This is a genomic window from Mesorhizobium sp. WSM4311, from assembly GCF_002295115.1.
GTDB lineage: Bacteria > Pseudomonadota > Alphaproteobacteria > Rhizobiales > Rhizobiaceae > Mesorhizobium.
In genome coordinates this window covers 55962-109976 of record NZ_NSFV01000012.1, presented here as the reverse complement: position 1 = coordinate 109976, position 54015 = coordinate 55962, and the positions used below count along the sequence as shown (strand labels likewise).

The window sequence follows — 54015 nt, the reverse complement described above, 5'->3', positions numbered from 1 at the left end:
GATAATTGATTTAAATCGGTTTAAACCGGCGTTGATTTTGTTTGCACTGCAGCATTTTCACGCTAATCATTGCACCGATTTCCCGTCCCTGCCGCTGCTGGAGCCCAGTCCTTGGCCATCACGAAGATCCTCGTCGCCAACCGGTCAGAAATCGCCATCCGCGTCTTTCGCGCGGCCAATGAGTTGGGCCTCAAAACCGTGGCGATCTGGGCCGAGGAAGACAAATATTCGTTGCACCGCTTCAAGGCCGACGAGAGCTACCAGGTCGGGCGTGGTCCGCATCTTGCCAAGGATATGGGGCCGATCGAGAGCTATCTGTCGATCGAGGAGGTGATCCGCGTCGCCAGGCTTTCCGGCGCCGATGCCATCCATCCCGGCTATGGGCTCCTGTCCGAAAGCCCCGAATTCGCCGAAGCCTGCGCGCAAGCGGGCATCACCTTCATCGGGCCGAAGCCGGACACGATGCGCCGTCTCGGCAACAAGGTCGCGGCGCGCAATCTCGCCATTGAGGTCGGCGTGCCGGTCATTCCCGCCACCGATCCGTTGCCGGACGATATGGAGGCGGTCAAGAAACTGGCCAAGGAGATCGGCTATCCGGTGATGCTGAAGGCCTCGTGGGGCGGCGGTGGGCGCGGCATGCGCGCCATCCGTTCCGAGGCCGATCTCGCCCGTGAGGTCACGGAAGGCAAGCGCGAGGCGAAGGCCGCCTTCGGCAAGGACGAGGTCTATCTCGAAAAGCTGATCGAGCGCGCCCGCCATGTCGAGGTGCAGGTGCTTGGCGACACGCATGGCAATGCCGTGCACCTGTTCGAGCGCGACTGCTCGATCCAGCGCCGCAACCAGAAGGTCGTCGAGCGGGCGCCGGCGCCCTATCTCGAAATGGCGCAGCGCGAGGAGCTTTGCGGCCACGCGCTGAAGATCGCGCGCGAGACCAGTTATATCGGCGCCGGCACGGTCGAGTTCCTGCAGGATGCCGATACCGGAAAATTCTATTTCATCGAGGTCAACCCGCGCATCCAGGTCGAGCATACCGTCACCGAACAGGTGACCGGCATCGACATCGTCAAGGCGCAGATCCACATCCTCGACGGCTTCGCCATCGGCACACCGCAATCGGGCGTGCCGGCGCAGAAGGACATCAGGCTCAACGGCCACGCCTTGCAGTGCCGCATCACCACCGAGGATCCCGAGCACAATTTCATTCCGGACTATGGCCGCATCACCGCCTACCGCGGCGCCACCGGCTTCGGCATCCGGCTGGATGGCGGCACTGCCTATTCCGGCGCGGTCATCACTCGCTTCTACGATCCGCTGCTGGAGAAGGTGACGGCGTGGGCACCGACGCCGGCCGAGACGATTGCCCGCATGAACCGGGCGCTTCGCGAATTCCGCATCCGCGGCGTCGCCACCAACCTCACCTTCCTCGAAGCGATCATCAACCACCCGAGCTTCGCCGACAATTCCTATACGACGAAGTTCATCGATACGACGCCGGAACTGTTCCAGCAGGTCAAGCGGCAGGACCGCGCGACCAAGCTGCTCAACTATCTGGCCGATGTCAGCGTCAACGGCCACCCCGAGACGCGCGGCCGGCCGATGCCGAAAGCCGATGCGGCGGCACCGGTGGTGCCCTACCTCAATGGCAATGTGCCGGGCGGCAGCAAGCAGAAGCTGGACGTGCTCGGTCCTGAGAGATTCGCCGGCTGGATGCGCGAGCAAAGGCAAGTTCTGGTCACCGACACGACGATGCGCGACGGCCACCAGTCGCTGCTGGCGACACGCATGCGCACGCATGACATTGCCAATATTGCCGGCACCTATGCCCGCGCCCTGCCGCAGCTTCTGTCGCTCGAATGCTGGGGCGGCGCGACCTTCGACGTCGCCATGCGCTTCCTCACCGAGGATCCTTGGGAGCGGCTGTCGCTGGTGCGCGAGGCGGCGCCCAACCTGTTGCTGCAAATGCTGCTGCGCGGCGCCAACGGCGTCGGCTACACCAACTATCCCGACAATGTCGTGCAGCATTTCGTCAAGCAGGCGGCTGCCGGCGGTATCGACCTGTTCCGCGTCTTCGATTGCCTGAACTGGGTCGAGAACATGCGCGTCGCCATGGACGCGGTCGGGGCCGAAGGCAAGCTGATCGAAGCGGCGATGTGCTACACCGGCGACATTCTCGATCCGGCGCGGGCCAAATACGATCTGAAATACTATGTCGGCCTGGCCGGGGAATTGCAGGCCGCCGGCGCCCATATCATCGCCGTCAAGGACATGGCGGGTCTGTTGAAGCCGGCCGCCGCCCGCGTGCTGTTCAGGGCGCTGCGCGAGGCGACCGACCTGCCGATCCATTTCCACACCCACGACACGTCTGGCCTGTCGGCGGCGACCGTGCTGGCGGCGGTGGAGAGTGGCGTCGACGCCATAGACGCGGCGATGGATGCCTTCTCCGGCAACACGTCGCAGCCTTGCCTGGGCTCGATCGTCGAGGCGCTGAAGGGCACCGAGCGCGACCCCGGCCTCGACCCGCAATGGATCCGCAAGATCTCGTTCTACTGGGAAGCGGTGCGCAACCAGTACGCCGCCTTCGAAAGCGATCTCAAGGGGCCGGCCTCGGAAGTCTATCTGCATGAAATGCCGGGCGGACAGTTCACCAACCTCAAGGAACAGGCGCGCTCGCTCGGGCTGGAAACGCGCTGGCACGAGGTGGCGCAGACCTATCATGACGTCAATCTGATGTTCGGCGACATCGTCAAGGTGACACCGTCATCCAAGGTCGTCGGCGACATGGCTCTGATGATGGTCAGCCAGGACCTCACCGTCGCCGATGTCGAGAACCCGGCCAGGGATATCGCCTTCCCTGACTCGGTCGTCTCGATGCTGCGCGGCGATCTCGGCCAGTCGCCCGGCGGTTGGCCGGCGGCGCTGCAGAAGAAGGCGCTGAAAGGCGACAGGCCGATCACGGCGCGGCCCGGCTCGCTGCTGAAGCCCGCCGATCTCAAGGCCAGCCGCAAGGAGATCGAGGAGAAGCTGGAGCGCAAGCTCTCGGAATACGAATTCGCCTCCTGGCTGATGTATCCGAAGGTGTTCACCGACTTCGCCGGCGCGCAAGAGACCTACGGCCCGGTCAGCGTCCTGCCGACGCCGACCTATTTTTACGGCATGAAGTCCGAAGACGAGATCTTCATCGACATCGAGAAGGGCAAGACGCTGGTCGTGCGGTGCCTCGCCATCGGCGATGTCGACGAGAAGGGCTTGGTCACCGTGTTCTTCGAGCTCAACGGCCAGCCGCGGCGCGTGAAGGTGCCGGACAGGGCGCATGGCGCCTCCGCCGCCAAGGCGCGCCGCAAGGCCGAGCCTGGCAACGAGGCGCATGTCGGCGCGCCGATGCCGGGCGTGGTCTCCGCGCTTTCGGTCGTCACCGGCCAGGCGGTGAAGGCCGGCGACGTGCTGCTCTCCATCGAGGCGATGAAGATGGAAACGGCGCTGCATGCCGAGCGCGACGGCACCGTCGCCGAGGTGCTGGTCAAGGCCGGCGACCAGATCGATGCCAAGGATCTGCTGATCGCCTTCGCCTGAGAAGCGGCAAAGGGCGGGCAGGCTGTCGGCTTCTGTCGGCAGCCCCCATGCCTTGTTCGATAACAGCTTGACCCGCCGCCGCCGGTCGGGCATCGAACCGGCTCAAATTTGCCGCCGTCTTTCGCCGAGTCGCGGCGCCGAACCCTTTTGGAGAAAAACATGGCCGACGATATCACCGAGACCAGCCAGACTGTTGCCGCCGGCCAGCTGCGTGCCTTCATCGAGCGCATCGAGCGGCTCGAGGAAGAGAAGAAGACGATCGCCGACGACATCAAGGAAGTGTTCGCCGAGGCCAAGGGCACCGGCTTCGACACCAAGGCGATGCGCACCATCATCCGCCTGCGCAAGAAGGACCAGGCCGAGCGCCAGGAAGAGGATGCGATCCTCGATCTGTACATGGCCGCGCTCGGCATGGTGTAAGGCGCGTGGCCGGAAACCGGCCATGAGTGGTTTGACGTCGGCGGCCGCCGCGCCTCGGCCAGCGATGGCGGTGGCGTCACATGAGCAGGCCGGGCGGCTCAGGATGACGAAATCGATCCTGGCCGCCGCGTGAAGCCGAGGCCCCTCGATTTCGGATCGGCATATCGAGGGCGGAGCGCATCTAAATTTGGACCGCTGCTTAAAGTGCGTCGCGATCCTTCGGGTTCGCTCCATGCGCTTTAGGTTTTGATTTTACGCATGTCTTTATCCCGAAACCGGTGCCCACTTTCGGGAGACATGCTTGGTCGCCTGCAGCTCAGTGGTCACCTGCCGCAAAGTTTTCCCTACCAACCGAGAACACCAAGACCGTTGGCCTCGCGGACTGTGAGCAAGTCTTGAAAGTTGTGCTGGGATAAACGCTCTTCGCGCCGGCGCTGTGCTCCGCTACAACGGAGCCGAGGGATGTTCTCCACAAAAGACTGGTCGTTCAGCACACGGGGTTTAAATCCAAACGAACCGTCTTCGGCGGCGTCGCATCACCGAGAGCGATGCCCACGCTTACGCAGGACTTGTCGATGAACGAGACCGTCGTTGAAATCCGAAGATATTCCGGGGAGGTCGAGAGGCACCAGCATGACTATCCCCAAGTGGTCCTACCGGTTTCCGGAGCACTCGAAATCGATCTGGGGCACCGTTCAGGACGGGTTTCGGGCAGCACTGGCGTCTTTGTTTCTGCCGGTTGCCAGCACGCGTTCTACGCCAAACAAACGGGCTCTTTCGTCGTACTCGACCTGCCGTCCCGCCTCGGCATCCGGGAGCCGGATGAAGACATACCCGCATTTTTTGCGATCGGCCGGGAGGTTCACGGCCTGATCGACTACATGGCGGTGCTGGCGACATCGCAGGAGCTTTCCGCCTCGCTTCGAGACGCCTGGTCCACATTGCTGCTGGATCGCATCGCTCCTGCAAGGGATCGTCCGGATCGCGCAGAGCTTGCTGTCAGAAGAGCCACGGCGTTCATGCAACGAAAGCTTGCCGAGCCAATCCGCATTGCGGATATCGCGGAAGCGGCAGGGATGAGCCCAACCCGTCTGCATGAAGCCTTCACCAGACGGCGCGCGACCACGCCGCACGCGCATTTGGTTGCGATGCGCCTCGATGCGGCTGAACGGCTGCTTGCCGATCCGCGCCTTTCCATCGCGGATATCGCGATTTTCAGTGGTCACTCTGACCAGAGCGCCTTGACGCGCGCAATGCGGCGGGAGCGAAACTCAACCCCGGCCGAAATTCGCCGAAATCTGCTCGGAAGAACGGGAGGAAAAGCCTAAAATCCGGAAGGTTCTGCCGAGATATCGGCCTCGCGCGGCGCTACGGATACGGAAATTACGCGTGTGTGAGGATCACCGATATGGATTTGACTCGTTTCAAAGCGCTGACATTCGATGTCTATGGCACGCTCATCGACTGGGAAACCGGCATCTGGAACGCACTTCAGCCGCTTTTGAGCATGGCAAATCGCGAAATCAGCCGAAACGAAGCGTTGGAAACCTATGGGGAAATAGAGACGCGGCAGGAAGCCGAGACTCCTTCCTTGCACTACAAAACACTGTTGGCGGCAGTGCACGCAAGGCTGGCTCGACATTGGGAGATCACCGCGCAGGCTGATCTGCATGAACGTTTCGGCACCTCGGTGCCCGATTGGCCCGCCTTTCCGGATTCCAGGGAGGCGCTGGCCTATCTGAAACAGCACTTCCGTTTGGTCGTATTGTCCAATGTCGACGGCCAGAGTTTCGCGGCTTCAAACCGCAAGCTCGGTGTGAGCTTCGATGCCGTTTACACGGCGGAAGACATAGGCAGCTACAAGCCGGATCTGGGCAACTTCCGTTTCCTGTTCGGCAGGCTGAAGCAGGATCTGGGCATTCAGCAGGATGAAGTCCTTCATGTGGCCCAGAGTCTGTTTCATGATCATGCGCCGGCAGAGAGCATCGGGCTCGCCAGCGTTTGGATCGACCGCAGGTTTGGGATGGAGGGGTCAGGTGCAACGAAGCGGCCTCTTGCCCAGCCGAAGGTCGGAGGTCATTTTCCAACCTTGGCAGACTTTGCCGCTATGCATCGCGCAGCGAAGGAGAAGCATTGATCCCGTTCGCCAGATACGGGCGACGAGATCTGACGGTACACGCCGTCCTCGGCCGCGACCAAATGCGGCGTCTGCCGCATTGGCTGTCCTGGCGTTTTCTGCGCCTGCGTTGCGTGCGGACCCAAATGTCCGCTACGCTACGTTCTCAAAACGCCATCATATGACTCGCCAGAACGAATTTCGAAACAGCCTCGGGCAGCGGGGCAGCCGGCCATGAACGAATTCGACTTCGGTGGCCGCCGTGCCTCGGAGTTCCGCCATCGCGGCTTCTGGGCACTGTTCGCCGAGCGGCATCCGCAAGAAAGAGCCACGCTTGCAAGGCGGGGGCCGTGGTTCTGGCAGCGCGGGCTGCCGGATTTCGCTTTGGTGCTTTCGATGTATGTCGCGCCGGCGCAGAACCAAGTCGGCGTCTTCTTCGGGCGCAACGAAAAGTTCGGCGCCACGGAGTCCTGGTCGCGGCTGAAGCCTTTCCAGCCGGCGATCGAGGCCAGGCTGAAGCTCAAGCCCGAACAGAGTTGCCAGGGTCTCGGCATCAACTCGGTGTGGCGGGTGAACTGCTACGCCGAAGACAACTGGCCGGCCATGACCGACTGGCTGGTGAGGGAGTGCACACGCTTCGAAGAGGCCGTGACCGACGTTCTGGGGCAGGGGTGACGCGTCGGCGATGACGGACTTTTTCCGTACGCGCTGGAGGGGTGAAGCGCCGCTCGACCGGCTGTTCTGGCGCGACATGCTGCTCGTCGGGACGATCTTGAGCATCCTCTCTTCGGCGCTGGCGCTGATCCTGCTTGGATTGAAGCTGCCGCTGTGGCTGGTGCTGGTGGTGCATTTCCTCCCCGTTCCCTACAATATCTTCCTCACCATCGCCGTCTGGCGGACGGTGGAGAAGGGCGGCGGCCTGAAGGCGCAGCTGATGATGTTGGGTGCGGCGCTCTGGCTGATCGCGACGGTCGTGGCATGAGCCAAACGAAAAAGGGCGGCTGAAGCCGCCCTTTGCGAAGTCTTTTCCGAGGCATCAAGCCGCCGGTTCGAATTTCAGCGCCACGCCATTAATGCAGTAGCGCAGGCCGGTCGGCGGCGGGCCATCCTCGAAGACGTGGCCGAGATGGCTGCCGCAGCGCGAGCAATGGCACTCGGTGCGGACCATGCCGTAGCTGCGGTCGACAGTGGTCTCGATCGAGCCGGGCACCGGGTCGTTGAAGCTCGGCCAGCCGGTGCCGCTCTCGAACTTCAGCTTGGATTCGAACAGCGACTGGTCGCAGCCGACGCAGGAAAATGTGCCGGCGCGCTTCTCGTAGAGCAAGGCGCAGCTGCCCGGCCGCTCGGTGCCGTGATTGCGCATGACCGCATATTGCTCCGGCGTCAGCCGGGCGCGCCATTCGGCATCGGTGCGGGTGACGGGGTAGGTTTGGGTGTCCATTTGATCTCCTCAGCCTTGGCGGCTCGTTCTTGGTTGCAAGCTATATTCGCACCAACATAGGCATTTGTTACCGGATTTTCTCGCATTTTCGATCGCCGTCATGCGATGGCGGCGAGATAACGAGCCACCGATGCGTTGAATGCCGCCTTTGCGCCGCCGATGATGTTCAGGTCCCACCATGCGCCGCGGATATCGTTGAAGTCGAATGGTTCAAGCGCCGTCGCGATGCGGCGGACAGCTGCCGCGTTGAGCGGTATCTGGTTGGGATAACTGTACATGAAGCTGACATGGCGGCGCGTCGGCGTCACCTGCACGGTGTCGCCGGTCAGCAGCGCGTTGCCGCCCTCGCGCTGCCAGTGCAGCACCTGGCTGCCGGAAAAGTGGCCGCCGCAGCGGATGAGCGTCAGCGACGGGTTTATGGCAAGCGTCTGGCCTTGCCAGCTGACGATCGAGGGATGCGGCCGCATGATCCATTGGCGGTCGTCGGCGTGGAGATAGATCGGCACGCCGCCAAACGCCTCGCTCCAACAGGCCATCGCCGAGTAGAAGTGGCAGTGCGAGATGGCGATGGCCGCCAGGCCGCCGCGACGGTTGATCTCGGCCACCGCCTCCTCGCTCACCATCGAGACGCAGTCCCACAGCACATTGCCGTGCGTCGTCTGCACCAGCTGCGCCCGCTGGCCTATGGCGAAGCGCGGCTCGATGCCGAAGCCGAGCACGCCGGCATCGTCCCTCGTCACCAGCCGATGCCCGGTGGCAAGCTCCCGCGGGGTTATCCAGGCCTGGCCTTCCCAGCGCACGAACTGCCGCTCATCCTCGCAGACCGGGCAGTGCTGCAGCGGCGTCTCCGTCGCCGCAAATTGGACGCCGCACTGCAGACAGAGGAAGCAGGTCATCGGATTTCCCGTCGGTCCTTCAATGTTTTCGAGAAAGCTGCTTCGTCGCGCTTTCGAGTCCGGCCAGCGTCAGCGGGAACATGCGGCCGCCGAAGATGTCGCGGATCATGGCGATCGAATGGGTATAGCCCCAGTTCTTTTCGCTCTCGGGGTTGAGCCATACCGCGTTCGGCCATTGCCGCAGCAGGCGGCCGAGCCAGACGGCGCCGGCCTCCGGATTCCAGTGCTCCACTGACCCACCGGGGTGGGCGATCTCGTAAGGGCTCATCGAGGCGTCGCCGACGACGATCACCTTATAGTCCGGCCCGTATTTGTGGAGGAGGTCGAAGGTCGGCATCACCTCCGCATGGCGGCGCCGGTTGTCCTTCCACACGCCCTCGTAGAGGCAGTTGTGAAAGTAGAAATATTCGAGCTGGCGGAATTCGGCGCGGGCCGCTGAAAACAGCTCCTCGACGCTCTTGATGTGGTCGTCCATCGAGCCGCCGACATCGAAGAACATCAAAAGCTTCACCGCATTGCGCCGCTCGGGCCGCGTCTGCACGTCGAGATAGCCATGCTCGGCGGTGGCGTGGATGGTGCCGGGCAGGTCGAATTCCTCCTCGGCACCTTCGCGCACCCAGCGGCGCAGGCGTTTCAGCGCGATCTTGATGTTGCGGGTGCCGAGCTCGACGGCATCGTCGAAATTGCGGAACTCGCGCTTGTCCCAGACCTTCACCGCGCGGCGGTTGCGGCTTTCGTGCTGGCCGATGCGCACGCCTTCGGGATTGTAGCCATAGGCGCCGAAGGGCGAGGTGCCGCCGGTGCCGATCCATTTCGAGCCGCCCTGGTGGCGGCCTTTTTGCTCCTCGAGCCTTTGCTTCAGGGTCTCCATCAGCCTTTCGAAGCCGCCGAGCGCCTCGACCAGCTTTTTCTCCTCCTCGGTCAGGTGCTTTTCGGCAAGCCGGCGCAGCCATTCCTCGGGAATATTGGCGACATCGACCGCATCCGGTCCGCCCAGCGCCTCGATGCCCTTGAAGACATGCGCGAACACCTGGTCGAAGCGGTCGATGTGGCGCTCATCCTTCACCAAGGCGGCGCGGGCCAGGTAGTAAAAACCCTCGACATCGTAGTCGACCAGCCCGGCTTCCAGCCCCTCCAGCAGCGACAGATATTCCCGGAGCGAGACGGGAACGCGTGCAGCCTTCAGTTCGAGGAAGAAAGGGATGAACATTTTCTATTTATAGCAGATCATACTCGATGAAGCCGGTGCGGCGCGCCACGTGGTCGTAGAGCTTGCGCGCCGTGGTGTTGGTTTCGTGCGTCATCCAGTAGACGTTCTTGACGCCGATCTTTGCCGCTTCCTGCTTTACGGCATTGATCAGCGCGGCACCGATGCCCTTGCCGCGCACATCCGGGTCGGCGAACAGATCCTGCAGATAGCAGTTGTTTTTCTCGGACCAGCCCGAGCGATGGTAGAGATAGTGGGTGAGGCCGACGGCCTTGCCGTCGAGCGTGGCGATAAAACCCTTCGGCTCGAATTCGCCTGCCGTGAACAGCCGCTTCCAGGTGACGGCATAGACCTCTTCCGGCAGCCTGGTTTCGTAGAAGGTCAGGTAGTCGGTCCACAGGCGCTTCCAGTCGGCGTGGTCGGACTGCGCGAGCGGGCGGACAATAATCTCAGACATTTCATCTCCTGCGAAAGATTGCGGCCGAAGCTGCCTTCCCGTCCGGCCGGCGGCAACGGTCCACGGAAGGGAAAGCGCTATTGCTGCGGCCCTATTGCTGCCTTCTGGCCATGAAAGCCAGCCGCTCGAACAGATGCACGTCCTGTTCGTTCTTCAGCAGCGCGCCATGCAGCTTGGGCAATGCGTTCTTCGGGTCGGCGCGCAAATCCTCGGGCGCGATGTCGTCGGCGACCAGCAGGCGGATCCAGTCGAGCGCCTCGGAGGTCGATGGTTTTTTCTTCAGGCCCGGTACCTCGCGGATCTCGTAGAACTGGGTGAGGGCCGCGCGCACCAGATTCTGCTTGATGCCGGGATAGTGGACGTCGACGATCCTGTGCAGGGTGTCGACGTCGGGAAAGCGGATGTAGTGGAAGAAGCAGCGGCGCAGGAAGGCGTCCGGCAGTTCCTTCTCATTGTTGGAGGTGATGATGACGATCGGTCTGATAGCAGCGCGGATGGTCTCGCCGGTCTCGTAGACGAAGAACTCCATCCGATCGAGTTCCTGCAGCAGGTCGTTGGGGAACTCGATGTCGGCCTTGTCGATCTCGTCGATGAGGAGCACGACCTTCTTGCCCGCAGCGAACGCCTCCCAGAGCTTGCCGCGCTTGATGTAGTTCTTGATGTCGTTGAACCTGGCGTCGCCGAGCTGGCTGTCGCGCAGCCGCGACACGGCGTCATACTCGTAAAGGCCTTGCTGGGCTCGCGTCGTCGATTTGACGTGCCATTCGATGAGATCGAGGCCAAGTGCCGCCGCCACCTGGCGGGCAAGCTCGGTCTTGCCGGTGCCGGGCTCGCCCTTGACCAGCAGGGGCCGCTCCAGCGCGATCGCCGCGTTGACGGCCACCATCAGATCCTTGTCGGCGACATAGGCCGCCGTACCTTCGAAACGCATTGTTGCTCCTTGTTTCACCCGGTGACCGTAAGGACGCCGCCCGGCCTGCGCAAGGGTGCGGCGCGGATGGCGAATAAAGCCGCCGAGACTGCCTGCGTCACTGGCGCTTGACCGATGAGCGGCCTATATTGGTCACGACGGTCTGTGCTTCCCGGCAGGAGAACATTTCCCCGGGGCCTTAACGATCCTTAGGGAGCTGTCCCTGGGAAGACCCGTGGGTTTTCTCATACGGCGCCCACCTACTTTGTAGGTTCCCGGGATCGCTCTCTCCACCGGTTGTGTGGATCGTCACTTCTTGCCCCTGTATCCACGCATTTCGGTGGATGATGCGGTGGAAAACGTCGCTCCCAACACGCCATCCCGATCCGGCCTTTTCTATCGTCCGCGCATGACATCTCTCAAAGACCAGAAGAAACAGCTGCGACTCCAGGCGCTTGGACGCCGCGACGCGCTCGACGAATTCTGGCGGGTGGAAATGGCGCTCGAAATGGCCGAGACGGCGCGCGATCATCTCGCCATCGAGCCCGGCCAAATCGTCTCCGGCTTCTGGCCGATGCGTTCGGAAGTCGACGTCAGGCCCTTGATGTTTGCCTTGCGTGAACAGGGCGCCAGGCTTTGCCTGCCCGCCATTCTCGACAAGTCCACGATCGTCTTTCGCGAACTGGTGCGCGGCGCGCCGATGGTCGACATGGGCTTCGGCACGATCGGACCCCATGAAGAAGCCGAGGTGCTTGACCCCCAGGTGATGCTGGTACCGCTTGCCGCCTTCGACGCGCGCGGCCACCGCATCGGCTATGGCGCCGGCTATTACGACCGCGCGATCGCCAAGCTCGTCGACAAGGGGCATTCGCCCCGGCTGATCGGCATCGCCTTCGACTGCCAGGAGGTGGCGCAGGTTCCGGACGAGAACCATGACGTGATCATCCCGGAAATACTCACCGAGAGCGGGTTGCGTCGCTTCACGCCAAAATTGTAGATAATGGAGGCATGATCTTTTCGCGGATGTCATGCAGCTTTTGCTTCGCTGACTCTCGGTGCGGGATCATATGAGACTTCTCTTCCTCGGTGACATGGTCGGAAAAACGGGACGCACGGCGGTGTGGGAACAACTGCCCGGCCTGATCTCGGACTTCAAACTCGATTTCGTCATCGTCAATGGCGAGAATGCCGCGGGTGGCTTCGGCATCACCGAAGAGATCTTTCGCGAGACGATCGCGGCCGGCGCCGATGTCGTCACCACCGGCAACCATGTCTGGGACCAGCGCGATGCGTTGGCCTTCGCGCCGCGCGAAGAACGCTTCCTGCGTCCGTCGAATTTTCCCAAAGGCACGCCCGGGCGCGGCTCCGGCGTCTACATCGCCAGAAGCGGCGCGCGCGTGCTGGTCGCCAACATCATGGGCCGGGTGTTCATGCATCCCGAGCTCGACGATCCGTTCCAGGCCGGCGAACGCGAGCTTGCCGCCTGCCCGCTCGGCGAGCAGGCGGATGCGGTGGTGATCGACTTCCACGCCGAGGCGACCTCGGAAAAGATGTGCTTTGCGCATTTCGTCGACGGCCGCGCCAGCCTGGTCGTCGGCACCCACACCCACCAGCCGACCGCCGACCACCAGATCCTCAATGGCGGCACCGGCTATCTGTCGGATGCCGGCATGTGCGGCGACTATGATTCCTCGCTCGGCATGGACAAGGAGGAACCGCTCAACCGGTTCCTGTCGAAAGTGCCGAAGGGGCGCTTCGAGGCGGCGACCGGCCCGGCGACCTTGTGCGGGGTCGGTGTCAATATTTCCGATCGTACCGGACTGACCGAGAGGATCGCGCCGTTTCGTCGCGGGCCGCGACTGGAAGAAACGACTCCGTCCTTCTGGTCATGACATTGATATAGGCGCGCGCGGTACCTAACTGCCGACGACATCTGCTTCAGATCGTTAACAGAGGGGACAACGACCTCCATGCAGCTTATCGAATTTCTTGCGCCGCATTTTCAATTCGTTTCCGATCCAACCGCATGGGTCGCCTTGCTGACGCTGGTGGTGCTCGAGATCGTGCTCGGCATCGACAATCTGATCTTCATCTCGATCCTGACCAACAAGCTGCCGGAAGCGCAGCGGGCCCGCGCCCGCCGGCTCGGCATTTCGGCGGCGCTGGTCATGCGGCTGGTGCTGCTGGCCACCATCTCGGTCATCGTCCAGCTGACGACGCCGGTCTTCACCGCCCTCGGCCACGGCTTCTCCTGGCGCGACCTGATCCTGATCGCCGGCGGCCTGTTCCTGGTGTGGAAGGCGACCAAGGAGATCCATCACACGGTCGATCCCGACGACCACAAGGACACGATGATGGGTGAGACGCTCAAGATCTCGCTTGCCGGCGCGATCTTCCAGATCCTGCTGCTCGACCTCGTCTTTTCGATCGATTCCATCATCACCGCGGTCGGCATGACCGACGAGATCGCCATCATGTACATCGCCGTGATCGTGGCTGTCAGCGTGATGATGCTGGCGGCGGGTCCGCTGGCCAACTTCATCGCCAAGAACCCCAGCATCGTCATGCTGGCCCTGGGCTTCCTGTTGATGATCGGCATGACGCTGATCGCCGACGGCATGGGTTACCATGTGCCCAAGGGCTACATCTACGCGGCGATGGGTTTCTCGGCCCTGGTCGAGGGGCTCAACATGCTGGCGCGGCGGCGCAGGAAAGCGAAGCCAGGCGACGGGCATTGAGTATCGGGGTGCTGGGCATCTAACGCCCCGGCACGCCCTCCGGGTGGCGGTCGCCGATCAGGCCTAGCGTCAGGCCCTGTTCCAGCCAGGCCTTGGCGCCGGCCAGCACGAGCGTGAAGCCACCGGTCGAGCCGATCGCTTCCTTGACCTGTTCGTCGGGCGTGCCACCGAAACCGAAGTTGCGGACCTCGAGAAAGGTCGCATCGCCAGGCATTTCGGTGAACGTCCAGACCACCGTTGTCGGCGGATCGCTCCATTGCATGACGATCCTTTCATTCCTGACGATCTCGCTGACCTTGGCGGTCGTCGAGACGCCATACATGCGCCACTCCCAGCGGACCTCCTTGCCGCTGTCCAGCCGGCCGCTGCCATGGGTGAACCAGAATTTGGTGGTGATAGCCGGGTCGACGATGGCCTCGAACACCTCGGTGACGGGCCGTCGGATCAGCATGCCGGCTTCGGCTGTCGGGGTTTCACGGATCTCCATGGCGGTCTCCTTTCTGGTCGTGGCGCTCACCAGGCGTCGGGCTCGCGCAGCATGTGAACGATGCTGGCCGGGTTGGTGATCCAGCCGCCGCGAAAGCCTTCGCCCAAGGGCTCGATGGCATCGCAACGCACGATGCCGGCCTCGGCGAAGTGTGCGGCAGCGGTGAAAAAATCTTCGGTGAACAGTTCCAGCCAGACCTCGGCCTGGCTCAACATCGGCGCCTCGTCGATCCACAGGCGGTTGGGTCCGAGCTCGAAGCCGACCGCCGGCGCCTTGGCGGTGAACGGCTTCAGGCCGACGATGTCGCGGTAGAAGGCAATCGTCGCCTCATACTGATGCGGTGGCACCTTCATGGCTATGTTGATGCCGCCGGTGATTTTCGTCGTCATTGCTGTCTCCATTGCGCTGCGCTTGGGTCGGCCATGTTCGGTCAGGCCAGGTTGACCTGCCATGAGACACCAAACCTGTCGTTCAACCAGGCGAAGCGGCGGCTGAAACCATAATTGTCGGGTGGCATCAGGAATCCGCCCTCCTTTGCCAGTGCGTCGACAATGCGGTCCAGTTCCTCCAAGGAGGAACAGTCGACGTAGAACGAGACCGACGGCGTGAAGCCGAAGGCGTGGTGTACGGGGCTGTTGAAGACCATGACGTCCCGGCCGGCGATGGAAGCGCGCGCCAGCTTCAGCGTCCCTTCAGGGCCATCCTCACCGGCACCATAGCGCGTGATGTCGAGGATGCTGCTGCCGGGAATGGTGTCGCAATAGAGGGCCATCGCCTCCTCGGCCTTGCCCTCGAACATCAGGAACGGCGTTACTATCGTCATCGCTGGCCTCCGTTTCCCTGCTCAAACATTGGTCTCGTTGGCGGGCTCGCCCTTCATCTCGCTGCGGTAATAGCCGTCGCGCAGATTGATGCCGTATTCGACATAGGCCTTCATGCAGGCCAGCATCTGCGACCAGCCCTCGCAGTTGAGGTAGGATTTCTTCAGGCCGACCGCGCCTTCCTGCCAACCGCTTTCGGCGATGGTGACGAGGGTGCCGCCATCGTCCAGCGGTTCGAAATTCATCTCGATGCGCGTCTTGTAGGCCGGCTTGCCGTCGGCGTCGGTGGCGTCCCAGCGCAGCACGATACGGCTGTCCTTGACCACCTCGTCGACCTCGACCGGCACCTTGCCCCACCAGACGACGCTCGTGCCGGTTTGCAGCGGTGCGCTGGCGCCGCCGATGGTGGTGAAATAGCCGCTGAGCTTCTTGGGGTTGACGACGGCGTCGAAAACTTCGGCGGCCGGTTTGCCGATGCGGCCGGAAACGCGGAATCCAAGAGACATATCCACAGCTCCATCCTTGAAAGGTTCAACAATATGTTATATAAACATAACATGTCAAGCCGATCGCAAGATGACAATGTTTTCAAGGCGCTGGCGCACCCGCGCCGGCGCGAAATGCTCGATCGGCTGAAGGACGAGCCGAAGACCACCGGCATGCTGTGCGATGCCTTTCCCGATATCGACCGCTGCACCGTCATGCTGCACCTGAAGGTGCTGGAGGAGGCGAAGCTGATCGTTGCGCGCCGCGATGGACGCGAGCGCTGGAACCATCTCAACGCACTGCCGATCAAGCAGATCCACGATCGCTGGATCAGCCAGTATGCCGGCCATGCGCTCAGCATCATCGACCGGCTGAAGTCCGATCTGGAGGCGTAAGCGTTTGCAGCAGCCTGTCCGGTTACGCCACGCGCGCGGTGCGGCTGGACGAATTGAGCCGATTTATCTATAAGCCGGCCATTCCGACAAAGAGCGCCGTACGTCCTCCGGACGCATCAAGGACGTTCTGAAATTTTGAATTCGAGCATTTTGCAACAGGCGAGGTAATGCATCTCGCTGCAGAACGCTCTAGCCGAACACGACAGGGGTGCCATGGCTGGCCATTCACAGTTCAAGAACATCATGCACCGCAAGGGCCGTCAGGACGCGGTGCGGTCGAAAATGTTTTCCAAGCTGGCGCGCGAAATCACCGTGGCCGCCAAGAGCGGCACGCCCGACCCATCGATGAATCCACGCCTGCGGCTGGCGATCCAGAACGCCAAGGCAGTGTCGATGCCGAAGGACAACATCCAGCGCGCCATCAACAAGGCGTCGATGGGCGATGCCGAAAACTACGAGGCCGTGCGCTATGAGGGCTATGGCCCAGGCGGCGTCGCCGTCATCGTCGAGGCGTTGACCGACAACCGCAACCGCTCGGCGTCGAATGTGCGCGCCGCCTTCACCAAGGCCGGCGGCGCGATGGGCGAAACCGGCTCGGTGTCCTTCATGTGGGACCGTGTCGGTGAGATCTATTATCCGGCATCGGCCGGCAGTGCCGACAAGGTCATGGAAGCGGCGATCGAAGCCGGCGCCGACGACGTCGAAACCGACGAGGAAGGCCACACGATCTATTGCGCCTTCGAGAATCTCGGCGAGGTGTCGAAGGCACTGGAAGCCTCGCTCGGCGAAGCGGAATCGGTGAAGCTGATCTGGCGGCCGCAGAACAATGTTCCGGTCGACGAGGAGCGGGCACAGTCGCTGATGAAGCTGGTCGCCACGCTCGAGGACGACGATGACGTGCAAAGCGTCTACGCCAACTTCGAAGTCGACGACGAGACCTTGGCCAAGCTCAGCGCGGCGTGATGAGCGAGACGCCGCTGCCCGCCATCCGCATCACCTATTGCACGCAGTGCCAGTGGCTGCTGCGCGCCGGCTGGATGGCGCAGGAGCTGCTCTCCACCTTCGGCACCGACCTTGGCGAAGTGACGCTTGTGCCCGGCACCGGCGGCGTCTTCACCATTTCCTGCAACGACGTGCTCATCTGGGACCGCAAGCGCGACGGCGGCTTTCCGGACGCGGCAAAACTCAAGCAGCTGGTCCGCGACGTGATCGATCCGGACCGCGACCTGGGCCATGCCGACCGCAAAACGCACAAGAAGACAGACCCCGCCTGAGGCGGGGTCTTTTGCATTCGCGGGCTGCTGTCTTCAGATCAAAGCCATGATGAAGCAGGCCATCGCCACGATGGCGGTGACGGTGCGGACGTGGTTCCACATTACCCACTGGCTCAGATGGTTCGCCCATACGGCGGCGCCGTTGGCGCTCGCAGGATCGACGGCGGCGAGTGCGTCGTTGAGCGGCACGTTGAAGACCATGGTCACGATCGGATTGCCGATGAAATAGATCACGGCGCCGGCAAGCAGCCAGTATGAGCCTGATTGGCTCCAGCCCAGAAGAACGGCGGCAATCAGCACGAGGCAGATGAGGCCGGTGCCGAAAATAGCGGTCATGAAGCTTGGGGTGATCACCGTGACGTTGATCGAATTCATCGCGGCGATGCCTTGCGGGACGGGCAGCCGGGCAAGGGCTGCCATGACGAAGTTGGAAAAGGCGAAGAAGACGCCGCCGACGACCCCCGAGCCGATTGCGGCGATGATGGTGAGGGTGGGAACAAGCTTGCTCATCTCAGTTACTCCAGATTCGGCTAGCGGCGGTTTCGGTTGCGTAGGCGGAAAAGTCTTTCGGTGCACGGCCGAGCACGCGCTGGACGCCGTCAGTGAGCATCTCGTTGCGGCCGTCGAGCACTTGGGTGAACAGCTCATCGAGCAGCCAGACGATTTCGGGTGGCAGTTCATGCGACGCGATAGCGGCCGTGAACTCGTCATGCGAAATTCTGACAAAGCGGATGTCACGTCCGGCTGCCTTGGCAATTTCGGCGACCGCGTCGGCGAAGCTCAACAGCCGCGGCCCCGTCAGCTCATAGAGCTGGCCGACATGACCGGGCCCGGTCAGCACCGCTTCGGCGGCGTCAGCGATGTCGTCGACATCGACAAAGGGTTCGCCGACAGGTCCGACCGGCAGGGCCACTTCGCCCGCCAGCAACGGCTCGACGAGAAAGCCTTCACTGAAATTCTGCGAGAACCATGCGCAGCGCAGGATCGTCCAGTCGGCCCCGGAAGCCTGCAGCATCTCTTCGGCGCGCTGCGCCTCGTGCTCGCCGCGGCCCGACAACAGCACCAGACGTCGAACGCCATGCGCCACGGCAAGGCGGGTGAAGGCATCGATCACCTCGGCGGCGCCCGGCACGGCGATGTCGGGATAGTAGCTGATATAGACCGCGCTGACGTCCTTGAGTGCCGGAGCCCAGCTCGCGGGCGCCTCCCAGTCGAAGCGCGGCGTGCCGGAACGGGAGCCGATCCGTACCGGAATGCCGCGCGCCGTCAGCCGCTCGGCAAGACGGCGGCCGGTCTTGCCGGTGCCGCCGAGGATCAGAATTGGTTTGGTGTCGGTCATGGTGGTTTTCCTCCGTTTGAAAATATGAGTAATCCTCACATTTGCAAAACGTGATAAACCCTCGTATTTTGTCAGTCAAGCCATTTTCTCGGCGATTGTGCCGAATGCATTGTTGGAGACAGTCGATGGAACGCACGCCGGCCAACGAGCAGATCGCTTCGCCACGGCGGGCGCCAAGCCAGCAGCGCAGCCGCGAGCGGGTGGAGCGCATGCTGGCCGCGGCCTCGGCGCTGATCACCGAGCAAGGCAGCGACGCCATGCGCATGGGCGAGGTCGCGGAACGGGCAGGGGTGTCGATCGGCTCGCTCTACCAGTTCTTCCCCGACAAGCGGGCGATCATCTGGGCACTGGCCGAGCGCTACACGGCCGAAAGCCAGGCCTGTATCTCGGCGGCGCTCAGGGATGTCAGCGACGCCGAAGGCCTGCGGCAGGCTTTCTCGGAGCTGGTCGATATCTACTACGGGCTGTTCCTGGCCGAGCCGGTGATGCGCGACATCTGGTCGGGCACGCAGGCCGACAAGGCGCTGCGCCAGCTCGAACTCGCCGACAGCCGGGCCAATGCGGAGTTCCTGGTCGCGGTGCTGAAGCGCTTGCGGCCCGGCGCCGACCCCCTCGCCCTGGAAACCACGGCGCTTCTCGTCTGGCAAATGGGCGAGGCCGCGGTACGGCTGGCCATCTCGGTCGAGCGGCAGGAAGGCGACAGGCTGGTCGCCGCCTACAAGCGCATGGCGCTGCGGGAGTTGGTGGACGGGTAGAATGCCTCCCAATCCTCCCCCGCGTGGGGTCGAAGGAAGGGCAAGCCCCGTGGCTCGCCCCGACAAGTCGCTGCGAAGCAGCAGGGTGGGGCCGGCGCCAGACCCCCACCCGGACCTTCGGTCCGACCTCCCACAAGGGGGAGGTAGGGGTGGGCGCCAGCTCGAGGCGCGTCACCTCATCGCAACAAAAAACCCGCCACAAGGGCGGGTTTTTGATCTGCGACAATGCCGAAGTGGGCTTAGAGGCCGAAACCTTCGAAACGCTTCTTGAACTTGGAGAGGCGGCCGCCGCGGTCGAGCAGGGTCTGCTGGCCGCCGGTCCAGGCCGGGTGGGTGGTCGGGTCGATATCGAGGTTCATCGTATCGCCTTCCTTGCCCCAGGTCGAACGGGTCGTGTATTCGGTGCCGTCTGTCATGACGACCTTGATGGTGTGGTAGTCGGGATGAATAGCGCTCTTCATGGTTCGGTTCCTGGCTTGCCGGCGCGGCTGACGGGCATGAGCCTGCGTCGATGCGCCTCTTTTTAAAACTCGAAGCCGTAGCTATTGAGGAGCCACGGCTTCTAAAACGGTCGGCGAGCCTATACATCAGCCGAAATTGAATCACAAGGCCGCGTCAAACGCATATTGATGGCGCGCACGAAAAGGGCCAGAGGAAAACGGTCATGGCGGACATCAGTGGCGATGCGGACGAGCGTCGGCGCTCGCTCAAGCCGCTCAGGCGCCTGTTCCCCTATCTTGGCCGCTACCGGAAACTGGTCATCGGCGCCGTGATCTCGCTGACGGTCGCGGCGGCGACGACACTGGCCCTGCCGCTGGCGGTGCGGCGCATGATCGACCACGGCTTTTCGGCATCGGATTCCAGCTTCATCGCCGAATATTTCGGCATGCTGGTGGTGATGGCCGCCGTGCTGGCGGCGGCGTCGGCCTGCCGCTACTATTTCGTCATCACGCTCGGCGAACGTGTTGTCGCCGACATCCGCAATGACGTGTTCAGCCATGTGACGACCCTCTCGCCATCCTTCTTCGATACGTCGCAGTCGGGAGAGATCGTATCGCGGCTCGCGGCCGATACGACGCAGGTCAAGTCGGCCGTGGGGGCGACCGCCTCGGTTGCGCTGCGCAACGTCATCCTCGGCCTCGGCGCCGTGGCAATGATGGTCTTCACCAGCCCGAAACTGTCCGGCCTTGTCATCGCGGCCATCCCCGTCATCGTCTTGCCGCTGGTCGCCTTTGGGCGCTCGGTGCGTCGCAAATCGCGGCTGGCGCAAGACACGCTGGCTAATGCGACCGCCTATGCCAGCGAGCAGATCGGCGCGGTGCGGACGCTGCAGGCTTTCACCAACGAAAGACTGGTCACCGGTCGCTTTTCGTCTGCCGTGGAGGCCGCCTTCGAGGCGGCGCGCGCCTCGATCTTCGCTCGCTCCTTCCTCACCTTCTTCGCCATCTTCATGATCTTTTCCTCCGTCGTGGCGGTGCTGTGGTTCGGATCGCGCGACGTGCTCGAAGGCACGCTGTCGCCGGGCACGCTTGGCCAGTTCCTGCTCTATTCGGTGTTCGCCGCAGGCGCGCTCGGCGCGCTGTCGGAGGTCTGGGGCGAACTTGCCCAGGCAGCGGGCGCGGCCGAGCGGCTGACCGAGATCCTGGCCGAAAAGCCGGCGATCCAGGCGCCGGCCGAGCCGAAGCCGCTGCCGGCGGTCGCCAAGGGCGCGATCGTCTTCGACGACGTCTCCTTCTCCTATCCGGCGCGGCCCGACCGGGCCGCCGTCCACGGCCTGAGTTTCCAGGTCATGCCCGGCGAGACAGTGGCCATCGTCGGCCCTTCGGGGGCGGGCAAGAGCACCGTCTTTTCGTTGATCCTGCGCTTCTACGATCCCGAAACCGGCAAGATCATGATCGATGGCGTCGATGTGCGCGAAGCCGATCCGGCTTCGGTGCGCGAACGCATAGCCATCGTGCCGCAGGACGTCACCATCTTCGCGGCGAGCGCGCGCGACAATATCGGCTTCGGCCGGCCGGGCGCAGGCAATGCCGAGATCGAGGCGGCGGCGAAGGACGCGCTGGCCGACGAATTCATCCTCAAGCTCGAGAACGGCTATGACAGCCAGGTCGGCGAACGCGGCGTGACGCTGTCCGGCGGCCAGCGCCAGCGCGTGGCGATCGCCCGCGCCATCCTGCGCGACGCGCCGATCCTGCTGCTCGACGAAGCCACCTCGGCGCTGGATGCCGAAAGCGAGACACTGGTGCAGACGGCGCTGGAGCGGCTGATGCAAGGCCGCACCACCATCGTCATCGCCCACCGGCTGGCAACGGTGCTGAAGGCCGACAGGATCCTGGTCATGGATGGCGGCCGCATCGTCGAGGAAGGCACGCATCAGAGCCTGGTCGCCAAGGGCGGCATCTATGCCAGGCTTGCCAAGCTGCAGTTCGAGACCGGCGCCAGCGCCTTCAGAGGGGCGGCGGAGTAGACAGGCGCTTCTGCCCTGTCGGTTCCCTCGATGGCTTCACGCGGTTCCATACCGTTTGCGCAGGTGATCGACGAAATGCACGGCGTTGAGCTTTTCGCCCGTGGCGCGTTCGAGCAGGTCCGGCGTCGACCAACGCGAGCCCTGCGACCATATCTTCTTGCGGCGCCAGTCATTGATATCCGTGAAATTCCCTTTCGCCAGGTGGTCATCTGCGGAAGGATGTTCGCGCGTCAGCGCGGCCCATTGCTGCGCCGCCATCATTGCGCCCAGCGTGTAGGACGGGAAGTAGCCGAAGGCGGCACCCGGCCAGTGCACGTCCTGCATCGGCCCGTCGGCCGGATTGTCCAACGTGGAGAGGCCGAGATAGTCGCGCATCTTGGCGTCCCAGGCTTCGGGCAAATCGGCAACCTCCAGCCTGCCCGAGACCAGCTCCTGCTCCAGCTCGTAGCGCAGGATGACATGCAGGGGATAGGTCACCTCGTCGGCATCGACGCGGATCAGGCCGCGCTCGACGCGATGCACATGCGGCAGGAGATCGTCGAGCGACCAGGCCTCGCCGAGATGCTTTTCCACCACCGGTAGCGCCCAGCGCCAGAAGGCGGGATTGCGGCCGATCTGCTTTTCGACGAACAGGCTCTGGCTTTCATGCACGGCCATGCCGCGCGCCTTGCCGAGCGGCCAGTGCGACCACGCCTTCGGCAGGTTCTGTTCATAGAGCGCATGGCCGGTCTCGTGCAGCACGCCCATCAGCGCCGACAGGAAATCCGATGTCTTGTAACGGGTGGTGATGCGCACGTCGCTGGGCACGCCGCCGCAGAAGGGATGGTGCGATACCGACAGCGAGCCGTGCGTCAGGTCGAAACCGACGGCCGCCATCATGGCAAGGCCAAGCTCGCGCTGCTTGTCGATCGCGTAGGTGCCTGAGAGCGGCTTCAGCGGATGCTTGCGCAGCCGCGCCTCCTGGATCGCCAGCGCCTCCGGCACGAATCCCTTGAGGAAGGCTTTCAGGTCGGCGAAGACGGGGGTGATGTCGGCGGTACGGTTGCCGGGATCGAATTGCTCCATCAGCGCATCGTAAGGGGCGAGGCCGAGCACGTCGGAACGCAGGGCCGCCTCTTCGCGCACCAGCGCCACCACGCCCTCGAGCGCCGGCTGGAAACCCGCCCAATCGTTCTTGGCGCGCAGGTCGCGCCACAGCTGCTCGCAACGCATGCGCGCCGTCGTCTGGCGTTCGACGAATTCGACCGGCAGGCAGGTCAGGTTGGTGTATTGCCGCCGCAGTTCGCCGAGCGCCGCACGCTGCTGGTCGTCGAGCGCCTCGCCTTCGGCGGTGGCGATCCAATCGGCGATTTCCGGGGCGGTCGCCCTGGTGTGGTACATGCCGGCCAGTGCCGCCATCGCCTCGGCGCGCTTCTCGCCGCCGCCGACGGCCATATGCGTGGCTTCGTCAGCGCCGAGGATGGCCAGCGCATGCTCAAGCGCTTCGAGCTTGTGGCCGAGGTCGTCGAGTTTCTGAAAGGACATGGCGGCTTCCGTGATTGAGGACGGCGCGAAAAGACACCAACGCAAAAGCGTTGGCAACCCTCGGATGCCCTCCGGCGGATGCATCTTGCGCAGGCGATGCCACACATGAAATGCTGCCGGCAACGCATGAAGGGGGAGCAAATGATCGGCAACATCCTGGTCGGGCTGGTGGCCTTGATCCATGTCTACATCGTCTATCTCGAGATGGTGCTGTGGGACACGCCGCGCGGGCACAAGACATTCCGCCTGACGCCGGAATTCGCCAGGGCGTCGAAGGTGCTCGCCGCCAATCAGGGCCTCTACAACGGATTTCTCGCCGCAGGCCTGATCTGGGGGCTGTATCTCGGCGCCGCCGGTTTTCAGGTCAAGGTCTTCTTCCTGTTGTGCGTGGCCATTGCCGGCCTTTACGGCGCGGCAACGGCCGGCCGCAAGATCCTGTTCATCCAGACCGTGCCGGCGGTGGTCGCCCTGATCGCGGTCTGGCTCGGTTGGTAGGCAGGCCGGGCTGGTGAGGAAAAAGGACGCCCGCGGGATTGGGGTCCCGAAGGCGCCAGGTGGTCCCTTCCTCTTGGACCTTGCCGGAGGCCTCAGCCGTTCGGATAGGTTCCGCCGTCGGCGCCGTCACCCATCAGGAAACCGCTGCCGGTATCGACCCGCAGCCGCTGGTCCACATTGTCGAGGCGGCGCAGCAGGTCATGGTATTGCGCTGCCGGTATCCTGCCGTGATCGGACGCGGCTATCTTTTCGGCCGCCTGCCTGATGCGGGCGGTGCGCATTTCCAGGCGCTCCGCCACCGCCGGGGTGATGTTGTTGGCCCGCCTGGCGTCGACTATGCCGTGGCGGATGCCCTTAACCTGCTCGAAGAGAGCCTCGACACGCGGGCCGGTCATGTCTGTCGGGTCCGTCGCCTCGAGAGCGCCCTTGTGATGGCCTGCGGCATAGGCGCCGGCGAGCGGGGCGACAATGAGAACCGTGGCAAGCGTTGCAGTCTTGAGAGGTGCTGATGTGCGCATGGGGCGCTTCCTCCTGCTGGGAAGGAGGCGGTCGCGCCGCCTCGCCTTCCGACTGTTTGGGTCGTCCAGTTCCGTCGCGTCGCGATGGGAGGCATCGCCGGCGGTTCTCGGCCCTGAGCGGCAAGCTAGGAGCGCTCCGGCGCGAAGTGTAATTAAAAAAAGATAATCTTTTCAGGCCTTGCCGGCTACACTCTGCGCCCTAGAGTTGAGCCGGCGAACAAATTCGCGTGAGTTCGCGTGATGAGAAATCAACGTTCGGTGAGCTTCAGTTCAATGCGGCGGTTCTTGTTGCGCGCTTCGTCGGTGTCGGCGGGGTCGAGCGGCTGGAACTCACCGAAGCCGGCGGCGACCAGACGGTTGGCCGGCACGCCGTTCTCGATCAGGAACTTGACCACCGAGGTCGAACGCGCCGTCGACAATTCCCAATTGTCGCGGTAGCGGCCCGTGCCGGAGAGCGGCTTGTTGTCGGTATGGCCGTCGACGCGCAGCACCCAGTTGATCTCGGGCGGGATTTCCTTCTGCAACTCGATGATGGCGTCGGCGAGCTTCTTCATCTCGACCTTGCCGGCATCGTTGATCACCTCGGAGCCGGTCGGGAACAACACTTCCGACTGGAAGACGAAGCGGTCGCCGACGATGCGGATATTCTCGCGGTCGGCGAGGATCTCGCGCAGGCGTCCGAAGAAGTCGGAGCGGTAGCGGTTCAATTCCTGCACGCGCTGCGCCAGGGCGACGTTCAGCCGGCGGCCGAGATCGGCGATCTTGGTGTTGGAATCGCGGTCGCGGGCTTCGGACACGTTGAGGGCGTCTTCAAGCGCGCCGATCTGCTTGCGCAGCGCGGCGATCTGCTGGTTGAGGATCTCGACCTGGCTCAGCGCCTGCTGGCTGATCTGGCGCTGGCTGTCGAGTTCGCCCGAAAGCGCCGCGGCGCGCTGGTTGGCCTGGTCGCCGGCGCCGGCGCCTTGCGCCAGCAACTGTTCGAGCCGGCTCTTCTCGGCCTCGGCCGCCGACAGCGACGCCTGCAGGTTGGCGAGCGAGTCCTCCTTGTCCTGCGCTGTCGAGCGCTCCAGCGCCAGAAGTTGCGTCAGTTCGTTGATCTGCGAGTTGAGGCGGTTGAGCACCGTGTCCTTGCCGGAAATCTCGCGGCCGAGCAGGAACTGGGCCAGCACGAAGACGGTGAGCAGGAACATGATGGCGAGCAGCAGCGTCGACAGCGCGTCGACGAAGCCCGGCCAGTAGTCGATGCGGCGGTCGGCGCGCCGTCTTGCTAGCGCCACGTCAGTGGACCCCTTGCTTCTTCAGCGCGTCGGCGATCTTCTCCAGCGTGTTGCGCATCGCCTTCTGCTCGTCGGACTGGGCCTCGACCCAGTCACGCATGATCTGTTGTTCCGAACGCATGTTCTTGACCAGGCCGGAAATGCCGTCGGCGAGATTGGCCATGGCGGTGGCGACGCGCGGATTGGAGCCGCCGCCATTCTCCTGCATGCTGCGCAGGCGCTCCGACAGCAGACGGATTTCGTCGGATGGTTCGCTCTTGGCCTGATCGGAGACGACGATGTCGGAGGAGAGATCGGTGACCGAGGACAGCCAGTTCTCAAGCTCGGTGTAGAAGCGCGTCTGGGCGCGGCCCGCCTGCAGGTCGAGGAAGCCGAGCACGAGCGAGCCGGAGAGGCCGAACAGCGAGGACGAGAAGGCCGTACCCATGCCGGCCAGAGGCGCTGCAAGCCCTTGCTTCAGCGAATCCAGCACGGCGGCGGCGTCGCCGCTGCCGGGATCGAGCGCTTCGATGGTTTCGCGAATCGAGCCTATCGTGTTCAGCAGGCCCCAGAAAGTGCCGAGCAGGCCGAGGAACACCAGGAGGCCGACCAGGTAGCGCGAGGTGTCGCGGCTTTCGTCGAGGCGCGTGGCGATGGAATCGAGCATGGTGCGCATCGAGGAGGTCGAGAATGCCATGGTCGAGGAGCGGCCGATCATGGCTTTCATCGGCGCCAGCAGCACCGGCTCGGTGGTCTCCGAACCGGCGCGGAAGGAGTTGAGCCAGCGCACTTCGCGAAACAGCCGCCCGACCTGGGCGAAGGCAAGCAGGATGCCGACCGCCAGCACGCCGATGATAAGACCGTTGAGCCCGGGATTGGTGACGAAAGCCGTCGAGATCTGGCGGGTCAGGATGGCGGCAATGAAGGCGACGATGGCCAGGAAGATGACCATGGTCAGCAGGAACACCTGCGGACTCGACAGTTTATGCGGATCGTAGATCAATACGTCGGAGCGCCTGCCCATGCCGAAGGATCTGAGAAAAGCCATCCGTGCCCCGTTTCGCTGCCGCTGCCGCCGATCACGTCGTTCGCGACTCTAAACGCAATTGTGACCAAATTGAATGGCGCTTGGCAATATTGCCACGAGCGGATCAGAAACGGTTTATCACCAGACAGTCGACCATGGCCGCCAGATGCAGGCCTGCGCCGGTGACGACGAAGCCGTGCCACAAGGCGTTGTGAAAGCGCAGACCCTTCCAGGCGAAGAAGATGACGCCGCAGGAATAGACGACGCCACCGGCAACGATGAGCACGATCGACGTCGTCGGCAGCGTCGCGACAAGCGGCTTGACCAGGACGATGCCGCTCCAGCCGATGGCGAGATAGAAGACGATCGCCAGCCGGTCAAAACGGCCGGGAAAGCCCACCTTGATGGCGATGCCCGTCGCCGCCGCGATCCAGACCAGCACGATCATCCAGCGGGCCAGCGGCGACGCGTCGAGCTGGGCCAGAAAAGGCGTGTAGGTGGCGGCGATGAGAAGATAGATCGCGGCGTGATCGAAGCGCCGCAGAACCCATTTGGCCGGCGACGTCACCGGCCACAGATTGTAGGCCAGCGACACTGAGAGGACGGTTAGCAGCGAAACGACATAGAAGGCGGCGGCGATGTACTCGCCAGGTCCGACGCGAAACGCCGCCAGCGCCAGCAACGCCGAGCCGGCCGCGATCGCCAGCACGATGCCGACAGCATGGACAATGCCGTCGGCGATCATCTCCGCGCGGGAGTAGTGCCAGCGCCCGACAAAGGGGATTTCGATTTGCGGCGGGATGTTGGTCATCGATCGTCCTGCATCACCCCATATCTGGGCAACCGCCGGACAGTATTTCAAGCTCAGGTGGCGGTTTTGCGACCGCGGCCGTTCAGCGCGGCGGGAGGGCTTTAGCGGGGTGCCAGGGGCTTTTTCACCGTCTTCAGCAGCGCACGCTGGATGACCTCGTTGCCGGCAACGACGGAGCCGTTGTCCAGCATGTCCTGCCCGCCATCCATGTCCGAGACGAAACCGCCGGCTTCGCGGATCAGGAGCAGGCCGGCGGCGATGTCCCAGGCCGACAGGCCGGTTTCCCAGAAACCGTCCATGCGGCCGGCAGCGACATAAGCGAGATCGAGCGCGGCGGAACCGAGACGGCGCACGCCCGAGACCTCGGCCATGACGTTGCGCAATTCCACGAGGAAATTGCCGTGGTGGCCGCGTCCCAGATGCGGCATGCCGCAGCCGATCACCGTGTCGACCAGCTTGGTGCGGCCGGCCACGCGCAGCCGGCGGTCGTTCATGAATGCGCCGCCACCGCGCTCGGTCGTGTAGAGCTCGTCCATGGCCGGGTTGTAGATGACTCCGGCTACGATCTGGCCCTGGCGCTCCAACGCGATCGAGACGGCGAAAAGCGGAATGCCGTGCAGGAAATTGGTGGTGCCGTCGAGTGGATCGACGATCCAGCGGTGCTGGCTGTCTTCGCCTTCCACCGCACCGCGCTCTTCCATCAGGAAACCGTAGCCCGGACGCGCCTTCGACAATTCGGCAAAGATGATGTCCTCGGCCTTGCGGTCGGCCTGGCTGACATAATCGCCGGGTCCCTTCAACGAGACCTGCAGGTTCTGGACCTCGCCGAAGTCGCGCGACAGCGAGCGGCCGGCCTTCATTGCGGCCTGGACCATGACGTTGAGAAGGGCTGAGCGTGCCATCGTATGTCTTCCTGCTGCAGCGCGTCAGTCGGCGCGGCGCACGTAAGTGATTTCGTTGGTGTCGACGATGATGCGTTCGCCGGCGCCGATGAAGGGCGGCACCAGCACGCGAATGCCGTTCTCCAGCACCGCCGGCTTGTAGGAGGATGCAGCCGTCTGGCCCTTCACCACCGGGTCGGCCTCGGTGATGGTCAGGGTCACCTGATCGGGCAGCGAAATGCCGATCGGCCTCTCCTCATAAAGCTGGACAGTCACCATCATGCCGTCCTGCAAGAACGCGGCGCGGTCGCCGACGAAATCCTTGTTCAGTTCGAGCTGTTCGTAGCTTTGGGTGTCCATGAACACCAGCGCGTCGTCCTGCTCGTAGAGAAAGGAAAAATCCTTCAGGTCGAGGCGGATCTGTTCGACCGTCTCGGCCGAGCGGAAGCGCTCGTTGAGCTTGGTGCCGTTGATGAGGTTCTTCAGTTCGACCTGGTTGTAGGCGCCGCCCTTGCCGGGCTTGACGGTGTTGGTCCTGACCGCCACCCACAGGCCGCCATCATGCTCGATGACGTAGCCGGGACGGATTTCGTTGCCATTGATCTTGGCCATGATGGGGTGATCCGGAATGAGATTTTCGCCGGGACTAGCGATTTAGGGGCTCCCAAGACCACAAATCGTCCGGAGAGGCAAGGGACGCCGGATCGGCCCCAACCGGTCAGTCGGTATCAGCCTCGATCTTGATGGCTTCGCCGACGGTCTTTGCAATGGCCTCAACGACCTTCGCCAGCCGGTTGAGATGTGGCGAGCGCAATGCCACGACCTGCAATGAAAGGTCGACACCTTCGAGATCGACAAGCGCGAGGCCGTCGGGAAGTCCACGCGTCGCGAGCCGCAACGGCATGAGGCCGAGGCCGTGTCCCCGACGGACCCATTCCATCTGCATCGCCGGATCCTGAATTTCCGCCGCCACAATGAGCGGATGCCGTTCACCGCCCAAACTGGAGAGGAGCGTCTGACGCGCGTCGCAAGGCTCGGGGCTGAGAACCCAGGGCATGCTGGTCCGAGCGTCCGCGAGATGGGCGCCGGCTTGCGCTATGATGCAAAGACGTTCGGTGCCAAGCGCGTCCGGGCCTTGATGACCGGCAGGTCGCAGAACGATCGCCATATCGAGTTGACCGCGTTCGAACTGCTCGACCAGCTCAGCGCTCCAACCGGTCTTGAGCCGCAACGATATCTTTGGAAACGCAGCGGCGGCGCCGGCGACAGCGCCCGCAATGCTTGCATCGGACAAGCCATGCGCCAGGCCGACACGCAGCACGCCCTGCGGCTCGGCGTCGGCGGCGAACGCTTTCAGAGCCTCGACCGAAGCCAGTATGTCCTTTGCCCGCGCCAGCACCTCCAATCCCGCCGCGGTCAGCCGCGGCGGCTTCTGCCGGCGATCGAGAAGCGTTGTCGCGAGCATATCCTCCAGCCGCTGCATCTGCCGGGTAACGGCCGGCTGCGTCAAAGGCAGGCGGCGGGCCACATTCTGGATCGAGCCTTCCTCGGCAAAGAGGACAAGCGTGCGCAATTCTTCCAGCATCCGTTGGTCCTCAAATGCATAATAATTTTGATTATTATGAATTTGAAATCAAAGTGCCGGCAAGCGATTTTCCTTTCGACGGACTTTCAAAAGGAAAGGGAAGACAATGAAGGCAATCGAGTTGCAGGCCCCCGGCGGCATCGACAATCTCAGACTGGTCGAGCGGCCGATGCCAGAACCGGGCCGCCAGGAGATGATCATCAAGGTCAAGGCAACAGCGCTCAACTACCGCGATGTGGAGATCGCCCGTGGCAGCTACCACACCGCCTTTGCGCTGCCGCTAATACCGCTTTCGGACGGTGTGGGCGAAGTGGTCGCGGTTGGCGCCGAAGTGACCCGTTTCAAGGTCGGCGACCGCGTTTGCGGCACATTCTGGCAGCGCTGGGTCGGCGGCAGTTTTGCCATGGCCGAGCCGTCCTATCAGCGTGGCGGCCCCATCGACGGTTTGCTGAGCGAGTTCGCGCGGCTGGACGAACAGGCGGCCGTGCTGGCGCCGCCACATCTAAGTGATGTCGAGGCGGCGACATTGCCTTGCGCCGCGGTCACTGCCTGGCACGCGTTGTTCACCGAAGGCCAGTTGAAACCGGGCGAGACGGTGCTGAGCCTGGGCACTGGCGGCGTCTCGTTGTTTGCCGTGCAGTTCGCCGCGGCAGCCGGCGCACGGGTCATCGTCACGTCAAGCAGCGACGACAAGCTCACGCGGGCAAAGGCGCTTGGCGCGCATGACGGCATCAACTATCGCGACAATCCCGATTGGTCGTCAGCCGTGCTGGCGCTGACCGGAGGCGGCGGCGCGGACCATATTATCGAGGTCGGCGGGCCGCAAAGCTTCACCCAGTCGCTGAAGGCTTCGGCGCGTGGCGCCCAGATCAACGTCATCGGCTATCTCGGCGGCAACGAAGGGTCCATCAATCCCCTCGACATCTTCCGCCGCCAGGTCAAGGCGCGCGGCATACCCGTGGGCTCACGCGAATCCTTCGAGGCAATGAACCGAGGCCTGACAGTCAACCGGATAAGACCCGTGATCGAGAAGGTATTTGCCTGGAAGGACGCGGCGGCAGCCTTCCGGTACCTCGAACACGGCTCGCCCTTCGGCAAGGTCGTCCTCGATCACACGCAATGATCCACCAACCGCCGTCACGGCAAACGATTCGCCTTCTGCAGGGCCTGTTTGGTCTGGTCGTCGCTCAGCCCTTGCAGGAAATCGTCCATGTCGGGGTCGATCAGACCGGCGCGGCGGGCGGCGATGTACCAGGCGCCGGCGAGCACCAGGTCCGGGTCGGTACCGATGCCTTGCATGTAGAGTTTTGCCAGCCGGTTCCGCGCGGCGACGTTGCCGCCCTCGGCTGCCTGCTTCGTCCAGCCGAAAGCCGATTTCAGGTCGCGGACACCGCCGCGGCCCTCGATCATCCAGGCGGCGAGATCGATCTGCGCGGTGTCGTAGTTCTGCCGCGCGGCCTGGGCGAGGAAGCGTCTTGCCTGCGCGTCGTCGCGCGGCTTGCCGCCGACGCCGTTGGCATAGATCTGGGACATGGCGTATTGCGCGTCGGCGAGGCCGGTCGCGGCGGCGCGCTCATAATAGGAAACCGCCTTGGCCAGACCCGCATCGCCGGGATCCTGCTGAACCAGCATCTGCGCGAAATTGAACTGCGCCAGCTGGTTGCCGGCTTCGGCGGCAGCCTGCATCAGGGCGTAGGCCTCTTTCGGGTCCTTCTTGACGTAACGGCCGTCGAGCAGCATCAGCGCATACTGGAACTGCGCCTCGGGCACACCCTGTTCGGCGGCAAGCGCATACCATTTCGAGGCTTCCGCCGCATTCAGCGGCACGCCGAGCCCGCGCGACAGGATCTCGGCCACCAATGTCTGCGCCGCCGGGTCGCCATTCTGGGCGCGGGTCAGCGCCAGGTTATAGGCCGTTTTGTAGAGCCCGCGCTGGAAGGCGCCATAGGCCGCATCCGCCGGCTTGGCGCCGAAGCGGTCGGGATTGATGCTGTCAACTGAGGGCAGCGGTGCCGGCTCCGCCGTGGTGGCGGGCTGCGGCAGCTGCTTTTCGATCGGCTTGTCGGTGTGCAGGCCGGTTTCAGGCTTGGGCTGTGGCTGGGGTATGGGTTCGGCGGCGGCGGCCTGGATCATGACCGCTGCAAGCAAGGCCTGAAGGGGAAGCCTTACCGAAGTCACATCAGTCCTCGAAGCGCGGCGCGGTTTCGTCGAGCAACGCGTTGGCACGGGCCACGGCGGTTTTCGGATCGACGCCGTCGGCGAACACCGCGCTCGACAGCGCGACGAACTCGGCGCCGGTGGCGGCCACGTCCTCTACGGAAGCCAGATCGGATCCGGCCATGACGATGCAGGGGATCTGGATCATCTGCGCCCACCACTCGCCCAGCGACAGGTTGCGCGGATGCGGCTCCGGCTTGTTGTCGTAGCCGAAACGGCCGAAGAAGATGTAGTCGGGCCTGACCTCGCCAAGCTCGAGCGCGTCGTCGCGCTTCTTGGCGCCGCCGGTGCCGACCATCATCTTCGCCTGGAAATGTTCGATCGTTTCGGCCAGTTCGGCCTTGGACGCCTCGACATGTATGCCGTCGGCCTGGACACGGCCGGCGATGCGGGTGTCGCCGGCGATGATCACGGCCACGCCCGCCGCCTGCGCCGTCGGCACGACCTGTTCGGCAAAGGCCTGGAAGGAGGCCTCGTCCATGCCGTTTTCGGGCAGGATCAGCGAAGCGACGTCGCCGCCGTCGAATGCGGCGGCGATACGGGCGGCCGGCACGCCGGGCGGCGCGATCAGCACGATGCGGCAACGATTTGGGGGTGTGGCGTCGTTCATGGTTCTTCGATCCCGGGTTTCGCCTATGCCGGGCGAAGATGGTTGCATTGCGGCATAGAGCAAACTGCCCGCTTTGAACAGGCGGGCAGTCGGGATCGCGTTTCCTGGCCGCCGGGCGGCGCCTGCCCTACTTGACCGGCTCAGGGCTCGCGGTGACCGGCTTCGATTTCCACAAGGACCAGCCGAGATTCATGCCGGCGGCAGCCACCAGGATTGCGGCGGCGCCGGCGACCTGGCTGAGATGCAGCCGATGGCCGAAAGCCACGACATCGACCAGGATGGCGACGACCGGATAGATGAAGGACAGCGATCCCTGCAGATGCGTCGGCAGCTTCTGGATGGCGCCGTACATCAATATGTACATCAGGCCGGTGTGGACGATGCCGAGCGTCGCCAGCATGGCCCAGCTCCACGGATCGGCGGGAAGACGCGAGAGATTGGCGAACGGCGCCAGCATGACGACGCCGACGCAGACCTGGATCAGCGCGATCAGATGCGGCGGCGTTCCCTTGAGCTTCTTGGTGACGATGGCCGCGACGGCCCAGAAAAAGGCCGCGGCCAGCGCCATGAGGATGCCGGCAAAATAGTTGGTGCCGACATCGCCGGCGTCAGGGGCGGCCTCGACGATCAACACCATGCCGGCAAAGGCTATTGCCAGCCATGTCAGCTTGGTCAGCGTCAGCCGTTCGGCGAAGAAGAGCGCGCCGAAGCCGACCAGCATGAAGGGCTGGGTGTTGTAGACGGCGGTGGCGATCGAGATCGACGCGCGGGAGAAGGCGCTGAACAGGAGCAGCCAGTTGATGACGATGGCCGCGCCGCCAAGCGCGGCGAGGCCGATGACGCGCAGCGATAGCCTGCCGCGCAACAATCCCAGGCAAGCGCAGATGATCAGCAGCGTCACCGCGCCGAACGCGCAGCGCCAGAACACCACGTCCATGATCGGCTGGCCGGACATGACGACGAACCATCCGATCGTCCCGAGGATCGCCATTGCGGCCGACATTTCGACCGTGCCACGTACCATATCGTTCATGATAATCTCCGAGCCCATTTTGACGCGGCATAATCTCATGCGAGATGGGCGCTTTCCACCTGATCGGAAAGGTTGTATGGTTGTATGACCTAATTATATTAGGCTACTTCCGCGAATTTGTGAGAAATCTGAAATGCTTGACGATCTCGACCGAAATCTCCTCGAAATCCTAGTACGGGATGCGCGGACTTCACTGAAGGAACTGGCTGCCCAGGTCGGGCTGTCGTCGCCGAGCGTTTCGGAGCGGCTGCGACGGCTCGAGGAGCGCGGCGTCATCCGGGCGTTCACAGTCGAGATCGATCCGCTGGCGCTCGGCTATACGCTGCAGGCGATCGTGCGCATCCGGCCTTTGCCGGGCAAGCTGCACATCGTCCAGAAACTGATCGAGGAGATCGCCGAGTTCGGCGAATGCGACAAGGTGACCGGTGACGACTGTTTCGTCGCGCGGCTGTTCGTGCGCTCGATCGGCGACCTCGACGGCATTCTCGATCGCATTGCCGACAAGGCCGAGACCAGCACCGCCATCATCAAGGCGCAGCCGATCCGGCGGCGGCCGCCACCGCTCGGGGTTCCATCTTCTTCGTCTTGACTCCGTATGGCAGTGGTGGACAGGCGCGATCAGTCCACTAAATGTCAGCCCGCCAGATGATTTGCCGAGAGACGAGGAAGACATGGCACAGAATATCTACGACCAACCGGATTTCTTCGCTGGCTACAGCCAGCTTGGCCGGTCGATCGAAGGCCTTGGCGGCGCCGCCGAATGGCCGGCGCTGCGCGCCATGCTGCCGGACCTCGGCGGCTTGCGGATCGTCGACCTCGGCTGCGGTTTCGGCTGGTTCTGCCGCTGGGCGCACGAGCATGGGGCGAGCCATGTCCTGGGGCTGGACCTGTCGGAGAAGATGCTGGCTCGGGCGAGGGCCGCCGGCCCGGACACCGGCATCATTTATGAGAGGGCCGACCTCGACCAGCTCAGCCTGCCGCGAGCCGGCTTCGATCTCGCCTACAGCTCACTTGCGCTGCATTATGTCGAGGATGTCGCGCGGCTGTTCAGGACGGTGCACAAGGCGCTGTCGCCCGGCGGGCATTTCGTCTTCTCGACGGAGCATCCGATCTACATGGCTCCGACCAGGCCCGGCTGGGCGGTCGATGCCGAAGGCCGCAGGACATGGCCTGTCGACCGCTATCTGGTGGAGGGTCCACGCAAGACCGACTGGCTGGCCAAGGGCGTGGTGAAACATCATCGCACCATCGGCACGACGCTGAACGCGCTGATCGTGTCCGGTTTCGCGATCGAGCATGTGGAGGAGTTCTGTCCGACAGACGCGCAGATCACGGCCAGGCCGGAACTGGCGGAAGAGCTCGATCGGCCGATGTTCCTGCTGGTCTCGGCCCGGCGATAGGCACGAGCCGGACATTGGCGGGTGTTCGGCAACCTGTCGGGATTTACAGTCGCCCCAAGCGCAATTCTGGGCTATTCAGGCGTTGACGCCTTCCCTCCAGACCAGCTCCTCCCCATGTCAGGCCTGCTTCTCGATCCGTGGTTCTACGCGGCCGCCATTCCGGCGGTCATTCTGGTCGGCCTGTCCAAGGGCGGCTTCGGCGGCGCCGTCGGTTTCGTCGGCGTGCCGCTGATGGCGCTGACCATGCCGCCGGTGCAGGCAGCCGCCATCCTGCTGCCGATCCTGTGCCTGATGGACATTGTCTCGGTGTGGACATGGTGGGGCGTCTACGACCGCAAGATGCTGGTCGACATGATGCCGGGCGCCGTCATCGGCATCGGCCTTGGCTGGCTGACGGCGGCTTTGGTCACCGAGGAAGCGGTGCGGCTCATCGTCGGCGCCGTTGCCATCATCTTCGTGCTGCGCTGGCTTTATCTGCAGTTCCGCCATGGTGCCGACCACGCCGCCGAACCCAACCGCGTGGCTGCGGCGATCTGGGGGACGGTCGCCGGCTTCACCAGCTTCGTCGCCCATGTCGGCGGCCCGCCCTTCCAGGTCTATGCGCTGCCGATCCGGCTCGACCCCAAGGTCCTGTCGGGCACCGCTGCGATCTTCTTTGCCGCGACCAATGCGCTGAAGCTCATCCCCTATTTCGCGCTCGGCCAGTTCGACACCGCCAACCTGACGGCGTCGGCCGTGCTGATGCCGCTGGCGCCGCTTTCGACGATCGCCGGCGCCTGGCTGGTGCGGCGCATGCGGCCGGAGATTTTTTATCCCTTCACCTACGCGACCGTGGCGGTCGTGGCGCTGAAGCTTTTGTGGGACGGCCTCGCCGGCCTGATGTAGACAGGCGAGGCGGCTCGTCGGCCGCTCTCACCGTCAGGGAGATCAGGCGGCGCTCGGCACGAGGCGACGGCTGCCGCCAAAGGCCAGTATAGCGCCCGCTGCCATGACCAGCGCCATGCCGGCGAGGATGCCGATATCATGCATGGTCGGCTTGAGCACCATGTCGGCGACGATCACCAGCATCACCGCATAGTCGAAGCGTGCCGCGCTCATCATGCGCTGGCCGATGGCCAGAACAGCCGGCGTGATGCCCTCGTTGGCGATCATCGCGCCCATGCGCTCGCCGGTCGGCTTGAAGATTAGCATGCCGATCGAGAAGGTCGTGGCGTAGCCGGCCAGGCCGATGATGATCCACAGGTCGGAGAAGCCGACCCAGAAGCCGCACATGATGAGGCCGAAGATCAGGGTCAGCATCGACATCGGCGCGAAGAAACGCCCGCCCAGCTGCCCGCTGGCCCGTATCGCCTGAAGCTTGTCCTCGATGTTGCCGGCGCGCTCGGCAAGCACGCCGAGGAGGAACAATACGAAGCCGCCTCCGACCCACAAAATGGCCGAGGTGACGTGGAGGAATTTGACGATCGAGTACCAGTCCATGGCTTGCTCCGGGTAGGTTTGCGGTGGAGCGGATTTGCGCCAGCCGTCAGAGGAGCGGGCGTTTAGCGCGGCGCGTGTTTCGGAACGATGTCGCGGAAAACCCGGCTCTGTTTCGGCTACCTTTTTCGCGGGCATAAGCTGCAACGACCGCAGATGCCCAGATTCGTTTCTGCTAATATACGAAGTGTCGGGAGGGGTTTGGCGCGACATCGTCCGGAAACATTGCCAATGCTAGTGCGCCGACGCCGGGAGCCGGTGGCGACAGGAATCGCCTGACAATCAACCCATTCCCGCAGACGGGAAGAGGCAATCGAGGGGACATATGCAAGGGGTAGCACGGAATTTCTTCACGCTGGCCATCATCTATGCGCTGTGCGGCATGGCGCTCGGCCTGTCCATGGCGATCAGCCAGGACCATGGCCAGATGCCGACTCACGCCCACACGATGGTGGCCGGATGGCTGATGTCGGCGGTCTTCGCCTTTTTCTACCATCTGTTTCCGGCGGTCGGGCAAAAGACGCTCGCCGTCGTCCATTTCTGGCTGACGGCGATCAGCGGCATCGGCCTGCTGATCGGGCTCTACTTCCTGCTTGCCGGCAATGCCGCGATCGAACCGATGGTGGCGGCGTCCTCGATGGGGTTCTACGCGGCCATGCTGCTGTTTGCCTTCATCGCCTTGCCGGCCGTCTGGAAGAAGGCCTGAATGAGCTTCGGGGCTGTGCTGTTACGGCACAGAAAGGGGGCATTCGGTCAAAAAACATCGGGGCCGTTAAAGGTTCATTAAGCTTTACAGGCGTTTACTATGCGCATCCAGTGATCTGGATTCTTACCGAGTGGTTGGAGCCACTTTGTTTGACGCCTCCCTGTTAAACTCCTGAGAGCCGCCTTATCCGCGGCTCTTTTTTTGTCCGCATTCCAGGGACCCTGACGCAACGGCCCGCCGTTAACCTTCTGTTAAACATGTGCTTGCCTTCACCCCGTGCAAAGCGCATTTTCAAGCTTCAGTCAGATAGGGTGCCGGGTGTATCGGCAGAGAACCGAATCGGCCGGTTGCAAGTGCAGGGGCGTATCAATGAACGAGCCTTCGAAGGGCAGTGCGAACACCGTCAAACTGGCGGAGCGTCGGGTTTTTTCGCACTCCTTCAAACCGCTCTACCAGGAAGGCATGGGGCTGGTCGAACAGGCGGCCGAGTATCTCGACGGCAAGGGCCGCGCCGAGGCCAAGAAGCTGTCCCGGCTGGCGGCCACGCTCTACGCGGCCGAATCGATGCGGCTGACGACCCGGCTGATGCAGGTGGCCTCATGGCTGCTTTTGCAGCGCGCGGCCAATTCCGGCGAGATGACCCGCGACCAGGTCGCTTCGGAAAAGTCCAAGGTGCGCCTCGATACCGCTTCCGCGCATGATGAAGCCGCCGGCTGGGCCGAATTGCCCGAGGAGTTCCTCGACCTGGTCAACCGCTCGCTTCGCCTGCAGGCATTGGTGCGCCGCATGGACGACGAGATCTACGGCGCCGGCGCCGTGGTCGACATGCAGCCGATGGGCCGCCGGCCCAATCCGGTTTCCGACCAGATCAGCCTGCTCAACACGGCGTTCGCCCGCAACTGAGCGGCTTCGGACTATTTCCCGCCGGATAGGCCTCCGTTTCCGGTTTGTTCACATTTCGCTGGCATCGCTGTCCCCCGGAGGTAAAGTGACCGGATGGGGGACGCGATTCGCATCATCGGCATCGATCCGGGGCTCAGGCGCACCGGCTGGGGCATCGTTGAGAGCCTCGGCAATTCCTTGCGCTTCGTCGCGTCCGGCACGGTGCGCTCCGAGGACAAGGCGGCGCTGGCGACGCGGCTCTGCCAATTGCATGACGGGCTCGCCGAAGTCCTGCATGCGGCAATGCCGCATGAGGCGGCCGTCGAACAGACCTTCGTCAACAAGGATGCTGTGGCAACGTTGAAGCTCGGCCAGGCGCGCGGCATCGCTATGCTGGTGCCGGCGCGTGCCGGCCTTGTCGTCGCCGAATACGCGCCCAATGCGGTGAAGAAGGCGGTCATCGGCGTCGGCCATGGCGACAAGAAGCAGATCCACATGATGGTGAAAGTGCTGCTGCCCAAGGCGACCTTCGACACCGAACATGCCGCCGACGCGCTGGCCATCGCAATTTGCCACGCGCACCACCGGCAGAGCGCTGCCTATCGGATGGCGGCATTGGCATCGTGAGGAATTGTTGGGCATGATCGGCAAGCTCAAGGGCACGCTGGACGAGATCGACGAGGATCATTGCCTCGTCGACATTCATGGCGTCGGCTATGTCGCCTACTGTTCGGCGCGCACACTGGCAGCGCTGCCTTCGCCCGGCGAGGCGGTGGTGCTGTTCATCGAGACCTATGTGCGCGAGGACATGATCCGGCTTTACGGCTTCCAGTCGGCGCTGGAGCGCGAATGGTTCCGGCTGTTGATGAGCAATGTGCAGGGCGTCGGCGCCAAGGTGGCGCTCGCCATCCTGTCGACGCTGGCGCCCGCCGATCTGGCCAATGCGATCGCGCTGCGCGACATCGCCATGGTTTCCCGCGCGCCTGGTGTCGGCAAGAAGGTGGCCGAGCGCATCGTCACCGAATTGAAGAACAAGGCGCCGGCCTATGCGGGCGCGGCCTCGGGCACCATCGGCCTGAAACAGGAGCTCGGTGAAGGTGTCGCCCCGGCCCCGATCACCGACGCGGTCTCGGCGCTGGTCAATCTCGGTTATTCGCGCGACACCGCCGCCAATGCGGTGGCCGCGGCGCTGAAGACTGCGGGCGAGGACGCGGATGCCTCGAAGCTTATCCGCTTCGGGCTGAAGGAACTGGCGCGGTGAGGGCTCGCTTGCCCCTCCTCTTGCCATATGCAAGGAAGACAGCATGAGCCTGTCGCCCCGTCTCATAGCTCCGGAAAAACGCGGCGAGGATGCCGATCAGACCTTGCGGCCGCAAACACTCGCCGATTTTGTCGGCCAGGCGGCGGTGCGGGCCAACCTCAAGGTCTTCATCGAGGCCGCCAAGGGCCGCAACGAGGCGCTCGACCATGTGCTGTTCGTCGGGCCGCCGGGGCTGGGCAAGACGACGCTGGCGCAGATCATGGCGCGCGAACTCGGCGTCAATTTCCGCTCGACGTCCGGGCCGGTCATCGCCAAGGCCGGTGATCTCGCCGCACTGCTCACCAATCTCGAAGAAGGCGACGTGCTGTTCATCGACGAGATCCACCGGCTCAACCCTGCGGTGGAGGAAATCCTCTATCCGGCGATGGAGGATTTCCAGCTCGACCTGATCATCGGCGAGGGGCCGGCGGCGCGCTCGGTCAAGATCGACCTCGCCCGCTTCACCCTCGTCGCCGCCACCACGCGGCTTGGCCTGCTCACCAATCCGCTGCGCGACCGGTTCGGCATTCCGGTGCGGCTCAACTTCTATACGGTCGAGGAACTGGAGCAGATCGTCCGGCGCGGCGCGCGCATCCTGCAAATGCCGCTCGGCGACGACGGCGCGCTGGAGATCGCGCGGCGCGCGCGCGGCACACCGCGCATCGCGGGGCGGCTGTTGCGCCGCGTGCGCGACTTCGCCTCGGTCGCCGGCGACGGCCATGTCGATCGCCTGATCGCCGACGAGGCATTGACCCGGCTGGAGGTCGACGCGCTCGGCCTCGATGCGCTCGACCGCCGCTATCTCTCGATGATCGCCCGCAATTTCGGCGGCGGGCCGGTCGGTATCGAGACGATCGCCGCCGGCCTGTCCGAGCCGCGCGACGCCATCGAGGACATCATCGAGCCCTATCTGATCCAGCAGGGCTTCATCCAGCGCACGCCGCGCGGGCGCATGCTGACGGCCAATGCCTGGCGCCATCTCGGCCTCGATGCGCCGAAGGATTTGGCGCAGCAGCAGATCAACCTGTTCCAGGAAGAATAGCCGCCAAGCGTTCAGGCGCGGGTTCCCAGACCAGTGATCAAGGATATGTGACCCATCCTGCGCAAAATCTGCGCGTCTTTGCCGATTTGCCGGCGTAATCGTGGATTTTATCGGACGCGTGCGGGGAATCGAGCGATCGAAGGGCTTGGAGCCAATCCATGATAACCAGACGCGGGTTCCTGCGTTTCATCGGCGGGTCGTTCCTGACGGCTGCCGCGCTCGGCGCCTATGCGGTCGGCATCGAGCCGATGCTATTGACCCATGTGAAGCGCTACGCTCTGTCGCCGCCGCACTGGCCTGATGGCCTGAAGCTGCGGGTTGTCGCGCTCGCCGATATTCATGCCTGCCGGCCGTGGATGACGCCGGAACGTATTGCTTCGCTCGTCGAAGACGCCAATGCGCTGCAACCGGACCTCATCGTGCTGCTGGGCGACTACATTGCCGGCATGCCCCTGGTGACGGGACCGGTGACGCCGTCGCAGTGGGCCTCCGCCCTGTCGGGCCTCAAGGCGCCGCTCGGCGTTCTGTCGATCCTTGGTAACCATGATTGGTGGAGCGACGGCTTTGCGCAGCGCGCCGGCGCGGGTCCAATCATCGCACGCAAGGCCCTGGAAAAGGCCGGCATCCCGGTGCTGGAGAACGATGTCGTGCGCCTGGAAAAGGATGGCCATGGCGTTTGGATCGCCGGCCTTGCCGACCAGCTGGCGCTGCTGCCGGCCAGGAGGGGCGACGACTGCAAGGGGCTCGACGATCTCGACGGCACTTTGGCCAAGGTTGGCGATTCCGCGCCGATCATCCTGCTCGCCCATGAGCCCGATATTTTTCCGACCGTCCCGTCGCGGGTTTCGCTGACCCTGTCGGGCCACACGCATGGCGGGCAGGTGCGGCTGTTTGGCTATTCGCCCGTCGTGCCGTCGCGTTTCGGCAACCGCTACGCCTATGGCCATGTCGTCGAGAACGACCGCAATCTGATCGTCTCCGGCGGGCTCGGCTTCAGCATCATGCCGGTGCGTTTCGGCGTGCGCCCGGAGGTCCTGCAGATCGACCTTGGCTGATTTGAACGACATTGCTCAGGGAAGCGAGCGGATCACGTCCATCACATCCGGCTCGGCCTTGTCGCCATTGAAGGCATCGACGATGCCGAAGGCGCCGCCATAGCTCCACACCGACCATGAGAAACCATGCGCCTCGGCGCGGGCGATCATGTCCTTGACGTAAGCGGCGCGGTACCGTGCCGGCATTACATAGGCATTGCCGTATTCCTGGCGGATCATGCCGAACTCGCCAAGCGTGATGTTTTCGGGCCTGATGCCGTTGGCCTTCGCCCATGCCTCGACCTTTTTGAACGGCGCGTCCATCAGGCCTAGCAGCTTGCCGGGGCTGTCCATGCTGGCGATCTGTTCGTCGAGATAGGCAAGCAGCCCGCTCTGCCGTGTCCACGGCGCTTCGGCCTTGATCCGGGCGCGGATGGTGTCGAGCGTGACGTCGAGCTGCGCCTTCGGCACAGCATCGAGCGGATAGGGCAGGCCGGTCACATAAGGGATAAAGTCGCCTGCCCAGGTCGCGCCCTGGTGGGTGAGCAGGAATGGATCATAGGAATGGAATGTCCAGATGACATTGTCGTCGGGGATCGCCTTGGGATCGATCTTCTCCAGGGACGAAGCGGCGGAATAGCAGCCGCCGGTCAGCACCAAGGTCAATTTCGTCGCCGAGGATCGTGCCGCGGCGAACAATTTGCGCTGGCGGTCCGGCCACAGGCTGGTGCCGTCGCTGTCGCAGTCGACGATCGGTTCGTTCATCAATTCGAAGGCGACCTGGCTCGGATCTTCGCCGGCCAGGGTGCGGGCCACCTTGCGCACCATGTCGACGTAGCGGTCGAAGGTCTGGGGATCGTCCATTACCTGCGCCATGCCGATCTTGCGGCTGCCGCCGGCCGGGATCAGGTGCATGTCGACGATCACCTTCAGGCCGGCGCGGTTGATCATGCGCACGGAGTCCAGCACGCTGCCATAGAGGTCTCCACGCAACGCCGTTGTCTGGTCGGACAGGAAAGGCGACGGGTCGACCGGCATGCGCAGGAAATCGAAACCCGCTTCCTTGAGTGCTCTGAGATCGTCGGCCTTGAGGAATTTGCGCCATTCCGGATAGGGCAGTATGGTCTTGGCGGCGCCCCACTGATCCTCGCCGGGCCAGGTGACCCACTGGTCGAGATTGAGGCCGCGCTTCATCGCAAAAGTAGCCGCCTGACCAGGCAGCGCCAAGGCCATCAGCAACAGCAGCGCCGCCATCAAGCTCTTGATCATCGCCCTCAACAGTGCCATCCGATGTTTCTGGAGCATGATCTCTGGCCAAACGGAAACCCGTTTGGCCGAGAAAACCGGTTCCCAGTTTTCGGGATCATGCTCTAGGTCACGCGCGGAACAGGTGCCTCGCCGCGACTGAAAAAGGAAGCGCAATGGACGATCATGGTGAATCGGCGACGCTGCTGGCCGGGCTTTCCGGCGCGCTGACGGCGTTCGGCCACCGGCTGATGGCGCGGGTCTATTATGCCGACACCGATTTCTCCGGCGTCGTCTACCACGCGCGCTATCTCGAATTTCTCGAGCGCGGCCGCTCCGACTATCTCAGGCTCACCGGCGTGCATCACACGGAACTCGCCGACGGCAAGCATGGGGAGAAGATCGTCTGGGTGGTGCGCCGCATGGAGATCGACTTCCGCAGTCCCGCCCGCATCGACGACATCCTGACCGTCGACACCCGCACCGACACCATTTCCGGCGCGCGCATCTTCATGGCGCAGCAGCTCAAGCGCGGCGACGAGGTGCTGGTCGAAGCCAGGGTCGAGGCGGCGATCATCGGCGAGAATGGCCGGCCGCGGCGTTTTCCCAAGGAGTGGGTCGCGGCGTTCATGCCCAAGGCGGGCTGATATTCAGGTGATGCCGGCCGGCAAACGGCGGCTTCCTGCGCTTCCCCGTTCTACTGCGACGCAGCAGAACGGCGCTCCCAGAAGTACGCTCCGCTCCGGTTCTCGGAGCCCACCGTTTTCGACTGGCCTAACCTGAATCTCACCCACCTTTGAGCGGCGCATGAGTTGACGCAGGCCCGGTTCGGGGACTGGCAGGCGCGGCAATGCGCCGCGCCTTATTCACTAACCCATCCTTAACCATAACGGTTCATGAAGAGATTGGTGAAGATTGGCGCTACCGAGCGCCTTCCTTTCACCAATATTTGCCCTGAAAAGGCCGCTAACGGCACGGTTTGGGGCGTCCGGTAGCTTCGTGCGAACCGACCACAAGGGATGCCAGGGGCCAGCCGCCAGCTTCGCCCGGAAAATCTTAAGGACGTAACGATGGAAAATATCGCACTCGCCGAACCGGGCGCGCAATTGTCGATTTGGGCGCTGTTCATGCAGGCCAGCTGGGTGGTCAAGCTGGTCATGATCGGGCTGCTCTGCGCCTCGGTCTGGACCTGGGCGATCATCATCGACAAGCTTGTTGCCTATGGCCGGATGCGGCTGGCGCTGAACCGCTTCGAGCAGGTCTTCTGGTCCGGGCAGTCGCTGGAGGAACTCTACCGCACACTCGCCGACCGCAAAACCTCAGGCATGGGCGCCATTTTCGTCGCCGCCATGCGCGAGTGGAAGAAGAGCTTCGAGAAAGGCGCCAAGACGCCGCTCGGGCTGCAGACCCGCATCGACAAGGCAATGGACCTGGCGCTGACCCGCGAGATGGAGAAGCTGGAGGGCCGCCTCGGCTTCCTCGCCACCACGGGCTCGGCGGCCCCGTTCATCGGTCTGTTCGGCACGGTCATCGGCATCATGACCTCGTTCCAGGCCATCGCCGGCTCCAAGAACACCAGCCTTGCGGTTGTCGCACCCGGCATCGCCGAGGCGTTGCTGGCGACGGCCATCGGCCTGCTCGCCGCCATCCCGGCGGTCATCGCCTACAACAAGCTGTCATCGGATGCGAGCAAGCTCGCGGTGCGCATGGAAGGGTTCTCCGACGAGTTCTCCGCCATACTCTCGCGCCAAATCGATGAAAAAGTCGCGCCGAAGGCCTGAGGAGTAGCTGATGGGTATGTCCGTAGGCATGGCGGGACGCGGCGGGCGCGGCCACAGGCGGCGCGGCCGTCACCATGGGCTGATGTCGGAAATCAACGTCACGCCGATGGTCGACGTGATGCTGGTGCTTTTGATCATCTTCATGGTCGCCGCACCGATGCTGACGGTCGGCGTGCCGATCGACCTGCCCGACACGCAGGCCAAGGCGATGAATGCCGACACGCAGCCGATCACCGTTTCGATCAACGCCACCGGCCAGATTTATCTCCAGGAAACCGAGATCCCGATCGAAGAGCTGGTGGCCAAGCTGCAGGCGATCTCGAAGACCGGTTACGAGGAGCGCATCTTCATCCGTGGTGACAAGTCCACCGACTACGGCACGGCGATGAAGGTGATGGCCCGCATTTCGGCCGCCGGCTACAAGAATATCGGCCTGGTTTCGCTGCAGGAACAGGATCAATAGACGCGCGATGAAGACCGGCCTCACCACATCGGTGATCTTGCACACGGCGGTGCTGGCCTTCGGCCTGTTCACGCTGTCGGCGCCGGCCGCGCTTCCGTCCGCCGATGTCGAGTCGGTCGCGGTCGACATCGTGCCGATGGAAGCCATCGCGCAGACGCTGCAGGGCGACAAGAAGGCCGTGATGCATGAAAAGCCGGCGCCGCTGCCGACGCAGCGCCCGGATATCGTGCCGGCTTCGCAGAAGGTCGGCGAGAACAGCGTCGACACCGACAAGCCGATAACGCCGGAGGCCAAGCCGAAGCCCGTCGACATGACCTCGGCCCCGCCGCCCGCGCCGACCCCCAAAGAGACGCCGAAGACCGAGGACGTACCGAAGCCGCAGGAAAAGCCGAAGCCCATTCCGGCGACGGAAGTGGCGCCCGCGCCGACGCCCAAGGAAGAGGTCAAGCCCGAGCCGGTCAAGCAGACCGAGCCGAAGCCGACGCCGGCCAAGCCGGCGCCGACCCCGCCGCCGCAGGACAAGACCGCTGCCATCGATCCGACACCCGAGGTCAAGCCGGATGCCGTCGCCGAGGCCATAGCCAAGGATCCGCCGACCGAAGAGACGCAATTGCCGAGCTCGGCGCCCGCGCCGGAAGCGCGGCCGAAGCCACAGCCGGCACAGGCTGAAAGCGCCAAGGCGCCTGAACGCAAGGATGCCGACAAGCCGGTCAAGGAAGCGTCGTCGAAACCGAAATCCGACGACAAGCAGTTCAACGCGAACGAGATCTCCGCGCTCCTCGACAAGCAGAAGCCGTCCGGCGGCGGCGCCAAGCGCTCGACGCAGCAGGCCTCGCTCGGCGGCGACAAGGATCAGGGCCAGAAGCTTTCGAAGTCGGAGCAGGGCGCTCTGGAAAGCCAGTTGGGTGGTTGCTGGACATTGCCTGTCGGCCTCGAGGGTTCGGAGAATTTCGTCGTGGTCGTGCGCTTCAACCTGGACAACTCCGGCAAGCTCGATGGCCGTCCGTCCGTTGAAAAGTCGAGCGGCAACCGGCAGTTCGATGAAAGCGCGGTTCGTGCGGTTCAGAAATGCGACGTGGCCGGCCTGCAGGTTCCTGCCGGCAAGCAGGACATCTGGAACGACATCCGGGTCACTTTCGATCCAAGGGAGATGCTCGGCCTCTAGGCCTGGCGCCCAACCAATCAAAAGAAGAGAAGCGAGAAGATATGAGATCCTTCCTCAAGCCGCTCCTGATGGTCGCAGCGATGGCGATGGGCATGACGGCGGTAGTCCCCATGCCGGCGTGGGCGCTCGTCGAGCTCAACGTCAACAAAGGCAATGTCGAGCCGCTGCCGATCGCCATCACGGATTTCCAGGGCGGCGACGCGCTTGGCGCGCAGATCTCTCAGATCGTCACGGCCGACCTGAAGCGCTCGGGCCTGTTCGCGCCGATCGACAAGAGCGCCTTCATCGAGAAGATCTCGAACCCGGATGCCGCACCCCGCTTCGACGACTGGAAGGTGATCAACGCGCAGGCGCTGGTCACCGGCAGCGTCAGCAAGGAGGCCGATGGCCGCATCCGTGCGCAGTACCGGCTTTGGGACACTTTCGCCGGACAGCAGATGTCGGGTGAGCAGTTCTTCGCCAACGACGCCAACCAGCGCCGCGTCGCCCACATCATCGCGGACGCCATCTATGAACGGCTGACCGGCGAGAAGGGCTACTTCGACACGCGCGTGGTGTTCATCGACGAATCCGGCGCCAAGAACGCGCGCAAGAAGCGCCTGGCCATCATGGACCAGGACGGCGCCAATGTCCGCTATCTCTCGGACGGCCGGTCGATCGTGCTGACGCCGCGTTTCTCGCCGAACCGGCAGGAAATCACCTACATGTCCTATGAGAGCGGCCAGCCGCGGGTCTATCTCCTGCAGATCGAGACCGGGCAGCGCGAACTGGTCGGCAATTTCCCCGGCATGACGTTTGCGCCGCGCTTCTCGCCCGACGGCCAGAAGGTGATCATGAGCCTGCTGCGCGACGACGGCAATTCCAACATCTTCGCCATGGACCTGCGCAGCCGCTCGACGACGCGGCTGACCAACTCGACCGCCATCGACACCTCGCCCTCCTATTCGCCCGACGGCAGCAAGGTGGTGTTCACTTCCGACCGCGGCGGCCGCGCGCAGATCTATGTCATGGGCGCCGACGGCTCGGGCCAGACCCGAATCTCCTTCGGCGACGGCGTCTATTCAACGCCGGTGTGGTCGCCGCGCGGCGATCTCATCGCCTTCACCAAGCAGACCGGCGGCGAATTCCAGATCGGCGTCATGAAGACCGACGGTTCCGGCGAGCGCATTCTGTCGTCCGGTTTCCAGCAGGAAGGACCGACCTGGGCGCCAAACGGCCGCGTGCTGATGTTCTTCCGCGACTCCAATGGCGGCCCGAAGCTGGTTTCTGTCGATCTCACCGGCCGCAATGAGCAGCCGATCCCGACCGCGAACTTCGCGTCGGATCCGGCCTGGTCGCCGCTGCTGGAATAGCGTCGGCCGAATTGCCACACATGCTGAAAAGGGGCCGTTTCGGCCCCTTTTCCATGCCTTCGTCGCGTTTTGGCCGCATTTCCGCCTAGGGTCCGCGCCAACTGTGACCCCGATCAAAAGGTTGCGGACGGGCAGCCTAAACCAAATTTTAACCGTGTTTCTTGAATGCCGGTTAACCCAAACGTGGTTACTGGGTGATCAACGAAATCACTCGAAATGCGAAGGAGAGGCGGCATGGGCCGTATCGCAGCACTTACCAGAAACCCGGTCATGATCGCGCTGGTGGCGATGCTCGCCATCGCCGGTTGCGCTTCGAAGAAGACGCCCAACAGCGCCGCCGATCTTGGCCTCAACGGTGCCGGCGCCGCAACGCCCGGCTCGGCGCAGGACTTCACCGTCAACATTGGCGACCGGATCTTCTTCGATACGGACTCGTCCTCGATCCGTGCCGATGCGCAGACGACGCTGGCCCGCCAGGCGCAGTGGCTGAACCAGTACAAGCAGTACGCCATCGTCGTCGAAGGTCACGCCGACGAACGCGGCACGCGCGAATACAATCTGGCGCTCGGCGCCCGCCGCGCCGCCGCCGCCCGCGACTTCCTCGTTTCCAAGGGTGTCGCTTCCAGCCGCCTGAAGACCATTTCCTACGGCAAGGAACGTCCGGTCGCGGTGTGCGACGACATCTCCTGCTGGTCGCAGAATCGCCGCGCCGTCACCACGCTCAGCGGCGCCGGTTCCTGAGTTGGCCGCGCGTCGGGAGACGCGATCGCGCCGACTGGCAAAAATGCAACACAGCTTCGCGAAAGGCGGCCTTCGGGCCGCCTTTTTCATATCCGGGTGACCGAAACAAAATTTGGCCGAAGTCTCGCGTCCTGCTATGAGCCGAGGGCGCCTGGCTGGTCCCATCCTGATTGGAAGGCGCGAACAGACTAACGACACACGGCGAGAGGCACATGCATTTGAGATCGGTTCTGAGCGGCACGCTTGCGGCGCTGCTCCTATCAGGCTTCACCGCCCTGGCAAGCGGTCCGGGGGCAAGCGCCCCAGGGCAGTCAACCGACAGCGGCTTTTCCTTCCATCTGCCGAGCATCGAGTTGCCGAGCCTCTTCGGCGACAAGAAGAAACCCGACCAGGTCCAGCTTGCGCAGCAGTCGAACGGCGCCGGCGCCACCGGGCTCGAGGACCAACTGCGCCAGATGAACGGCAAGATCGAAGAGCTCAATTTCCAGATCCTGCAGATGCAGGAACAGATGCGCAAGCAGCAGGAAGACAACGAGTTCCGCTTCCAGCAGCTTGAAGGCGGCGCGCAAGGCGGACAGCCTCCGGCGCAGAAGAAATCCGACGCCACCCCCGACACCAACGCCGACGTGGCGGCGGCCCCGGCTACCCAGGCTCCGGCCGATGCCGGCGCCGCGCCCGGCGGCAATCAGTCCGCGGGCGGCAAGACTGTCGAGGACGTCATCGTCGAATCGCCCGATGGCGACCCCGGCAAGGTGATCCCCGGCACGGGAGCCCCGGAAAAGACCTTTGGTTCCATCACCGTCGACAAGAACGGCAATGTGATCGATGCCGGCGGCAACACCCAGTCGACCGCGCCGGCGCAAGATGGCGCCCCGGCCACCGGCGCTCCGGCCAAGGCCGGCAAGTCCAATGGCACGATCGTCGCGGCGCTGCCCTCCACCAAGGACCCGGAGGAACTCTACCGCAATTCCTACCAGTTCATCCTGTCGGGCGACTACAGCACCGCCGAACAGGGTTTTCGCGATCATATCTCGCGCTTCCCGCGCGATGCGAAGGCGGCGGACGCGCATTACTGGCTGGGTGAATCGCTGCTTGGCCAGCAGAAATACCGCGACGCGGCCGAAGTCTTCCTCGCCGCCAGCAAGGACTACCCCAAGGCCAAGAAGGCGCCCGACATGCTGTTGAAACTCGGCGTGTCGCTGGTCGGCCTCAAGCAGCACGACGTCGCCTGCGCCACCTTCAGCGAAGTCGGCAAGCGCTACCCCGACATCTCCAGTGCCCTGAAGGAACGCGTCAAGCAGGAGAAGGCCCTGGCTGCGTGCTGATTTTTCCCAGGCATGTCTTGGTCCTTGGACCGCGACCGCCTTTGGACGACATGCGTTGATGCTCGACACCGAGCCTGATCTTTCGACCAGACTTTTTTCGCCTATCGATTTTACCCGCGGCGCCATTGCGGCCGTGTCCGGCGGCAGCGACTCGACCGCCCTGCTTCTCCTTCTCAAACAGCATCTCGACCGAACCGCATCGTCAGCGAAGCTGCTGGCCGTGACGATCGACCATGGCCTGCGCCAGGGTTCGGCAGCCGAGGCGCAAGCCGTGGCGAAGCTGTGCGCCGAGCGCGGCATTGCCCACCGCACCCTGACGTGGTCCGGGCGCAAGCCATCGACCGGCCTGCCGGCGGCGGCGCGCGAGGCGCGCTACCATCTGCTGGCCGAGGCGGCGCGCGCGGAAGGCATCGGCCTGATCGTCACCGGTCATACCGCCGACGACCAGGCCGAGACGGTGCTGATGCGGCATGCACGCGGCCGGGAGCTTGCCGACATTGCAGGCCGTGGGCTTGCCGGCATGGCGCCGGCCACCCTCTATGACTGGCGCGAGTGGATCGTTCGCCCACTTCTGGAGATGCGGCGCTCGGCGCTTCGCGATTTCCTGCGGCATGAACATGTTGGCTGGGCCGATGACCCGACCAATATCGACGAGGCCTTCGAGCGGCCGCGCGTGCGCGCAGCACTTGCCGGCGAAAGTGCCGGCCACATGGAGAATGCGCTGCGGCTCGCGGGCCAAGCCGCCGTCGAGCGCAGGCAGCTTGGCGCCAGCGCTGCCGATCTGATCCATCGCTTCGCCAGCCAGCCGTGCACGGGTCTCGTCCGGCTCGATCCGGCAATGCTGACCGCGGACGACGGCCGGGCGCCCGCCTATGCGTTGCGCATCCTGCTGGCCACCGCCGGAGGCGGTGCCTTCCTGCCGGACCAGGCGCGCAGCGAGGCGCTGTTGGGCCGGCTGAAGGCCGGATTTCTTTGCGCCACATTGTCGCGGACGGTGGTCGATTTCCGGCGAACCGGTCTCTTCCTGCGCCGCGAGGCGCGGGGTTTGCCGCCCGCCGCAACCGCTGTCGACAACACCATCTGGGACGGCCGCCGCCACATCACATTGAACGACAGGTCCGGCGCATTGTTGATCGCACCGTTGGGCGTGACAGCTGCGAGGCGGCTGGCGATCGATGATGGAAAAACCCCGGCAAGCCTGATGCGCGCCGCAATGGCCGCGGAACCGACATTGCGACAAGCCCTTGAAAAGCCTGGTTCGCCGCAGGGCGGGCCGGGGTCGCTGGCGTTCGCGGCGCGACCGGTCGTGTCGCCTTTTTCCCGCTTTCTGCCGTCCTTCGATCTGGCGCCGGCGCGGGCCGTCGCCGAACTGATCGGCGCGTCACCGCTTCCCGCTTCGCCATTGGGCGGCCACAGTGCCGATTGATGGTGGCCGAAAGCTTAACCCAGACGTGCTGTTCTGCTTGGCAAGGGGAGACGCTCTCCCTATGTTAGGCTCAAGTTTCCTCTCATGATGCTGTCCGTGCGCGGACGCCAACGGGACAATTGATGAATCCGAACTATCGCAACCTCGCGCTCTGGGCGATCATAGCGGTCCTGCTCATCGCTCTCTTCAATCTGTTCCAGACGCCGCAGACGCGCGGGGCTTCGAGCGATGTGCCTTATTCGCAGTTCCTGCAGGATGTCGCGGCCGGCCGGGTCAAGACGGTGACCATTGCGGGCGCCCGCATCACCGGCACCTACACCGACAATTCCACCGGCTTCCAGACGTATTCGCCCGGCGATCCCCAGCTGGTCTCGCGGCTGCAGGACAAGAACGTCACCATCAATGCGCGGCCCGAGACCGACGGTTCCAATTCGCTGTTCGGCTACCTGATCTCCTGGCTGCCGATGATCCTGATCCTCGGCGTCTGGATATTCTTCATGCGCCAGATGCAGTCTGGATCAGGGCGCGCCATGGGTTTTGGCAAGTCGAAGGCCAAGCTTCTGACGGAGGCGCATGGCCGCGTCACGTTCCAGGACGTCGCCGGCGTTGACGAAGCCAAGGAAGATCTGGAAGAGATCGTCGAGTTCCTGCGCGATCCGCAGAAGTTCCAGCGTCTCGGCGGCAAGATTCCGCGCGGCGTGCTTTTGGTCGGCCCTCCCGGCACCGGCAAGACGCTGCTCGCCCGCTCGGTCGCCGGCGAAGCCAACGTGCCGTTCTTCACCATTTCGGGTTCGGACTTCGTCGAGATGTTCGTCGGCGTCGGTGCATCCCGCGTGCGTGACATGTTCGACCAGGCCAAGAAGAACGCGCCCTGCATCATCTTCATCGACGAAATCGACGCGGTCGGGCGCCACCGCGGCGCCGGCCTCGGCGGCGGCAATGACGAGCGCGAGCAGACGCTGAACCAGCTGCTGGTCGAGATGGACGGCTTCGAATCCAACGAAAGCATCATCCTGATCGCCGCCACCAATCGTCCCGACGTGCTCGATCCGGCGCTGCTGCGTCCGGGTCGTTTCGACCGCCAGGTGGTGGTGCCGAACCCCGATATCGTCGGCCGCGAGAAGATCCTCAAGGTGCATGTGCGCAACGTGCCGCTGGCCCCCAATGTCGATCTCAAGGTTGTCGCGCGTGGCACGCCGGGCTTCTCCGGCGCCGACCTGATGAACCTTGTCAACGAATCGGCGCTGATGGCGGCGCGGCGCAACAAGCGCCTCGTCACCATGGCCGAGTTCGAGGACGCCAAGGACAAGATCATGATGGGCGCCGAACGCCGCTCATCGGCCATGACCCAGGCCGAGAAGGAGCTGACCGCCTATCACGAAGCCGGCCACGCCATACTGGCGCTCAACGTGCCGTCGGCCGACCCGCTGCACAAGGCCACCATCATTCCGCGTGGCCGCGCGCTCGGCATGGTCATGCAGTTGCCGGAAGGCGACCGCTATTCGATGAGCTACAAATACATGATCTCGCGCCTTGCCATCATGATGGGCGGCCGCGTTGCCGAGGAGTTCAAATTCGGCAAGGAGAACATCACTTCGGGCGCCTCTTCCGACATCGAGCAGGCAACCAAGCTGGCGCGCGCCATGGTCACGCGCTGGGGCTTTTCCGACAAGCTCGGCCATGTCGCCTATGGCGACAACCAGGAAGAAGTGTTCCTCGGCCATTCGGTGGCGCGCACGCAAAACATCTCGGAAGAGACCGCGCAGATCATCGACGCCGAAGTGCGTCGCCTGATCGACGAGGCCTATTCGACAGCAAAGTCCATCCTGACCAAGAAGAAGAAGGAATGGATCGCGCTGGCGCAGGGCCTGCTCGAATACGAGACGCTGTCGGGCGACGAGATCAAGCAGCTGATCGCCGGCGAGAAGCCCGCGCGCGATCTCGGCGACGACACGCCGCCCAGTCGCGGCTCGGCCGTGCCGAAGTCCGGCGGCCGCCGCAAGAAGGGTCCCGAGCCCGAAGGCGGCATGGAGCCACAGCCGTCAAGCTGAGCCTGGGCGGACAGCAGATCCTCGGGACAAGCCCGAGGATCACGGCTCAACGTCTGCGTGACCGCTTTATCCGCCGTATTCCATTTTTATGATTCAGCTTTCAGCCGCGCATTGCACAGGCTGTAATAACCGCCGCCCTTCTGGATCCAGCGAAGGCCGTTCAACGTACCCGCGTCCTTGTTGCCGTGGTAACCCTGCAGGCAGGTCTTCATCCGCGCCTTCGCGGGCTTTTCGGTCTTGAACTCGGCGGCGAGGGTGGTTGGGAATGTCACGCCTGCCGGCGCTACAGTGGGGGCGACCGCCGCGTCGGATTCCTTTTTCGGCTGCGGCGCGGTTTTGACGGTATCGCCGCTGACACTCTCCGCAGCGGGCGTCGCGCATTTCTCCTTGCGGAAAGCGGCCCAGTCCATGCCGTTCAGAGTGCCGCCTTCTTTGGCTGTCCGATAGGTCTCGCCGCATTCCTTCATCGTCAGTGCGCTTGCAGGGGCGACGCTCCAAGCAACCGATGCCGTCACAGCCAATACCGCCAATTTCAAATTGGGCATAAGATCCTCCCGGTTGATAACAAGTTAGACATCCTTTTGTATACTGTTTGTTCCTGATATGTTCAATTAGAATCTTTGGGAGCTGGCGATAAGGGCCGGCGGTGGGCAGTGTGGGCGAATTGATGCCGACAGCTCCGCGATAGATGCGAGCAAGGCCGCGGGCGCCGTCGCGAGCAACAAAAGGCCCGCGAAGCAGATGCATCGCGGGCCTTTGCCTGTCCTTGCCAGACTTTCCGTCTAACTCAATTCGATCTCAACCGGCTCATGCCTCATCGATCCGGGGGAATGCGTAGCTTAGCCCTTCAGCTTGGCATTGCACAGGCTGTAGAAGCCGCCGCCCTTCTG

Annotated in this window: 61 protein-coding genes and 1 other RNA gene (1 of these 62 cut by a window edge); 35 read left to right on the top strand and 27 right to left on the bottom strand. The window is 63.7% G+C overall.

Annotated features, from left to right (window positions below; all coding sequences use genetic code 11):
- Window positions 1-111: 111 nt before the first annotated feature.
- The 6 genes from pyc to CK226_RS26675 all read left to right on the top strand — a co-directional run bounded on the left by pyc (window position 112) and on the right by CK226_RS26675 (window position 7088).
- Window positions 112-3570: a pyruvate carboxylase gene (gene pyc, locus CK226_RS26700; RefSeq protein ID WP_095793467.1), complete on the top strand. Its 3459-nt coding sequence runs from the start codon at window positions 112-114 to the stop codon at window positions 3568-3570.
- Between the two features lie 159 nt (window positions 3571-3729).
- Window positions 3730-3990 (top strand): DUF2312 domain-containing protein, encoded by a 261-nt coding sequence (locus CK226_RS26695; protein ID WP_095772329.1) that lies wholly within the window; start codon window positions 3730-3732, stop codon window positions 3988-3990.
- Between the two features lie 575 nt (window positions 3991-4565).
- The gene (locus tag CK226_RS26690) at window positions 4566-5318 is read left to right on the top strand and encodes an AraC family transcriptional regulator (protein WP_095793499.1); all 753 of its coding nucleotides are present in this window, start codon (window positions 4566-4568) and stop codon (window positions 5316-5318) included.
- Window positions 5319-5398: 80 nt separating this feature from the next.
- Window positions 5399-6127, top strand: coding sequence for a haloacid dehalogenase type II (locus CK226_RS26685; protein WP_095793466.1), 729 nt, complete (start codon window positions 5399-5401; stop codon window positions 6125-6127).
- A gap of 213 nt (window positions 6128-6340) precedes the next feature.
- The gene (locus CK226_RS26680; RefSeq protein WP_095772016.1) at window positions 6341-6781 is read left to right on the top strand and encodes a hypothetical protein; all 441 of its coding nucleotides are present in this window, start codon (window positions 6341-6343) and stop codon (window positions 6779-6781) included.
- A 10-nt stretch (window positions 6782-6791) separates the two neighbouring features.
- Entirely contained in the window at window positions 6792-7088 is a 297-nt protein-coding gene (locus tag CK226_RS26675; protein WP_095772017.1) for a hypothetical protein, read from the top strand.
- Between the two features lie 54 nt (window positions 7089-7142).
- Here CK226_RS26675 and msrB read toward each other — a convergent pair whose 3' ends face one another.
- From msrB to CK226_RS26650, 5 genes are all read right to left on the bottom strand, one after another.
- Window positions 7143-7547 carry a peptide-methionine (R)-S-oxide reductase MsrB gene (msrB, locus tag CK226_RS26670; protein WP_095772018.1) on the bottom strand — a complete coding sequence of 135 codons (405 nt, stop codon included), beginning with the start codon at window positions 7545-7547 and terminating at the stop codon, window positions 7143-7145.
- Between the two features lie 98 nt (window positions 7548-7645).
- On the bottom strand, window positions 7646-8443 hold the full coding sequence (locus CK226_RS26665) for an MBL fold metallo-hydrolase (protein WP_095772019.1): 798 nt from the start codon (window positions 8441-8443) through the stop codon (window positions 7646-7648).
- Between the two features lie 19 nt (window positions 8444-8462).
- Window positions 8463-9653, bottom strand: a complete 1191-nt coding sequence (locus tag CK226_RS26660; RefSeq protein WP_095793465.1) for a VWA domain-containing protein — start codon at window positions 9651-9653, stop codon at window positions 8463-8465.
- Between the two features lie 7 nt (window positions 9654-9660).
- The gene (locus CK226_RS26655; RefSeq protein WP_095789917.1) at window positions 9661-10107 is read right to left on the bottom strand and encodes a GNAT family N-acetyltransferase; all 447 of its coding nucleotides are present in this window, start codon (window positions 10105-10107) and stop codon (window positions 9661-9663) included.
- Window positions 10108-10198: 91 nt separating this feature from the next.
- A complete protein-coding gene (locus tag CK226_RS26650) occupies window positions 10199-11038 on the bottom strand; it encodes a MoxR family ATPase (RefSeq protein WP_027047501.1) in 840 nt (279 codons plus the stop codon).
- Window positions 11039-11174: 136 nt separating this feature from the next.
- On the opposite strand from CK226_RS26650, the gene ssrS reads away from it, so the two are divergent.
- The 4 genes from ssrS to CK226_RS26630 all read left to right on the top strand — a co-directional run bounded on the left by ssrS (window position 11175) and on the right by CK226_RS26630 (window position 13755).
- Window positions 11175-11329: non-coding RNA, 6S RNA (gene ssrS / locus CK226_RS26645), on the top strand.
- Window positions 11330-11426: 97 nt separating this feature from the next.
- A complete protein-coding gene (locus CK226_RS26640; RefSeq protein WP_095793498.1) occupies window positions 11427-12014 on the top strand; it encodes a 5-formyltetrahydrofolate cyclo-ligase in 588 nt (195 codons plus the stop codon).
- A 70-nt stretch (window positions 12015-12084) separates the two neighbouring features.
- Window positions 12085-12909, top strand: a complete 825-nt coding sequence (locus CK226_RS26635) for a YmdB family metallophosphoesterase (protein ID WP_095772023.1) — start codon at window positions 12085-12087, stop codon at window positions 12907-12909.
- 78 nt (window positions 12910-12987) lie between these two features.
- Complete coding sequence (locus CK226_RS26630) at window positions 12988-13755, top strand: TerC family protein (protein WP_095772024.1); 768 nt, start codon at window positions 12988-12990, stop codon at window positions 13753-13755.
- A gap of 19 nt (window positions 13756-13774) precedes the next feature.
- On the opposite strand, the gene CK226_RS26625 is transcribed toward CK226_RS26630, so the two are convergent.
- From CK226_RS26625 to CK226_RS26610, 4 genes are read right to left on the bottom strand one after another with little or no spacing between them, the layout of a single operon-like run.
- Window positions 13775-14242, bottom strand: a complete 468-nt coding sequence (locus CK226_RS26625) for an SRPBCC family protein (RefSeq protein ID WP_095793497.1) — start codon at window positions 14240-14242, stop codon at window positions 13775-13777.
- Window positions 14243-14268: 26 nt separating this feature from the next.
- Window positions 14269-14631, bottom strand: coding sequence for a hypothetical protein (locus CK226_RS26620; RefSeq protein WP_095789915.1), 363 nt, complete (start codon window positions 14629-14631; stop codon window positions 14269-14271).
- Window positions 14632-14672: 41 nt separating this feature from the next.
- Entirely contained in the window at window positions 14673-15065 is a 393-nt protein-coding gene (locus CK226_RS26615; protein ID WP_095772026.1) for a VOC family protein, read from the bottom strand.
- A 21-nt stretch (window positions 15066-15086) separates the two neighbouring features.
- Complete coding sequence (locus CK226_RS26610; protein ID WP_095772027.1) at window positions 15087-15569, bottom strand: SRPBCC domain-containing protein; 483 nt, start codon at window positions 15567-15569, stop codon at window positions 15087-15089.
- Window positions 15570-15620: 51 nt separating this feature from the next.
- Here CK226_RS26610 and CK226_RS26605 point away from each other — a divergent pair, with 51 nt between their 5' ends.
- The 3 genes from CK226_RS26605 (at window position 15621) to CK226_RS26595 (ending at window position 17218) form a co-directional block, all read left to right on the top strand.
- Window positions 15621-15944, top strand: coding sequence for a helix-turn-helix domain-containing protein (locus CK226_RS26605; RefSeq protein ID WP_095793464.1), 324 nt, complete (start codon window positions 15621-15623; stop codon window positions 15942-15944).
- Window positions 15945-16157: 213 nt separating this feature from the next.
- Entirely contained in the window at window positions 16158-16907 is a 750-nt protein-coding gene (locus CK226_RS26600; RefSeq protein WP_095772028.1) for a YebC/PmpR family DNA-binding transcriptional regulator, read from the top strand.
- The gene (locus CK226_RS26595; RefSeq protein ID WP_095772029.1) at window positions 16907-17218 is read left to right on the top strand and encodes a SelT/SelW/SelH family protein; all 312 of its coding nucleotides are present in this window, start codon (window positions 16907-16909) and stop codon (window positions 17216-17218) included. The genes CK226_RS26600 and CK226_RS26595 overlap by 1 nt, the downstream gene beginning before the upstream one ends.
- A gap of 33 nt (window positions 17219-17251) precedes the next feature.
- Here the strand turns inward: CK226_RS26595 and CK226_RS26590 are convergent, their stop codons facing one another.
- Together CK226_RS26590 and CK226_RS26585 are read right to left on the bottom strand one after the other, a co-directional pair.
- Window positions 17252-17728, bottom strand: coding sequence for a DUF1772 domain-containing protein (locus CK226_RS26590; protein ID WP_095793463.1), 477 nt, complete (start codon window positions 17726-17728; stop codon window positions 17252-17254).
- Window position 17729: 1 nt separating this feature from the next.
- The gene (locus CK226_RS26585) at window positions 17730-18557 is read right to left on the bottom strand and encodes an NAD(P)H-binding protein (protein WP_095793462.1); all 828 of its coding nucleotides are present in this window, start codon (window positions 18555-18557) and stop codon (window positions 17730-17732) included.
- Window positions 18558-18682: 125 nt separating this feature from the next.
- On the opposite strand from CK226_RS26585, the gene CK226_RS26580 reads away from it, so the two are divergent.
- A complete protein-coding gene (locus tag CK226_RS26580; RefSeq protein ID WP_095789912.1) occupies window positions 18683-19312 on the top strand; it encodes a TetR/AcrR family transcriptional regulator in 630 nt (209 codons plus the stop codon).
- A gap of 239 nt (window positions 19313-19551) precedes the next feature.
- Here the strand turns inward: CK226_RS26580 and rpmE are convergent, their stop codons facing one another.
- The gene (gene rpmE, locus CK226_RS26575; RefSeq protein ID WP_010912060.1) at window positions 19552-19773 is read right to left on the bottom strand and encodes a 50S ribosomal protein L31; all 222 of its coding nucleotides are present in this window, start codon (window positions 19771-19773) and stop codon (window positions 19552-19554) included.
- Between the two features lie 203 nt (window positions 19774-19976).
- Between rpmE and CK226_RS26570 the strand changes: the two genes are divergently transcribed.
- On the top strand, window positions 19977-21779 hold the full coding sequence (locus tag CK226_RS26570) for an ABC transporter transmembrane domain-containing protein (RefSeq protein WP_095789911.1): 1803 nt from the start codon (window positions 19977-19979) through the stop codon (window positions 21777-21779).
- 36 nt (window positions 21780-21815) lie between these two features.
- On the opposite strand, the gene CK226_RS26565 is transcribed toward CK226_RS26570, so the two are convergent.
- Window positions 21816-23303: a carboxypeptidase M32 gene (locus CK226_RS26565; RefSeq protein WP_095793496.1), complete on the bottom strand. Its 1488-nt coding sequence runs from the start codon at window positions 23301-23303 to the stop codon at window positions 21816-21818.
- A gap of 141 nt (window positions 23304-23444) precedes the next feature.
- On the opposite strand from CK226_RS26565, the gene CK226_RS26560 reads away from it, so the two are divergent.
- On the top strand, window positions 23445-23798 hold the full coding sequence (locus CK226_RS26560) for a DUF1304 domain-containing protein (RefSeq protein WP_095772035.1): 354 nt from the start codon (window positions 23445-23447) through the stop codon (window positions 23796-23798).
- Between the two features lie 92 nt (window positions 23799-23890).
- Here CK226_RS26560 and CK226_RS26555 read toward each other — a convergent pair whose 3' ends face one another.
- From CK226_RS26555 to CK226_RS26525, 7 genes are all read right to left on the bottom strand, one after another.
- Window positions 23891-24316, bottom strand: coding sequence for a hypothetical protein (locus CK226_RS26555; protein WP_095793461.1), 426 nt, complete (start codon window positions 24314-24316; stop codon window positions 23891-23893).
- A gap of 248 nt (window positions 24317-24564) precedes the next feature.
- Complete coding sequence (locus tag CK226_RS26550) at window positions 24565-25593, bottom strand: peptidoglycan -binding protein (protein WP_095772037.1); 1029 nt, start codon at window positions 25591-25593, stop codon at window positions 24565-24567.
- Between the two features lies 1 nt (window position 25594).
- Entirely contained in the window at window positions 25595-26620 is a 1026-nt protein-coding gene (locus CK226_RS26545) for a MotA/TolQ/ExbB proton channel family protein (protein WP_095772038.1), read from the bottom strand.
- Window positions 26621-26723: 103 nt separating this feature from the next.
- Entirely contained in the window at window positions 26724-27410 is a 687-nt protein-coding gene (locus CK226_RS26540; RefSeq protein ID WP_095772039.1) for a hemolysin III family protein, read from the bottom strand.
- A gap of 101 nt (window positions 27411-27511) precedes the next feature.
- Window positions 27512-28312 carry an inositol monophosphatase family protein gene (locus CK226_RS26535; protein ID WP_095789907.1) on the bottom strand — a complete coding sequence of 267 codons (801 nt, stop codon included), beginning with the start codon at window positions 28310-28312 and terminating at the stop codon, window positions 27512-27514.
- Between the two features lie 24 nt (window positions 28313-28336).
- Complete coding sequence (gene efp, locus CK226_RS26530; protein WP_032932086.1) at window positions 28337-28903, bottom strand: elongation factor P; 567 nt, start codon at window positions 28901-28903, stop codon at window positions 28337-28339.
- A 106-nt stretch (window positions 28904-29009) separates the two neighbouring features.
- Window positions 29010-29876, bottom strand: coding sequence for a LysR family transcriptional regulator (locus CK226_RS26525; RefSeq protein WP_095793460.1), 867 nt, complete (start codon window positions 29874-29876; stop codon window positions 29010-29012).
- A 106-nt stretch (window positions 29877-29982) separates the two neighbouring features.
- Here CK226_RS26525 and CK226_RS26520 point away from each other — a divergent pair, with 106 nt between their 5' ends.
- Window positions 29983-30999 (top strand): NAD(P)-dependent alcohol dehydrogenase, encoded by a 1017-nt coding sequence (locus tag CK226_RS26520; protein ID WP_095793459.1) that lies wholly within the window; start codon window positions 29983-29985, stop codon window positions 30997-30999.
- Between the two features lie 14 nt (window positions 31000-31013).
- Here the strand turns inward: CK226_RS26520 and CK226_RS26515 are convergent, their stop codons facing one another.
- The 3 genes from CK226_RS26515 to CK226_RS26505 form a co-directional block, all read right to left on the bottom strand.
- The gene (locus CK226_RS26515) at window positions 31014-32054 is read right to left on the bottom strand and encodes a tetratricopeptide repeat protein (RefSeq protein ID WP_095789904.1); all 1041 of its coding nucleotides are present in this window, start codon (window positions 32052-32054) and stop codon (window positions 31014-31016) included.
- A 1-nt stretch (window position 32055) separates the two neighbouring features.
- On the bottom strand, window positions 32056-32703 hold the full coding sequence (locus CK226_RS26510) for a thiamine phosphate synthase (protein WP_095793458.1): 648 nt from the start codon (window positions 32701-32703) through the stop codon (window positions 32056-32058).
- 127 nt (window positions 32704-32830) lie between these two features.
- Window positions 32831-33736 carry a DMT family transporter gene (locus CK226_RS26505; protein ID WP_095793495.1) on the bottom strand — a complete coding sequence of 302 codons (906 nt, stop codon included), beginning with the start codon at window positions 33734-33736 and terminating at the stop codon, window positions 32831-32833.
- 133 nt (window positions 33737-33869) lie between these two features.
- Here CK226_RS26505 and CK226_RS26500 point away from each other — a divergent pair, with 133 nt between their 5' ends.
- The 3 genes from CK226_RS26500 (at window position 33870) to CK226_RS26490 (ending at window position 36021) form a co-directional block, all read left to right on the top strand.
- Complete coding sequence (locus CK226_RS26500; protein WP_095793457.1) at window positions 33870-34325, top strand: Lrp/AsnC family transcriptional regulator; 456 nt, start codon at window positions 33870-33872, stop codon at window positions 34323-34325.
- Between the two features lie 82 nt (window positions 34326-34407).
- Entirely contained in the window at window positions 34408-35136 is a 729-nt protein-coding gene (locus CK226_RS26495) for a class I SAM-dependent methyltransferase (protein WP_095772046.1), read from the top strand.
- Between the two features lie 114 nt (window positions 35137-35250).
- Window positions 35251-36021 carry a sulfite exporter TauE/SafE family protein gene (locus CK226_RS26490; RefSeq protein ID WP_095789900.1) on the top strand — a complete coding sequence of 257 codons (771 nt, stop codon included), beginning with the start codon at window positions 35251-35253 and terminating at the stop codon, window positions 36019-36021.
- A 42-nt stretch (window positions 36022-36063) separates the two neighbouring features.
- Here CK226_RS26490 and CK226_RS26485 read toward each other — a convergent pair whose 3' ends face one another.
- On the bottom strand, window positions 36064-36615 hold the full coding sequence (locus CK226_RS26485) for a DUF2269 family protein (RefSeq protein ID WP_095793456.1): 552 nt from the start codon (window positions 36613-36615) through the stop codon (window positions 36064-36066).
- 322 nt (window positions 36616-36937) lie between these two features.
- Here CK226_RS26485 and CK226_RS26480 point away from each other — a divergent pair, with 322 nt between their 5' ends.
- The 6 genes from CK226_RS26480 (at window position 36938) to CK226_RS26455 (ending at window position 41597) form a co-directional block, all read left to right on the top strand.
- Window positions 36938-37318, top strand: a complete 381-nt coding sequence (locus tag CK226_RS26480; RefSeq protein ID WP_095772049.1) for a hypothetical protein — start codon at window positions 36938-36940, stop codon at window positions 37316-37318.
- Between the two features lie 369 nt (window positions 37319-37687).
- Window positions 37688-38221 carry a DUF1465 family protein gene (locus tag CK226_RS26475; protein WP_095772050.1) on the top strand — a complete coding sequence of 178 codons (534 nt, stop codon included), beginning with the start codon at window positions 37688-37690 and terminating at the stop codon, window positions 38219-38221.
- Between the two features lie 93 nt (window positions 38222-38314).
- Entirely contained in the window at window positions 38315-38827 is a 513-nt protein-coding gene (ruvC, locus tag CK226_RS26470) for a crossover junction endodeoxyribonuclease RuvC (protein WP_095772051.1), read from the top strand.
- Window positions 38828-38840: 13 nt separating this feature from the next.
- Entirely contained in the window at window positions 38841-39461 is a 621-nt protein-coding gene (gene ruvA / locus CK226_RS26465; RefSeq protein ID WP_095772052.1) for a Holliday junction branch migration protein RuvA, read from the top strand.
- Between the two features lie 43 nt (window positions 39462-39504).
- On the top strand, window positions 39505-40542 hold the full coding sequence (gene ruvB / locus CK226_RS26460; RefSeq protein WP_010912034.1) for a Holliday junction branch migration DNA helicase RuvB: 1038 nt from the start codon (window positions 39505-39507) through the stop codon (window positions 40540-40542).
- A gap of 158 nt (window positions 40543-40700) precedes the next feature.
- Window positions 40701-41597, top strand: a complete 897-nt coding sequence (locus CK226_RS26455) for a metallophosphoesterase (RefSeq protein ID WP_095793455.1) — start codon at window positions 40701-40703, stop codon at window positions 41595-41597.
- A 15-nt stretch (window positions 41598-41612) separates the two neighbouring features.
- On the opposite strand, the gene CK226_RS26450 is transcribed toward CK226_RS26455, so the two are convergent.
- The gene (locus tag CK226_RS26450; protein ID WP_095793494.1) at window positions 41613-42863 is read right to left on the bottom strand and encodes a cellulase family glycosylhydrolase; all 1251 of its coding nucleotides are present in this window, start codon (window positions 42861-42863) and stop codon (window positions 41613-41615) included.
- A 134-nt stretch (window positions 42864-42997) separates the two neighbouring features.
- Between CK226_RS26450 and ybgC the strand changes: the two genes are divergently transcribed.
- From ybgC to ftsH, 9 genes are all read left to right on the top strand, one after another.
- Window positions 42998-43468: a tol-pal system-associated acyl-CoA thioesterase gene (gene ybgC, locus CK226_RS26445; protein ID WP_095793454.1), complete on the top strand. Its 471-nt coding sequence runs from the start codon at window positions 42998-43000 to the stop codon at window positions 43466-43468.
- A gap of 423 nt (window positions 43469-43891) precedes the next feature.
- On the top strand, window positions 43892-44602 hold the full coding sequence (tolQ, locus tag CK226_RS26440) for a protein TolQ (protein WP_019861737.1): 711 nt from the start codon (window positions 43892-43894) through the stop codon (window positions 44600-44602).
- A 10-nt stretch (window positions 44603-44612) separates the two neighbouring features.
- Entirely contained in the window at window positions 44613-45065 is a 453-nt protein-coding gene (gene tolR, locus CK226_RS26435; protein WP_027023582.1) for a protein TolR, read from the top strand.
- Between the two features lie 7 nt (window positions 45066-45072).
- Window positions 45073-46230 carry a TonB family protein gene (locus tag CK226_RS26430; RefSeq protein WP_019861736.1) on the top strand — a complete coding sequence of 386 codons (1158 nt, stop codon included), beginning with the start codon at window positions 45073-45075 and terminating at the stop codon, window positions 46228-46230.
- 41 nt (window positions 46231-46271) lie between these two features.
- Entirely contained in the window at window positions 46272-47582 is a 1311-nt protein-coding gene (tolB, locus tag CK226_RS26425) for a Tol-Pal system beta propeller repeat protein TolB (RefSeq protein WP_095789896.1), read from the top strand.
- A 234-nt stretch (window positions 47583-47816) separates the two neighbouring features.
- Window positions 47817-48323 (top strand): peptidoglycan-associated lipoprotein Pal, encoded by a 507-nt coding sequence (gene pal / locus CK226_RS26420; protein WP_013892538.1) that lies wholly within the window; start codon window positions 47817-47819, stop codon window positions 48321-48323.
- A gap of 212 nt (window positions 48324-48535) precedes the next feature.
- On the top strand, window positions 48536-49648 hold the full coding sequence (gene ybgF, locus CK226_RS26415) for a tol-pal system protein YbgF (RefSeq protein ID WP_095793453.1): 1113 nt from the start codon (window positions 48536-48538) through the stop codon (window positions 49646-49648).
- Window positions 49649-49706: 58 nt separating this feature from the next.
- A complete protein-coding gene (gene tilS / locus CK226_RS26410) occupies window positions 49707-51074 on the top strand; it encodes a tRNA lysidine(34) synthetase TilS (RefSeq protein WP_095793452.1) in 1368 nt (455 codons plus the stop codon).
- A gap of 122 nt (window positions 51075-51196) precedes the next feature.
- On the top strand, window positions 51197-53125 hold the full coding sequence (gene ftsH, locus CK226_RS26405) for an ATP-dependent zinc metalloprotease FtsH (RefSeq protein WP_019861731.1): 1929 nt from the start codon (window positions 51197-51199) through the stop codon (window positions 53123-53125).
- Between the two features lie 86 nt (window positions 53126-53211).
- Here the strand turns inward: ftsH and CK226_RS26400 are convergent, their stop codons facing one another.
- Window positions 53212-53670, bottom strand: a complete 459-nt coding sequence (locus tag CK226_RS26400; RefSeq protein ID WP_095772058.1) for a hypothetical protein — start codon at window positions 53668-53670, stop codon at window positions 53212-53214.
- 294 nt (window positions 53671-53964) lie between these two features.
- On the bottom strand, window positions 53965-54015 hold the 3' end of the coding sequence (locus tag CK226_RS35710; protein WP_095793451.1) for a hypothetical protein. 792 nt of this gene lie beyond the right edge of the window; only the last 51 of its 843 coding nucleotides appear in the window; its start codon lies beyond the right edge, outside the window; its stop codon occupies window positions 53965-53967.

Coding starts and splice junctions, on each gene's coding strand:
- CK226_RS26695 (WP_095772329.1), top strand. CDS start 3,730: ATGGCCGACGATATCACCGAGACCAGCCAGACTGTTGCCGCCGGCCAG.
- CK226_RS26690 (WP_095793499.1), top strand. CDS start 4,566: ATGAACGAGACCGTCGTTGAAATCCGAAGATATTCCGGGGAGGTCGAG.
- CK226_RS26685 (WP_095793466.1), top strand. CDS start 5,399: ATGGATTTGACTCGTTTCAAAGCGCTGACATTCGATGTCTATGGCACG.
- CK226_RS26680 (WP_095772016.1), top strand. CDS start 6,341: ATGAACGAATTCGACTTCGGTGGCCGCCGTGCCTCGGAGTTCCGCCAT.
- CK226_RS26675 (WP_095772017.1), top strand. CDS start 6,792: ATGACGGACTTTTTCCGTACGCGCTGGAGGGGTGAAGCGCCGCTCGAC.
- msrB (WP_095772018.1), bottom strand. CDS start 7,547: ATGGACACCCAAACCTACCCCGTCACCCGCACCGATGCCGAATGGCGC.
- CK226_RS26665 (WP_095772019.1), bottom strand. CDS start 8,443: ATGACCTGCTTCCTCTGTCTGCAGTGCGGCGTCCAATTTGCGGCGACG.
- CK226_RS26660 (WP_095793465.1), bottom strand. CDS start 9,653: ATGTTCATCCCTTTCTTCCTCGAACTGAAGGCTGCACGCGTTCCCGTC.
- CK226_RS26655 (WP_095789917.1), bottom strand. CDS start 10,107: ATGTCTGAGATTATTGTCCGCCCGCTCGCGCAGTCCGACCACGCCGAC.
- CK226_RS26650 (WP_027047501.1), bottom strand. CDS start 11,038: ATGCGTTTCGAAGGTACGGCGGCCTATGTCGCCGACAAGGATCTGATG.
- CK226_RS26640 (WP_095793498.1), top strand. CDS start 11,427: ATGACATCTCTCAAAGACCAGAAGAAACAGCTGCGACTCCAGGCGCTT.
- CK226_RS26635 (WP_095772023.1), top strand. CDS start 12,085: ATGAGACTTCTCTTCCTCGGTGACATGGTCGGAAAAACGGGACGCACG.
- CK226_RS26630 (WP_095772024.1), top strand. CDS start 12,988: ATGCAGCTTATCGAATTTCTTGCGCCGCATTTTCAATTCGTTTCCGAT.
- CK226_RS26625 (WP_095793497.1), bottom strand. CDS start 14,242: ATGGAGATCCGTGAAACCCCGACAGCCGAAGCCGGCATGCTGATCCGA.
- CK226_RS26620 (WP_095789915.1), bottom strand. CDS start 14,631: ATGACGACGAAAATCACCGGCGGCATCAACATAGCCATGAAGGTGCCA.
- CK226_RS26615 (WP_095772026.1), bottom strand. CDS start 15,065: ATGACGATAGTAACGCCGTTCCTGATGTTCGAGGGCAAGGCCGAGGAG.
- CK226_RS26610 (WP_095772027.1), bottom strand. CDS start 15,569: ATGTCTCTTGGATTCCGCGTTTCCGGCCGCATCGGCAAACCGGCCGCC.
- CK226_RS26605 (WP_095793464.1), top strand. CDS start 15,621: ATGTCAAGCCGATCGCAAGATGACAATGTTTTCAAGGCGCTGGCGCAC.
- CK226_RS26600 (WP_095772028.1), top strand. CDS start 16,158: ATGGCTGGCCATTCACAGTTCAAGAACATCATGCACCGCAAGGGCCGT.
- CK226_RS26595 (WP_095772029.1), top strand. CDS start 16,907: ATGAGCGAGACGCCGCTGCCCGCCATCCGCATCACCTATTGCACGCAG.
- CK226_RS26590 (WP_095793463.1), bottom strand. CDS start 17,728: ATGAGCAAGCTTGTTCCCACCCTCACCATCATCGCCGCAATCGGCTCG.
- CK226_RS26585 (WP_095793462.1), bottom strand. CDS start 18,557: ATGACCGACACCAAACCAATTCTGATCCTCGGCGGCACCGGCAAGACC.
- CK226_RS26580 (WP_095789912.1), top strand. CDS start 18,683: ATGGAACGCACGCCGGCCAACGAGCAGATCGCTTCGCCACGGCGGGCG.
- rpmE (WP_010912060.1), bottom strand. CDS start 19,773: ATGAAGAGCGCTATTCATCCCGACTACCACACCATCAAGGTCGTCATG.
- CK226_RS26570 (WP_095789911.1), top strand. CDS start 19,977: ATGGCGGACATCAGTGGCGATGCGGACGAGCGTCGGCGCTCGCTCAAG.
- CK226_RS26565 (WP_095793496.1), bottom strand. CDS start 23,303: ATGTCCTTTCAGAAACTCGACGACCTCGGCCACAAGCTCGAAGCGCTT.
- CK226_RS26560 (WP_095772035.1), top strand. CDS start 23,445: ATGATCGGCAACATCCTGGTCGGGCTGGTGGCCTTGATCCATGTCTAC.
- CK226_RS26555 (WP_095793461.1), bottom strand. CDS start 24,316: ATGCGCACATCAGCACCTCTCAAGACTGCAACGCTTGCCACGGTTCTC.
- CK226_RS26545 (WP_095772038.1), bottom strand. CDS start 26,620: ATGGCTTTTCTCAGATCCTTCGGCATGGGCAGGCGCTCCGACGTATTG.
- CK226_RS26540 (WP_095772039.1), bottom strand. CDS start 27,410: ATGACCAACATCCCGCCGCAAATCGAAATCCCCTTTGTCGGGCGCTGG.
- CK226_RS26535 (WP_095789907.1), bottom strand. CDS start 28,312: ATGGCACGCTCAGCCCTTCTCAACGTCATGGTCCAGGCCGCAATGAAG.
- efp (WP_032932086.1), bottom strand. CDS start 28,903: ATGGCCAAGATCAATGGCAACGAAATCCGTCCCGGCTACGTCATCGAG.
- CK226_RS26525 (WP_095793460.1), bottom strand. CDS start 29,876: ATGCTGGAAGAATTGCGCACGCTTGTCCTCTTTGCCGAGGAAGGCTCG.
- CK226_RS26520 (WP_095793459.1), top strand. CDS start 29,983: ATGAAGGCAATCGAGTTGCAGGCCCCCGGCGGCATCGACAATCTCAGA.
- CK226_RS26510 (WP_095793458.1), bottom strand. CDS start 32,703: ATGAACGACGCCACACCCCCAAATCGTTGCCGCATCGTGCTGATCGCG.
- CK226_RS26505 (WP_095793495.1), bottom strand. CDS start 33,736: ATGAACGATATGGTACGTGGCACGGTCGAAATGTCGGCCGCAATGGCG.
- CK226_RS26500 (WP_095793457.1), top strand. CDS start 33,870: ATGCTTGACGATCTCGACCGAAATCTCCTCGAAATCCTAGTACGGGAT.
- CK226_RS26495 (WP_095772046.1), top strand. CDS start 34,408: ATGGCACAGAATATCTACGACCAACCGGATTTCTTCGCTGGCTACAGC.
- CK226_RS26490 (WP_095789900.1), top strand. CDS start 35,251: ATGTCAGGCCTGCTTCTCGATCCGTGGTTCTACGCGGCCGCCATTCCG.
- CK226_RS26485 (WP_095793456.1), bottom strand. CDS start 36,615: ATGGACTGGTACTCGATCGTCAAATTCCTCCACGTCACCTCGGCCATT.
- CK226_RS26480 (WP_095772049.1), top strand. CDS start 36,938: ATGCAAGGGGTAGCACGGAATTTCTTCACGCTGGCCATCATCTATGCG.
- CK226_RS26475 (WP_095772050.1), top strand. CDS start 37,688: ATGAACGAGCCTTCGAAGGGCAGTGCGAACACCGTCAAACTGGCGGAG.
- ruvC (WP_095772051.1), top strand. CDS start 38,315: ATGGGGGACGCGATTCGCATCATCGGCATCGATCCGGGGCTCAGGCGC.
- ruvA (WP_095772052.1), top strand. CDS start 38,841: ATGATCGGCAAGCTCAAGGGCACGCTGGACGAGATCGACGAGGATCAT.
- ruvB (WP_010912034.1), top strand. CDS start 39,505: ATGAGCCTGTCGCCCCGTCTCATAGCTCCGGAAAAACGCGGCGAGGAT.
- CK226_RS26455 (WP_095793455.1), top strand. CDS start 40,701: ATGATAACCAGACGCGGGTTCCTGCGTTTCATCGGCGGGTCGTTCCTG.
- CK226_RS26450 (WP_095793494.1), bottom strand. CDS start 42,863: ATGGCACTGTTGAGGGCGATGATCAAGAGCTTGATGGCGGCGCTGCTG.
- ybgC (WP_095793454.1), top strand. CDS start 42,998: ATGGACGATCATGGTGAATCGGCGACGCTGCTGGCCGGGCTTTCCGGC.
- tolQ (WP_019861737.1), top strand. CDS start 43,892: ATGGAAAATATCGCACTCGCCGAACCGGGCGCGCAATTGTCGATTTGG.
- tolR (WP_027023582.1), top strand. CDS start 44,613: ATGGGTATGTCCGTAGGCATGGCGGGACGCGGCGGGCGCGGCCACAGG.
- CK226_RS26430 (WP_019861736.1), top strand. CDS start 45,073: ATGAAGACCGGCCTCACCACATCGGTGATCTTGCACACGGCGGTGCTG.
- tolB (WP_095789896.1), top strand. CDS start 46,272: ATGAGATCCTTCCTCAAGCCGCTCCTGATGGTCGCAGCGATGGCGATG.
- pal (WP_013892538.1), top strand. CDS start 47,817: ATGGGCCGTATCGCAGCACTTACCAGAAACCCGGTCATGATCGCGCTG.
- ybgF (WP_095793453.1), top strand. CDS start 48,536: ATGCATTTGAGATCGGTTCTGAGCGGCACGCTTGCGGCGCTGCTCCTA.
- tilS (WP_095793452.1), top strand. CDS start 49,707: ATGCTCGACACCGAGCCTGATCTTTCGACCAGACTTTTTTCGCCTATC.
- ftsH (WP_019861731.1), top strand. CDS start 51,197: ATGAATCCGAACTATCGCAACCTCGCGCTCTGGGCGATCATAGCGGTC.
- CK226_RS26400 (WP_095772058.1), bottom strand. CDS start 53,670: ATGCCCAATTTGAAATTGGCGGTATTGGCTGTGACGGCATCGGTTGCT.